The 57,671-nt window shown below is 68.0% G+C and carries 45 protein-coding genes and 10 pseudogenes (2 of these 55 running past the window's edge); 38 read left to right on the top strand and 17 right to left on the bottom strand.

All coding sequences use genetic code 11. The features are described from left to right. From CEB94_RS00530 to CEB94_RS00510, 5 genes are all read left to right on the top strand, one after another. Positions 1-214 carry the final stretch of a helix-turn-helix transcriptional regulator gene (locus CEB94_RS00530; protein WP_175430271.1) on the top strand. Its footprint begins 626 nt before the window's first position, so 214 of the gene's 840 nt are visible here — the last part of the coding sequence; the start codon falls outside the window, past its left edge; its stop codon occupies positions 212-214. A 419-nt stretch (positions 215-633) separates the two neighbouring features. Then, positions 634-1,227, top strand: coding sequence for a TetR/AcrR family transcriptional regulator (locus CEB94_RS00525; protein WP_175430270.1), 594 nt, complete (start codon positions 634-636; stop codon positions 1,225-1,227). A 102-nt stretch (positions 1,228-1,329) separates the two neighbouring features. Further along, entirely contained in the window at positions 1,330-2,064 is a 735-nt protein-coding gene (locus tag CEB94_RS00520; RefSeq protein ID WP_175430269.1) for an NADPH-dependent F420 reductase, read from the top strand. A gap of 110 nt (positions 2,065-2,174) precedes the next feature. Continuing rightward, positions 2,175-2,870, top strand: coding sequence for a nitroreductase (locus CEB94_RS00515; RefSeq protein WP_175436826.1), 696 nt, complete (start codon positions 2,175-2,177; stop codon positions 2,868-2,870). Positions 2,871-2,915: 45 nt separating this feature from the next. After that, positions 2,916-4,061, top strand: coding sequence for a Gfo/Idh/MocA family oxidoreductase (locus CEB94_RS00510; protein WP_175430268.1), 1,146 nt, complete (start codon positions 2,916-2,918; stop codon positions 4,059-4,061). A 62-nt stretch (positions 4,062-4,123) separates the two neighbouring features. Here CEB94_RS00510 and CEB94_RS42070 read toward each other — a convergent pair. Then, positions 4,124-4,248, bottom strand: a pseudogene (locus tag CEB94_RS42070) (IS5/IS1182 family transposase); the annotation flags it as partial. 1,027 nt (positions 4,249-5,275) lie between these two features. On the opposite strand from CEB94_RS42070, the gene CEB94_RS00505 reads away from it, so the two are divergent. Further along, entirely contained in the window at positions 5,276-5,608 is a 333-nt protein-coding gene (locus CEB94_RS00505) for a helix-turn-helix domain-containing protein (protein WP_175430267.1), read from the top strand. 155 nt (positions 5,609-5,763) lie between these two features. On the opposite strand, the gene CEB94_RS00500 is transcribed toward CEB94_RS00505, so the two are convergent. Next, positions 5,764-6,822, bottom strand: coding sequence for a hypothetical protein (locus tag CEB94_RS00500; protein WP_175430266.1), 1,059 nt, complete (start codon positions 6,820-6,822; stop codon positions 5,764-5,766). Between the two features lie 534 nt (positions 6,823-7,356). Here CEB94_RS00500 and CEB94_RS00495 point away from each other — a divergent pair. From CEB94_RS00495 to CEB94_RS00465, 7 genes and pseudogenes are all read left to right on the top strand, one after another. Further along, the gene (locus tag CEB94_RS00495; RefSeq protein WP_175430265.1) at positions 7,357-8,733 is read left to right on the top strand and encodes a cytochrome P450; all 1,377 of its coding nucleotides are present in this window, start codon (positions 7,357-7,359) and stop codon (positions 8,731-8,733) included. A 50-nt stretch (positions 8,734-8,783) separates the two neighbouring features. Beyond that, on the top strand, positions 8,784-9,857 hold the full coding sequence (locus CEB94_RS00490; RefSeq protein WP_175430264.1) for a terpene synthase family protein: 1,074 nt from the start codon (positions 8,784-8,786) through the stop codon (positions 9,855-9,857). 551 nt (positions 9,858-10,408) lie between these two features. After that, a complete protein-coding gene (locus CEB94_RS00485) occupies positions 10,409-10,642 on the top strand; it encodes a hypothetical protein (protein WP_175430263.1) in 234 nt (77 codons plus the stop codon). Between the two features lie 453 nt (positions 10,643-11,095). Further along, on the top strand, positions 11,096-11,422 hold the full coding sequence (locus CEB94_RS00480; RefSeq protein ID WP_175430262.1) for a PadR family transcriptional regulator: 327 nt from the start codon (positions 11,096-11,098) through the stop codon (positions 11,420-11,422). Beyond that, positions 11,419-11,775 (top strand): DUF1048 domain-containing protein, encoded by a 357-nt coding sequence (locus CEB94_RS00475; RefSeq protein WP_175430261.1) that lies wholly within the window; start codon positions 11,419-11,421, stop codon positions 11,773-11,775. Before CEB94_RS00480 ends, CEB94_RS00475 begins: the two co-directional genes overlap by 4 nt. Position 11,776: 1 nt before the next feature. After that, the gene (locus CEB94_RS00470) at positions 11,777-12,103 is read left to right on the top strand and encodes a DUF1048 domain-containing protein (protein WP_175430260.1); all 327 of its coding nucleotides are present in this window, start codon (positions 11,777-11,779) and stop codon (positions 12,101-12,103) included. A 115-nt stretch (positions 12,104-12,218) separates the two neighbouring features. Further along, a pseudogene (locus CEB94_RS00465) lies at positions 12,219-12,701 on the top strand (Type 1 glutamine amidotransferase-like domain-containing protein); the annotation flags it as partial. 8 nt (positions 12,702-12,709) lie between these two features. On the opposite strand, the gene CEB94_RS00460 reads toward CEB94_RS00465, so the two are convergent. After that, on the bottom strand, positions 12,710-12,901 hold the full coding sequence (locus tag CEB94_RS00460) for a hypothetical protein (protein WP_175430259.1): 192 nt from the start codon (positions 12,899-12,901) through the stop codon (positions 12,710-12,712). Between the two features lie 591 nt (positions 12,902-13,492). On the opposite strand from CEB94_RS00460, the gene CEB94_RS00455 reads away from it, so the two are divergent. Beyond that, positions 13,493-13,858, top strand: a complete 366-nt coding sequence (locus tag CEB94_RS00455) for a hypothetical protein (protein ID WP_175430258.1) — start codon at positions 13,493-13,495, stop codon at positions 13,856-13,858. On the opposite strand, the pseudogene CEB94_RS00450 reads toward CEB94_RS00455, so the two are convergent. The 3 genes and pseudogenes from CEB94_RS00450 to CEB94_RS00440 form a co-directional block, all read right to left on the bottom strand. Then, positions 13,794-14,687: pseudogene (locus CEB94_RS00450) on the bottom strand (IS3 family transposase); the annotation flags it as partial. The gene CEB94_RS00455 and the pseudogene CEB94_RS00450 sit on opposite strands and share 65 nt — an antisense overlap. A gap of 50 nt (positions 14,688-14,737) precedes the next feature. Beyond that, entirely contained in the window at positions 14,738-14,968 is a 231-nt protein-coding gene (locus tag CEB94_RS00445) for a transposase (RefSeq protein WP_175436825.1), read from the bottom strand. Between the two features lie 232 nt (positions 14,969-15,200). Continuing rightward, entirely contained in the window at positions 15,201-15,566 is a 366-nt protein-coding gene (locus CEB94_RS00440; RefSeq protein WP_175430256.1) for a VOC family protein, read from the bottom strand. A gap of 91 nt (positions 15,567-15,657) precedes the next feature. Between CEB94_RS00440 and CEB94_RS00435 the strand changes: the two genes are divergently transcribed. The 8 genes and pseudogenes from CEB94_RS00435 to CEB94_RS00405 all read left to right on the top strand — a co-directional run bounded on the left by CEB94_RS00435 (position 15,658) and on the right by CEB94_RS00405 (position 21,171). Further along, the gene (locus CEB94_RS00435) at positions 15,658-16,623 is read left to right on the top strand and encodes a helix-turn-helix transcriptional regulator (RefSeq protein WP_175430255.1); all 966 of its coding nucleotides are present in this window, start codon (positions 15,658-15,660) and stop codon (positions 16,621-16,623) included. A gap of 8 nt (positions 16,624-16,631) precedes the next feature. Then, positions 16,632-17,355 (top strand): annotated as a pseudogene (locus CEB94_RS00430) (transposase); the annotation flags it as partial. 69 nt (positions 17,356-17,424) lie between these two features. Then, positions 17,425-18,162, top strand: a complete 738-nt coding sequence (locus CEB94_RS00425; protein WP_175430254.1) for a hypothetical protein — start codon at positions 17,425-17,427, stop codon at positions 18,160-18,162. 20 nt (positions 18,163-18,182) lie between these two features. Then, positions 18,183-18,266, top strand: a pseudogene (locus CEB94_RS00420) (IS5/IS1182 family transposase); the annotation flags it as partial. A gap of 377 nt (positions 18,267-18,643) precedes the next feature. Continuing rightward, positions 18,644-19,092: pseudogene (locus CEB94_RS00415) on the top strand (isochorismatase family protein); the annotation flags it as partial. 346 nt (positions 19,093-19,438) lie between these two features. Further along, entirely contained in the window at positions 19,439-19,843 is a 405-nt protein-coding gene (locus CEB94_RS40485; protein ID WP_246111648.1) for an amidohydrolase family protein, read from the top strand. Further along, positions 19,824-20,321, top strand: a complete 498-nt coding sequence (locus CEB94_RS40480) for an amidohydrolase family protein (RefSeq protein WP_246111647.1) — start codon at positions 19,824-19,826, stop codon at positions 20,319-20,321. The genes CEB94_RS40485 and CEB94_RS40480 overlap by 20 nt, the downstream gene beginning before the upstream one ends. A 220-nt stretch (positions 20,322-20,541) precedes the next feature. Then, a complete protein-coding gene (locus tag CEB94_RS00405; RefSeq protein ID WP_055607563.1) occupies positions 20,542-21,171 on the top strand; it encodes a class I SAM-dependent methyltransferase in 630 nt (209 codons plus the stop codon). 116 nt (positions 21,172-21,287) lie between these two features. Here the strand turns inward: CEB94_RS00405 and CEB94_RS00400 are convergent, their stop codons facing one another. The 6 genes and pseudogenes from CEB94_RS00400 to CEB94_RS00375 all read right to left on the bottom strand — a co-directional run bounded on the left by CEB94_RS00400 (position 21,288) and on the right by CEB94_RS00375 (position 36,780). After that, positions 21,288-23,765, bottom strand: coding sequence for a site-specific integrase (locus tag CEB94_RS00400; RefSeq protein WP_246111646.1), 2,478 nt, complete (start codon positions 23,763-23,765; stop codon positions 21,288-21,290). Further along, positions 23,762-24,112, bottom strand: a complete 351-nt coding sequence (locus tag CEB94_RS00395) for a tyrosine-type recombinase/integrase (protein WP_175430253.1) — start codon at positions 24,110-24,112, stop codon at positions 23,762-23,764. The genes CEB94_RS00400 and CEB94_RS00395 overlap by 4 nt, the downstream gene beginning before the upstream one ends. After that, positions 24,109-25,769, bottom strand: a pseudogene (istA, locus tag CEB94_RS00390) (IS21 family transposase). Before istA ends, CEB94_RS00395 begins: the two are co-directional and overlap by 4 nt. A 934-nt stretch (positions 25,770-26,703) precedes the next feature. Further along, positions 26,704-27,216 carry a hypothetical protein gene (locus CEB94_RS00385; protein ID WP_175430252.1) on the bottom strand — a complete coding sequence of 171 codons (513 nt, stop codon included), beginning with the start codon at positions 27,214-27,216 and terminating at the stop codon, positions 26,704-26,706. A 73-nt stretch (positions 27,217-27,289) separates the two neighbouring features. Further along, positions 27,290-33,793, bottom strand: coding sequence for an RHS repeat-associated core domain-containing protein (locus CEB94_RS00380; protein ID WP_246111645.1), 6,504 nt, complete (start codon positions 33,791-33,793; stop codon positions 27,290-27,292). Positions 33,794-34,005: 212 nt separating this feature from the next. After that, positions 34,006-36,780 (bottom strand): LamG domain-containing protein, encoded by a 2,775-nt coding sequence (locus CEB94_RS00375; protein WP_246111644.1) that lies wholly within the window; start codon positions 36,778-36,780, stop codon positions 34,006-34,008. 352 nt (positions 36,781-37,132) lie between these two features. Between CEB94_RS00375 and mobF the strand changes: the two genes are divergently transcribed. From mobF to CEB94_RS00360, 3 genes are all read left to right on the top strand, one after another. Beyond that, positions 37,133-38,839 (top strand): MobF family relaxase, encoded by a 1,707-nt coding sequence (gene mobF, locus CEB94_RS00370; protein ID WP_175430250.1) that lies wholly within the window; start codon positions 37,133-37,135, stop codon positions 38,837-38,839. After that, a complete protein-coding gene (locus tag CEB94_RS00365) occupies positions 38,782-39,078 on the top strand; it encodes a hypothetical protein (RefSeq protein WP_246111643.1) in 297 nt (98 codons plus the stop codon). The genes mobF and CEB94_RS00365 overlap by 58 nt, the downstream gene beginning before the upstream one ends. 763 nt (positions 39,079-39,841) lie before the next feature. Then, on the top strand, positions 39,842-41,059 hold the full coding sequence (locus CEB94_RS00360; RefSeq protein WP_455568370.1) for an RICIN domain-containing protein: 1,218 nt from the start codon (positions 39,842-39,844) through the stop codon (positions 41,057-41,059). A gap of 51 nt (positions 41,060-41,110) precedes the next feature. Here CEB94_RS00360 and CEB94_RS00355 read toward each other — a convergent pair whose 3' ends face one another. Both CEB94_RS00355 and CEB94_RS00350 read right to left on the bottom strand, forming a co-directional pair. Beyond that, entirely contained in the window at positions 41,111-41,662 is a 552-nt protein-coding gene (locus tag CEB94_RS00355) for a hypothetical protein (protein ID WP_175436822.1), read from the bottom strand. 40 nt (positions 41,663-41,702) lie between these two features. Continuing rightward, positions 41,703-42,794 carry a hypothetical protein gene (locus tag CEB94_RS00350; RefSeq protein ID WP_175436821.1) on the bottom strand — a complete coding sequence of 364 codons (1,092 nt, stop codon included), beginning with the start codon at positions 42,792-42,794 and terminating at the stop codon, positions 41,703-41,705. A gap of 403 nt (positions 42,795-43,197) precedes the next feature. Between CEB94_RS00350 and CEB94_RS00345 the strand changes: the two are divergent. The 3 genes and pseudogenes from CEB94_RS00345 to CEB94_RS00335 all read left to right on the top strand — a co-directional run bounded on the left by CEB94_RS00345 (position 43,198) and on the right by CEB94_RS00335 (position 47,355). Continuing rightward, positions 43,198-43,916, top strand: a pseudogene (locus CEB94_RS00345) (hypothetical protein). 67 nt (positions 43,917-43,983) lie between these two features. After that, positions 43,984-45,831, top strand: a complete 1,848-nt coding sequence (locus CEB94_RS00340; protein WP_175430248.1) for an FG-GAP-like repeat-containing protein — start codon at positions 43,984-43,986, stop codon at positions 45,829-45,831. A gap of 471 nt (positions 45,832-46,302) precedes the next feature. Further along, positions 46,303-47,355: a PLL family lectin gene (locus CEB94_RS00335; RefSeq protein WP_175430247.1), complete on the top strand. Its 1,053-nt coding sequence runs from the start codon at positions 46,303-46,305 to the stop codon at positions 47,353-47,355. An 80-nt stretch (positions 47,356-47,435) separates the two neighbouring features. Here the strand turns inward: CEB94_RS00335 and CEB94_RS41620 are convergent, their stop codons facing one another. Next, complete coding sequence (locus CEB94_RS41620) at positions 47,436-47,567, bottom strand: hypothetical protein (protein WP_281292480.1); 132 nt, start codon at positions 47,565-47,567, stop codon at positions 47,436-47,438. Positions 47,568-47,824: 257 nt separating this feature from the next. Here CEB94_RS41620 and CEB94_RS40475 point away from each other — a divergent pair. Then, positions 47,825-48,088: pseudogene (locus CEB94_RS40475) on the top strand (DUF6233 domain-containing protein); the annotation flags it as partial. Positions 48,089-48,099: 11 nt separating this feature from the next. Here the strand turns inward: CEB94_RS40475 and ku are convergent. Beyond that, complete coding sequence (gene ku / locus CEB94_RS00330) at positions 48,100-49,077, bottom strand: non-homologous end joining protein Ku (RefSeq protein ID WP_175430246.1); 978 nt, start codon at positions 49,075-49,077, stop codon at positions 48,100-48,102. A 210-nt stretch (positions 49,078-49,287) separates the two neighbouring features. Between ku and CEB94_RS00325 the strand changes: the two genes are divergently transcribed. Further along, positions 49,288-49,623 (top strand): ankyrin repeat domain-containing protein, encoded by a 336-nt coding sequence (locus tag CEB94_RS00325; protein ID WP_054214933.1) that lies wholly within the window; start codon positions 49,288-49,290, stop codon positions 49,621-49,623. Here the strand turns inward: CEB94_RS00325 and CEB94_RS00320 are convergent. Next, positions 49,595-50,394, bottom strand: a protein-coding gene (locus CEB94_RS00320; protein ID WP_425472531.1) for an IS5 family transposase whose coding sequence is annotated in 2 segments (ribosomal slippage) — positions 49,595-50,046 and positions 50,046-50,394 — 801 coding nt in all. Because the reading frame shifts where the segments join, the coding sequence is not laid out codon by codon here. The genes CEB94_RS00325 and CEB94_RS00320 overlap by 29 nt on opposite strands. Positions 50,395-50,527: 133 nt before the next feature. Here CEB94_RS00320 and CEB94_RS00315 point away from each other — a divergent pair. The 8 genes and pseudogenes from CEB94_RS00315 to CEB94_RS00285 all read left to right on the top strand — a co-directional run. Continuing rightward, positions 50,528-51,175 (top strand): TnsA-like heteromeric transposase endonuclease subunit, encoded by a 648-nt coding sequence (locus tag CEB94_RS00315; RefSeq protein WP_246111642.1) that lies wholly within the window; start codon positions 50,528-50,530, stop codon positions 51,173-51,175. Positions 51,176-51,210: 35 nt separating this feature from the next. Beyond that, the gene (locus CEB94_RS40470; RefSeq protein ID WP_246111641.1) at positions 51,211-51,600 is read left to right on the top strand and encodes a hypothetical protein; all 390 of its coding nucleotides are present in this window, start codon (positions 51,211-51,213) and stop codon (positions 51,598-51,600) included. After that, positions 51,501-52,329 (top strand): annotated as a pseudogene (locus CEB94_RS42065) (Mu transposase C-terminal domain-containing protein); the annotation flags it as partial. The gene CEB94_RS40470 and the pseudogene CEB94_RS42065, both read left to right, overlap by 100 nt. Beyond that, positions 52,326-53,495, top strand: a complete 1,170-nt coding sequence (locus CEB94_RS00305) for an AAA family ATPase (RefSeq protein WP_246111639.1) — start codon at positions 52,326-52,328, stop codon at positions 53,493-53,495. The pseudogene CEB94_RS42065 and the gene CEB94_RS00305, both read left to right, overlap by 4 nt. Beyond that, complete coding sequence (locus tag CEB94_RS00300; RefSeq protein WP_246111638.1) at positions 53,464-53,847, top strand: TniQ family protein; 384 nt, start codon at positions 53,464-53,466, stop codon at positions 53,845-53,847. The genes CEB94_RS00305 and CEB94_RS00300 overlap by 32 nt, the downstream gene beginning before the upstream one ends. Further along, on the top strand, positions 53,763-55,619 hold the full coding sequence (locus tag CEB94_RS00295; RefSeq protein ID WP_175430244.1) for a TniQ family protein: 1,857 nt from the start codon (positions 53,763-53,765) through the stop codon (positions 55,617-55,619). Before CEB94_RS00300 ends, CEB94_RS00295 begins: the two co-directional genes overlap by 85 nt. A gap of 209 nt (positions 55,620-55,828) precedes the next feature. Further along, positions 55,829-57,265 (top strand): carboxylesterase family protein, encoded by a 1,437-nt coding sequence (locus tag CEB94_RS00290; RefSeq protein ID WP_175430243.1) that lies wholly within the window; start codon positions 55,829-55,831, stop codon positions 57,263-57,265. 127 nt (positions 57,266-57,392) lie between these two features. Beyond that, positions 57,393-57,671 carry the start of an alcohol dehydrogenase catalytic domain-containing protein gene (locus CEB94_RS00285; RefSeq protein WP_175430242.1) on the top strand. The gene runs 744 nt beyond the window's last position, so only the first 279 of its 1,023 coding nucleotides appear in the window; it begins with the start codon at positions 57,393-57,395; the stop codon falls past the right edge of the window.

The raw sequence follows: 57,671 nt of genomic DNA, 5'->3' as shown, positions 1-57,671 counted from the left end.
CCGCATGTGGGAACTTCAGGAGGTCGCCCAACGCTACGACGACTGCAAGACCGTCCTCCATCCCGAACTCGGCCGCATCGACGTCGACGCCCAGGTCCTGTTCACCGAGAACCGCGCCCAGACCCTGGTGGTGCTGACCACTCGCCCCGGCACGGAGAGCCACAGCAAACTCGGACTGCTCTCCGTCATAGGGCACCAGCAGCTCACCCCCTGACATCCAGGGCTAGGAGACGGGTCAGGGCTCGGCACGCCGATGGGGCCGGACAAGGGCACCTTGGAGTGGTGCATGCTGAACCGGATGACCACCCTGCTGCACAATCCTGCCTATCCCGGCATCTATGCCCTACGGGCGTCCCCGGGGCGACCCTGTCAGGGGCACCGGTGATGCATGCGGGCCACGGTCCAGGACGCCGGAAGTTGTGGGGGGCCGGCAGCGCGGCACCGCGTCCACCCACCTCCGTACCGCTTTTGACCTGCTCTCTGAGGCCAGACATGTCGGCCCCCTGCTCTGTCCGGACTCCGCGGTTCGGGCCGCCGATTTGACCGGACGCCGCCTCCGTTTTACTCTCGGATGCATACGGAGGCAGCATCCGTTTTGATGCGGCCAAAGGATCACGGCAGGCAGGAGGGCGCATGAGCGCCGGTGAATCGCGGGGACGCAAGCCCCGCGCGGACGTTCAGCGCAATCGTGCGGCCCTCCTGGAGACCGCGCAGCGTCACTTCCTGCGGCACGGGGTCGGCACCTCGCTTGAGGCGGTGGCCAAGGAGGCGGGCGTCGGGCCCGGCACTCTGTACCGGCACTTTCCCACGCGGGAGGCGCTGCTGGCGGCTGTGCTGCAGACGCGCTCCGAGGAGCTGGTGGCCCGTCAGGCGGACATCGAGCAACTCGGCGACGCCGCCGAGGCGTTGGAGCAGTGGCTGCGGGCGATGGAGGACTACTTCAGCGCCTTCAGCGGGCTGCCGGACCCGCTCATGGCCGCGGCCAGAGCGCAGGAGCCGGACAACCCGCTCACGATTCCCTGCGACATCCTCATCTCCGCCACCGATCAGTACGTGCGAGCCGCGCAGCTCGCGGGGCGCGTGCGCGCGTCGGTGCGGGGGCACGACCTGTTCCTCGCGGCCTGTTCCGTTGCCTGGATCAAGGGCACCGGCACCGAGGGGGAGTCGCTCGACCGGCTCCGCATGCTCATCGCGAGCGGCTACCGCGAGCGGGACACCCAGGCGTAGACGCCAGCCCCCGACCCGGCCCCCACAACACCAGGTGGCACCACCACCCAGCCATCACATCGCGCTGCCCTCAGGAGCAGCACAACCTCCCAAGGACAAATCATGAAAATTACTGTCATAGGCGCTGGCGCCATTGGCGGGAACCTCGCTGCCAAGCTCAGCACGGCCGGTCACGACGTCCAGGTGGCCGACGCCCGCGGCCCCGAGGCCGTCCGGGCCGAGGTGCTGGAGTCCGGGGCCCGCGCGGCGGAGCTCGCCGACGCCGTCCAGGGCCGGCAGGTCATCGTCCTGGCCACCCCCTTCGGGGTGGCGGGCAAGCTGGCCGGCCTGTTCGCTTCGGTCCCCGCCGAGACGGTGGTCATCGACACCTCGAACTACTATCCGCACCTCAGCGGGCAGATCGAGGCCGTGGACGACGGCGAGGTCGAGAGCGTGTGGAACGCCGAGCAGCTGGGGCGCCCCGTGGTCAAGGCGTGGAACGCCGCTCTGGCCGAGACCCAGCGGACCCGGGGCGTTCCGGCCGGGACCCCGGGCCGTATCGCCATCCCCGTTGCCGGCGACTCCGAGGAGGCGCGGCGGGTGGCCATGCAGCTAGTGGACGACACCGGCTTCGACCCCTACGACGCCGGCACGCTGGCCGACTCCTGGCGTCAGCAGCCGAACAGTCCCGCCTACTGCACCGAGTTGACCCTCGATGAGCTGCCGACGGCCCTGGCCGCGGCAGACCGCGTCAAGGACGCCCGCATCCGCGACAGCGTGCCGGAACGCTTCGCCGCCCTCCCGGCCACGGCCACCCTGGAGGACGTCGTCGAGATGAACCGCGCCGCCCACCGCTGACGCATGCGGAGCCGTCCGGCCGTGCCAGGCCGGCAGGAACACCCGTGAAGCGCATCTGAATTCGCGGGAATCAACCACGCCAGAATGGAATCGCCTTGTCTACCACAGTCATGCCCACTCCGGCTTCGGCCTTCACCGACATCGTGCAGGCCCGGCACTCTGTGCGGAGTTTCCTCCCCGATCCGTTGTCCGCCTCGGACATTCGCGGCGTGCTGGCAGACGCACAGACGGCCCCCTCGAACAGCAACACCCAGCCGTGGACGGTGCACGTCGTCTCGGGTGCGGCGCGGGACGCCCTGGCCAAAGAGCTGCTCCGGGCAGAGGAGGAGGGACGGACCTCCCCGGATTTCACCGACGGCTACGGCGAGGGCATCTACCTGGAGCGGTCGAAGGCCCTGGGCGCGAGTGTCTACCGGTCCCGGGGCGTCGAGCGTTCGGACCGGCACGGCAGGAGGGCGGCGGTCCGCGAGAACCTGGAGTTCTACGGCGCTCCCCATGCCGCCTTCCTGTTCATGCCGGCGCTCGGCGACGGGGTGCGGACGGCCGGCGACATCGGCATGTACGCGCAGAACTTCCTGCTCTCACTGTCGGCCCGGGGGCTGGCCGGCATCCCGCAGACCGTGCTCGGCGTCTACGCCGACACCGTCCGCGAGTTCCTGGGTGTCCCCGCGGAGCTCAAGTTGCTGTTCGGCATCTCCTTCGGCATGGCTGACCCGGCGGCACCGGTGAACACGCTCCGCACGGAGCGGGTTCCGCTGCAGCAGAGCGTGGTCCTGCACGACACCCCCGGCATCCTCGACGCATAAGAGCCCGCTGCGCTCGTCACCGGCAGGAAGAGAAGACCCACCACCATGTCATTCACCGTCTCAGCCGCCGAACCACTCCAATCTCCTGTGGGCGTCGGCATCATCGGGCTGAGCGCGCGCGGCGGCTGGGCCGCCCGCGCCCATGTGCCGGCCCTGGAAGCGCTGAAGGGAAAGTTCGAACTGCGCGCGCTGAGCGCCAGCAGCGCCGAGTCCGCCAGGGCCGCCGGGCAGAAGTACGGCATCCCACTGGCCTTCGGCAGCGCCGAGGAACTGGTGCGTCGCGACGAAGTGGACTTGGTGGTGGTGACCGTGAAGGTCCCCCACCACCGGAGGCTCGTCGAGGCGGCACTGCACGCGGGCAAGAACGTCCTGTGCGAGTGGCCCCTGGCCAACGGCCTTGCAGAAGCGGAACAGTTGGCGGGGCTCGCCGCCCGAGCGGGCGTCCGCGGCTTCGTGGGCCTCCAGGCCCGTGCCAGCCCTGCCCTGCGGTATACGCGCGACTTGGTCGCCGAGGGCTACGTCGGCGAGGTGCTGTCCACCAGCATGATCGCCTCCGGCGGTGCCTGGGGACCCACGTTCTCCTCCGGCAGCGAGTACCTGCTCGACCGGGACAACGGGGCCACCATGCTCACCATCCCCTTCGGACACACCATCGACGCGCTGTCGACGGTCCTTGGCGAGTTCACCGAGACCACCGCCACCACGGCGGTCCGCCGCCCCCGCGTCACCAACGCCGAGACCGGCGAGAGCACGACCATGACGACGGCCGACCAGGTCGCGGTCACGGGAGTCCTGGAGACCGGGGCCGTCGCCTCCGTCCACTACCGCGGAGGCTCCTCCCGCGGGACGAACTTCCACTGGGAGATCAACGGAACCGACGGCGATCTCATCGTCACCGCGCCCAGCGGGCACCTGCAGCTGGTACCCGTCACCCTGCACGGCGCCCGCGGCAACGACGCCCGACTCACCGCACTCGCCGTCCCTGACACCTACGAGTGGGTCCCCTCCACTGCAGGCCGCTCCGACGAACCCGGCTACGCCCTGGCCCACGCGTACGCCGACCTCCACGACGACCTGACCGAGGGGACCCGCACCGCACCCGACTTCGGGCACGCCGTACGCCGCCACCGCCTCCTCGACAGCATCGACCGCGCCGCAACCACCGGCGAACGCTTCCGACTCGACCCCTGACGCGGGCCGTTCAGAAGGAGGCGGAAGGGATCTGCCGACGTGACCGGATGATGTCAGGGCTGGATCCGGAAGCTGCGGTGGGCCGCCACTTCGATATCCCGGAACAGGGCGGCAGGGCCTGCCAGGCACATACGCGGACCAGGACGTAGATGATCGTCCCGGCATGACTGAGCGGTTCAGTTGGTGTGGGTCAGCAGGCGGCGACGACCGCGTCCTGGAACTCCTCGCCCTCAAGATCCTCGCGGGTCATGAGCAGCCCGAGGCGCTCGCGGCCGGACCAGGCGTACTTCGCGACGGCCACCTCAACCCAGTTTCGTCACCGGCGTCCACCTCCCGGCCGGCGGGCGCCGACACGTCCACGCCCTTTCCGCCGCGCAGCTTGAAGCGGGACATGCTGGCCCATGCCGCGCTCGTCCGCGCCCCCGGCAACGGCGTTCGCGCCCGAGACGGAGTTGATGCTGCGCTCACCCGGCCCCTCCATCGCCGCTCGCCATACCTCACCACCCACACGCGAAAATCTATCTTGGCCGGAGTAGACATTGGTCAGTGGTGTGGTTATGGTTTCTCTCGTAACCCAGAGAGACCGCAGGGCCCGGCAGACACGAACTGCCGGGGAGAGGTACCGCAGTTGCAGTGCGCAGGACGGTGCGGTGGTGGAGTTCCGAAGCCAGGGTTGTTGCAGGACGGCGACGGGACTGACGACCGGACCGGGTGGCCCGCAGTGATCAGGGGCCGCCGTGAGCAGTACCGCAGTGGCAGTACCCAGCAGTGAAGTCAGTGAGCGGTACCTCGGTGAAGGCGTCGGCTGCGGGCGCGCGCACTGGGAGGTTCGGCAGTGGGGTTCCAAGCCAGAGCAGACGCAGGATGGGTGACGGGGCTGGCTGCCGAAGAGTGGCGCTGTAACAGGCCGCCAGTAGTTCGCATGACCAGCAGTACGCAGTAGAGCAGTACCAGCAATGAGGGAATGAACGGAGGAAGTGGACGCCATCAGGATCGCCCGGGCGGCTTGTCGAGTCCGGGTACCGCAGGACATCGATAGTGAGGTGGTCTCCGGTCAAGCAACCGCGATCCCAGCATCCCCGGCAGCATTCCGGTCGGGTGTGCGGTGTCAGAAGGCCGGCGCAGTAGTAGGGCCGGCAGATGGTGTAGCAGTTCCTTCGGGCCCTGGCGCCGTACGGCGCCAGGGCCCTCAACGCGTTCCACAGAGAGGTCAGATGACAGCAGACGATCCCTTCGGGCGTCTCGACGACGACGACTACCCCGCCTACACCATGGGCCGGGCCGCCGAGCTGCTCGGCACCACCCAGGGCTTCCTCCGTGCCATCGGCGAAGCCCGCCTCATCACGCCGCTGCGCTCCGCGGGCGGACACCGCCGATACTCCCGCTACCAGTTGCGGATCGCCGCCCGCGCCCGCGAACTCGTCGACCAGGGCACCCCCATTGAGGCCGCCTGCCGCATCATCATCCTCGAAGACCAGCTCGAGGAAGCCCGGCGCCTTAACGCCGAATACCGCCGCGCCGCAGCCCAACCCACGGGCGGTGTCTGACCCGCACTCCACGGCGACGCGCCGGACCGCAGGCCGCATCAGCCTCGACGGCAATCGTTCTCGATTGGGCCACGCCACCTTGCGACTCATCGCCCGCTACTGGAGACGTTGCCAGGGCGTCGTCGTGTCGCTGACAAGCGGCGGGTCCGCGGTCCTCAGTCCGCAACAGGGCGGCAACTGGTGCTGCTGATGCCCAGTCGAAGTCCCTGCGTTCCCAGGCCGGTCGGCCCGTAGGAGAAGCGGTGAGTCGCCGGCTGACTGCTTCCCGGCCCTTCGGTATCCGTGCCGCTGTGGGCTGTGTGGTACCTGGGAGAGAACTCCTCCCAGGTTTTCGTGGCATCCGCGCAGATCTTGAAGTCTTCATAGGCAGCTACGCATGTCCTGTCTTCCTCGGTCACCAGCAGTTCCCCCAGGGCTGCGACCAGGTGGGCGTAGTTGTCGTCGATCATGGCGGTCAGCTCTTCGTGGCTGAGGCTGTGTGCCGCGATGGCGTTCCACTCGCTTGAGTCTGATTCCTTGCCGAGTGAATACCGGTCGTTGACCAGCACCGTGTCGAGTTCCAGCCAGTGCATGTAATTGTGGAGTTTCAAGGTGCCGAATTTATGGGCCGGAAGCCCGTACAGGCTCCATCGGACGTAGTGCACAGGCAGGATGCCCATGGTAACGCTTTTCACCCTGCTGTAGAGGATTTCACTCCGTTTGACCTTGCCTTGCAGCAGGCTTCCGGCAAGGAACTCCCGGAATGCGTCTGTGTATCCTTCATAGGCGTTGGGGATTTCGCTCTTGATGTATTTCATGAACGCGTGCACCACTGGGTCTGCCCTGCTGTCGTCCAGGAGTCTCACCAGATCCAGCCGGTGACGATGGTCATCGACGTAGAAAGTCACCAGCATGGCATGGTTCAACGTGGCGAGGGTGCTGAAATCTCGCACCTTGGGGAAGGACATGACGGTCAGGTGTGTCTGGTCCTTCACGTGCTTAGGGTTGAGGTGCCGCGTGACAGGGAATTCTCGGCAGTATCTGCCGAAAAAAGCTTCCAAGAATTCATGGTCCTTCGGCGCGATGTAGCGCAGTGAGTCAGTGCTGGCCGTCGGCAGCACTTTCCCGACCATCCTGCTGGCATGCCAGAACGCCGTCATCCATTGCCTGTGGGACTGCAGGTCATGGCCCGGTGCCGCGTCGGCATCTTTCATGCCCGGTACCGCCTCTGCCATATCTGTGCTCCCTTCGGTCCGGACACGGCCCTTGGATGCGCCGCCCTCGGTTGAGCCTAGGGATCTTCCCGGCCGGAAGCCCGGACTGCCACTCCTTCGAGTGCTGAAGCAGATTCACGCGAAAAGGCCGTGCCATCTGGTGTAGCTCACCAAGATCGACAGACAGCCGAGGTGGGTTGTCCCGCAGGCCGATGAGCAGATGATGGTTCAGACGCGCAGGGAGCTGGTTTTTCAGCAATCTGCCGTTTGGCGAGCCTCGAGCCTGCACAGCGCAGGGGCAACGGCCAGTAGCCGACCCTGTCCCTCACTCCGGCTGGCCAGCCCATCCCGGCAGCAGCACCGGTTCCGGGCACAGGGGCGGCGAGAGCATTCCGGCAGCGTCCGCCTGCTCGCGCGCCCCATTGCACGCTGGAGCAGCTTCTGTGCGCCCGTGGGTGAGGAGCATCGCCGGGGAGCGCGGGGGGCAGGGAAATCCATTACGTGGTGCGTACGTGTCCTGTGAGCACATGCTGGTCGGGTGATGGAGGGGCGTGGGTGAGGGTCGCGGAGAAGATCCGGCCGGTGGCTGGTGGTGTGCCGGTCGTGGGGCACGTCCATCGGCTGGCGCGGGATCCGCTGAAGTTTTTGCTGCGGGCACGGGGCGGGGACGCGGTGGCGGCCGTCAGGATCGGGAGCCGACCGGTGCTGCTGGTCAACGACGCGCAGGCTGCTCGTCAGGTGCTGGTGTCCGCCGTGTTCGACAAGGGCGGCCCGTTCATGGACACTGCCCGGCTCCTCGTCGGCAATGGGGTCATCACGTGCTCCAACGCGGAGCACCGGCGTCAGCAGGCGGTGATGCGGCCGGCGTTCCACCGGGATCAGGTCGCCCGTTTCGCGCCGGTCATGTCCGCGTGCGCGCTGGAGGAGCTGGCGCACTGGCGTCCGGGCGGGCAGATCGATGTCGAATCCCGCATGTACGCGCTGGCGGCCCAGGTGGTCGCGCGCACGCTCATCGCCGCTCCGGCCGGACGCCGGGCAGCGGATGTCATGGCCGCGGCCCTGCCGGTGCTGCTGGAGGGCATGTTCCGCCGGATGCTGGTGCCGGTGCCGCTGGTTCACCGTCTCCCGCTGCCGGCCAACCGGCGCTTCGAGCGTGCGCGGGCCCGGCTGGAGGAGACCATCCCACAAATCATCGCCCAGTACCGCGCGGGACAGGCACCGGGGGACGATCTTCTGTCCCTCGTGATGGCCGCCATGGACGACGACGGCCGGCCGCTGAGTGAGCGTGAGGTACGCGACCAGATCATGTCGGTGCTCGCCGCCGGCGTGGAGACGACGGCCTCGCTGCTCGCCTGGACCCTGCACGCGCTGGCCGACCACCCGGAGGTGGAGCAGACGCTGGGGTCCGAACTCGACCGGGAACTCGGTGGACGCACACCGGTCTACGCCGATGTTCAGCGTCTGTCGTACACCCGCCGTGTCCTCACCGAGGTGCTGCGCCTGTGGCCGCCTACCTGGATGCTCAGCCGTATCGCTCTGGAGCCGACCACGGTGGCGGGATTCGCCGTTCCAGCGGGCGCGGACGTGATCGTCTCCCCCTACGCCCTGCACCGCGACCCGGCCGTCTTCCCCGAGCCCGAGCGCCTGGACCCCGACCGGTGGCTGCCCGAGCGCACCACCGCCGCCCAGCGCCAGGCGTTCACGGCCTTCGGCGGCGGGCGCCGCAAATGCCTGGGCGAGCACTACGGCATGACCGAAGCCGTCCTCGCCCTGGCCATGATCAGCAGCCGGTGGCAACTGCGCAAAACCCCTGGCGCACGCCTGCGGCCCCACCCCCGATTCCTGCTCACCCCGCAGGCCGGCCCCCTGACCACGGTGCCCCGGAGCAGGGCGGGCCACATGCACCAAGACCGCTTTGGACACAGCCGATGACGGCCGCGCGGCCTCCCGACCCTCACCTCACCGCGCTTCCGGTCGCCAAGGTGCCTGCCCCCACGGCCCGCAGCATCTCCGCCAGCGTCCCGGAAGCCTGGCGCAACTATCCCTCGTTCCGCATGCCGGTCTTCCCCAGGTTCATGCCCGCCCGCCACCGGCCCGGCCTCCCGGCACTGGAGGAACGCTGCTCGGCGCGGCTCGCCGACCTCGTCGGCGACGCCTATGACAGTCGGGAGGCTTTGGACGCCTTCCTGGAATACCGCACCAGCCTGTGGAGCCTGCTCACCTACGCCAGCGCCCGCGAGGACCGCGTCGAGCTGATCTGCGCCTGGATCGACTTCCTTTTCAGCATCGACGACGTCTTCGCCGGCGCGTCCGAGGCGCGCATCCGGGAACTGGGCCTCCAGGACCTCTGCGCCGTGATCGATGGGAGACCAGCGGCGACGGACACCGCCTACACCCGCGCCTTCTGCCTCCTACGGCAACGAAGCCTGACGCTCATGCCCGACGGGATCTGGGCGCGCTATGCGCACACCCTGCACGGCTTCCTCCACACCTGTCGCCTCGAACGCGAAATCGTCCAGGACATCGGCGCACTTGACCTGCCGACCTACGAGACGCACCGCAACAGCTCGATCGGCGAGTGCTGCTTCCCTCTCCTCGAATTCGCTCTGGGCATCGACCTCGGCCAGGCACTGCGCCGCCTGCCGGAACTGCGCCGCCTCAACGTGCTCGTGGCCCGCCACTGGATCGGCGTCAACGATCTCTTCTCCTACCGCAAGGAGCTCTATAGCGGCGACGCCATGAACGAGATGCAGATCGCCCTCGCCGACAACGGCGGCGACCTCCAGGGCGCCGTCGACCGTGTCGCCGCCACCGTCCGCCGCACCGAGGCCGAGTTCGACCGTCTCGCCGCACACCTTCGGGCCGGCACCGCCGGAGGGAGCAGTCCCCTTCCCGCCTACCTGCGGGCGTTGGAAGAGCTGATTGCCGGGAACCTGGAATGGTCCTACCTGACCCCCCGGTACAACGGACGCGGTCACGTCTGGAACGGCCTGACGGATGCCCATGTCGTCCTCACCCCACACCGCACCCTCTACCTTCCGCACCCGCCGGCGTGACTCACCACCGCCCCGGCCGCCGGTCTTCACCGCCCTCACCCATCGGCGGCCTGGAACACCCGCGGCCACTGGCCTGGTGCCCCAGGTCCCGCGGTGCGGACGCAGCCACACGTGCAAGCCCCGCCGCGCTGCTCATGAGCTCTCCGAGAGGGGTGACGAGCATGGACGGGTTGCGGCTGACCGGGCCCCGGTCCATCTCCTGGACGGCACGGCAGCCCTCCAGGGGCAGACAGAGCCGGTCGAGCACCGCCCGCATCAAGCCGGGTCGTCCGCAGGGCGCACGCTGCAGTTGATAGACGGCATACGGTGGCGGACCCGGACCGGTGCTTCCTGGCGGGACGTGCCGGGACGCAATGGGCTGTGAAACCGGGTCTATGGCCTGTTCCGTCGCTGGCCGCGGGATGGAACCCGACGTGAACGTCGACTTCACCGTCTGCCGGGCCCACCACGGCCGGGCAGCGAGGTGAGGCCAGCCACCCGCCAGCCGCGCCCACAACCTCACGGGTCAATACACCTGGTGACCTTCGGCTGTGGCAGCCGTTGATCAGATCATGAAGAAGCGAAGCATCCTCGCCACTGGCGTTCTCACCGTCGGCACCGCCATCCTCGCCGCAGTACCCGCGCACGCCGGAATCGGGGACGGCACTCTCAACGACGCTCATATCCTCAGCGACGTTGCGGCTCTGAACACGGCCATCAACAGCGACCTGCAGAGCATCGAGAACAACAACGCCAACACCCGCAGCGATGGGAACCAGAACAACGCCTTCTTCCAACACTCGTAGGCCTCGCTGGTTCACGGAGGCTATCGTCCGGCGCCAGGGTGCCTCCAGTGGCGCGGACAGACGCGAAGTCAGTGCGGGGGTGACATCAGGCGGGGGACGTCGGCGGGGGAGAGGTCGGGGCGGGCGCGCAGGATGATGCCACCGGCCGGAGGCGTCGCGGGCGACGTCAACGCCGACTTCGACCACCAGCTCGGGCTCCACCAGCGTGACGTTCAGCCTTTCCTGGCTGCTCCACCCGGCGGATTCTCTGTCAAGTTCAGCATGTTGACGCGCAACGGTCCACCCATCAGCTCAACCGATGGCCGGTCTGCAGCGTTCGATGGAACCCGGTCTCTCGCCGAACGAGTCGCCCGGGATTGCGTCCACCGGAGATGCTGCCGTTCCACTACTCGGTGATACCGTATAGCGGTACTCGGTACCACGCAGTACCGGCAGGGTTGAGGAGCACCCGCGATGGACGACCTGACGGAGATGTTGAAGGGCACGCTCGAAGGGTGCGTGCTCGAAATCATCGGCAGCGAGGAGACCTACGGGTACGCCATCACTCGCCAGCTGAACGAGCTCGGCTTCGCCGACGTCATCGAGGGGACGGTGTACACCATCTTGCTGCGGCTGGAGAGGAACGGGCTCGTCCAAGTGACGAAACGTCCATCCGGGGTCGGTCCGCCACGCAAGTTCTACGCGCTCAACGACGCCGGGCGCGAGGAACTCGCGAAGTTCTGGGCGAAATGGCGGTACCTCTCATCGCGCATCAACAGGCTCAAGGAGGGCGGGAGATGAACTTCTGGGAGAAGGTCACAGGCAGCGATCTCACCAGGGACTGGAAGGCGTTCGGAGCCCGGGTTGAGGCTCTGCCGGACGACTACCGGGAGGCGTGGGACCAGATCGTCGCTCACCTCTTCCCTTATGGGGACTTCACCGGCCGCAACCTGACACCGATCCTCGACTCCGCCCTTGGGCTGCTCGAAGTGTCGGTAGCGGACGGGCAGAGCGTCCACGAGGTGCTCGGCGACGACATCCAGGGCTTCTGTACGGCGCTGGCCGGCGGAGCCGGGGCCCGGACTCATCGCGACCGGTGGCGCGAGCAGTTGAACAGGAACGTCGCAAGGAAATTGAGCCGGCTGGGAGGCTGACGTGAGCATCCAGGACATCATCGAAGGCAAGAAACAGTGGCGGGCGCACGTTGCCCGGGTCAAGGCACTCCCGCCCGACTACCAGATCGTCTACAAGGAGATGCAGAAGTACCTGTTCAAGGTCGGACCGGTCAGCCTGTCCGACGGACCCCTCCTCCCTGGAATCCTCGACTTCTTCGAGGAGGGCGTCGCCGAGGGCAAGGGAGTCTTGGAACTCATCGGCACCGACGTCGCCGCGTTCTGCGACGACCTGATCAAGGACTCTCCCACCTACGCGGATGCCTACCAGGAAGCCATTAGCGGGGAACCCGGCGCGGCCAGGAAGTGACAGCCGCCGGACCGGTTCGCGGCGGTTCCGCCACGGTGGGGGTCATGGCGTCCTCTGCGTCGGCAGCACGTGCACAGGTGTCTCGACATCAGGTTTGAGCTGCGGGCTCTCCTTCGCTCTGCGGACGTTCCTGCTCAGCCAGGATGCCGTGTACGTCGGCGGCGGCAATACTGCGAACCTGCTGGCGGTCTGGCGTGCACATGGAGTCGACCGGCTACTGCTCGAGGCTTGCAGCCGCGGGACGCTGCTGTGCGGAATCAGTGCTGGCGCCAACTGCTGGGCGGAGGGCTCGCATACGGACTCTTTCGGTCCGCTGACGTTTCTGCAGGACGGACTGGGCCTCCTGCCGGGTTCGGTGTGTCCGCACTACGACAGTGAACCAGGGCGTCGCACCTCCTTCCGTCAGACTGTAGCCAACGGCATGCTGTCCGCTGGCTGGGCGCTTGAGGACGGAGTGGGGGCCCTCTTCACGGACGGACGTCTTGAGGAAGCCGTCACCCGGACTCCGGAGGCCCGCCTGTACTGGGTGCAGGCAGATGAAGATCACGAGGTGACCGAGCAAGCGCTGCCATGCCGGTTGCTTCACGGAGCGACGTGATGCGCAGTTCACCTTCTTTGGGCTGGCTGTCGGGTGGCGAGGTAGTCGGACCAGTTGTCGCCCGCGAGCCTGGCCCAGCGGGCGGCAGTGACGGGGCTGACGCCGACGAGATCTGAGATAACGATGGGTGGAAGGTCGGTGAGCGCTTCCACCATGGCGGTGTTGTGCGCTGCCCGGGCCGGCAGGCTGTGGCGCTTCATCGTGTCTCCGAGGCCCACAGGATTGCGGGGCCGACCAGGGATCTGCCCGGGGAGGAGGAACCTCTCCGTGTCCTGTGGTTGTCGATGCAGTGTGGTGGTTTCACGGAGGTGGTCTTCGATGAGGCGGGCCAGTTTCGGTGGGAGTACCACCGGGTGCCGGTTGATCGTCAGGTAAGCGTTCTCGTCTTCAGCGCGGGCGCAGCGGGGAGGTGATCGCCACCTTCGGCCGCCACCGGGCCACCTTCCTAGGCCCGGTCAAGCAGGCATTCCTCGAACGCCACCAGCTCACCGCGCTGTTCGAGGCATCCAACGAAGACGCGGCGCTGAACCTGCGGCGGCTGCGCAAGACTTACAAGTCGCGCCGCTACCAGCAGACCGGAGATTGCTGGAGGACTTCGCCGAGGGCCACAGCCCCCGGGTCGCGGCCAAGCACTACGCCAACATCGAAGCGCACCGTCCGCTGCATGAGGAAGCCGTCGAGAAAGGGCTGCGCGAGGCGTTGGACGCCGTCATGGAAGCGCCCGTCGTCCTCGACGACCAGGGCCGCCGACTGGACAGGTCGGCGGCCGAACTGCCTCCCGATGAGTGGCGGTGGCCCTGTCCGGGGACAGCGACGTATGGCTGGCGTCCTGCCGTGACTTCCATGCCTCGCCGTTCGCCCGCCGCCCGGGCTCCGGCTGCCCGGTGGCGGTGTGGGGTTGCCTCGAGTGCCCGAACGCGGTGTTCACCACCCGGCACCTGCCCGCGATTCTCAGCTTCGCCGGATTCCTGACTGCCCAGCGCGAGGCGATGACGGTGCTGGAGTGGAACGCCCGCTATGCACTGGCCTGGGATCGGATCACCACCGGCATTCTGCCGCAGTTCACCGGCGAGCAGCAGGCCACCGCCCGGCTCATCGCCGAAAGCCCAGATGCGGCCCTCCACCTGCCCGGCCAGATCCTCCAGGAACTGACATGACTTCCACGGCCACCTCTTCCGTCTCCACCGAGCCGCCCGGTCCGGATCGGTCAGCAGGGCCGGGGGCGGTAATCCGGTCGGGCCAGCGGCGGGTGCCGATCTCCGCTTTCAGCAGCGCGAAGAAGCTCTCGGCGGCGGCATTGTCGTAGCACGAGCCGGTTCGCCCCATGCTCTGCCGCAGCCCCAACCGGCCTACTTCCCGGCGGAGTTCGTCAGCGGTGCACTCCGCTCCGCGGTCCGAGTGCACGACGCAGCCGGGCTGGAGGTCGCTGAGGCCGGCGGCCATCGTCAATGCGTCGACCACCAGAGATGCGCGGTGGTGGTCGGCCATCGAGTAGCCGACGATCTCGCGGGTCGCCAGATACAGCCAGCCCTCGTCGGTGGGGATGTAGGTGATGTCACCGACCAGTTTCTGCCCCGGGGCGGCGGCCGTGAAGTCGCGGCCCATCAGGTCGTGAGCAGGCATCACCTTATTTGCCGGACGGGTCAGCGATCGGCGCTTGCGCCGGTTGACCCCGGTGATGTCGCGCTCACGCATGATCCGCTCCACTCGCTTGCGGTTGACCCGCCGGTCCAGCCTGCGCAGTTCGGCATGGATGCGCGGCACTCCGTAGGTGCACCGGGAGGCGATGTGCAAGGCGGTGATCTCGTGGGCCAGGGCGTCGTCGGCGGCCCGGCGGGCGGCGCGGGCCTGCTCGCCGGCCATCCAGGCGTAGAAGGAGGAGCGGGCCGCCTTCAGCAGCCGGCACAACAGAGCGACTGAGTGGGCGGTCTTCTCCGCCTCGATGAACGCATACACGTCGTTCATCGATCGCTCTCCTTCGCGAAGAAGACCGCCGCTTTTCGCAGCACCTCGATCGTCTCGGCCTGCTCACGGTTCTACCGCCGCAGCCGACGCAGTTCCTCCCGCTCCGCGCTCGTGAGCTCGCCCGGCACCCCCTGCCCGCGGTCGATCGTGTCCTGCTTGACCCAGTTCCGCAGGCCCTCGGCGCTGACCCCGATCTCCCGGACCACCTCGGTGACGGTCTTGCCGGAGGAGCGGACCAGCGCGACCGCGTCGCGCTTGAACTCCTCCGAGTACCGCCTGCTGCGGTTGCTCTTGCTTCCCAGCTGGCACTACTTCCTCTGGAACCTCACGTCCCAGTCTCCAGGTGTCCAACATCAAGGGGAAGCTTCATCTCAGCGGCGACGTGGGCGATGTGACGTGTCTGGCACCGCTTCACGAGCCGCCTACGGCCCTCGACACTCAGGGGCGCATTCGCGTGGGGCACTCGTCGTCCTCTCAAAGTCAGACGACGGCAGGCGCGACACCTGCGGTGCGCGCCTGCCGCATTGTGGCCTTTCAGTCCCGCGGTGCCACGCGGATACGGTTCCCGTCAGGATCGGCTGCGAGGAAGGTCAGCCCGAACCCCGCATCATGAGGCTCGCGCAGAATCGTGACCCCCTTGGAATTCCACTGCTTGAAGGTCGCGTTGAGCTCGTCGGGTCCACCATCGATGGCCAGGCAAACCTCACTGGTACGCGGGACGTCCGGTGACAGATCCTCGAACTGGCCAGACCACAGAGCGAGGTCAGCGCCTGGCCCGAGGCCGAAGGTGATGTATCCCGGAGTCTCGAACGAGGGGCTCATGCCGAGGAGGTCGCCGTAGAAACGAGCTGCGGCGGGAGCGTCGTTCACATACACGATGGACACGACGGATGTGGTCATGGTTGTCCTTCTCACAGGTTGTAGGTACGCATCCACCAGCCTGACCGGGATATGCGCCGCATCGTGTCGCAATTCCTGAAAAACTTGGTGCGTGACCCCAGATCGCTTCTTCTCCTTGATGCTGCTCCTCGAATCGAGGGATGCCGTGACCACACAGGAACTTGCCTCGGCGCTCGGGGTGTCCCTTCGAACCATCACCCGAGACCTGAACTGGCTCCGCGACGCCGGTCTGCCGGTGACCGCACAACGGGGCCGCCTCGGAGGCGTGACCATGCCACCCGGGTCCGGGCTCGACCTCACGCGACTCACACCGGGCGAGCGTGATCATCTGTCGCTCACTGGGCTGGATGAGAAGCAACGTGCGGAGCTCAACGCATCGACCGAAGGCCGGCGCGCGCTCTCCAAGATCGTCGCTACACAGCCACGTCGAGGTCATGAACTCTTGCCGCTCACCGACGTAGTGCACGTGGACAGCCGTCCCTGGCGTCAGGCACGAGCTTCCGGCACGACTCCGGCTTCACTGATCGGCGCAGTGCGGCGAGGTCGCCGGCTACGGATCGAGTACGACAGCCCACGCGAGTCATGCCCACGCGACCTGGTCGTGGATCCCTACGGGCTGTTCGCCAAGGCCGGCATCTGGTACCTCGTCGCCGACTGTGCCCGAGTGCCACGGATGTACCGACTCGAACGGATCACGACGTGGAAAGAAGTCGACCAGCCACGACGGATCCGCGAGAGCCAGACCCTGGCCACCGTCGCTGCAGCGCTCATTGATCAGTGGGAGCACAACCACGCGATAGAGGTCAGCGCCACCATCGACCAGAACCAGATCGAGCGAGCGCAACGGATCTTTGGTCTACGACTCGTCGCGGACGACCATGAAGCATCCGCCACTGGCCGCAAGGTAACGATCCGCTTCCTGCATCTGGAGGACGTGCGAGCACTACTGCCGTTCGGGAGCGCCATCACTGTGCACGGCCCCACCGAAGCCAGGGCTCACCTCCGCGACCTCGCCACCCATCTTGCCCACCACTATGCGCCGTCACCGACGTCCTGACCCGCAACATCGGCCGCGAGGCGTTAGGTTGTCTGCTCGCCCGCCGCGGTGTCACCTTCCAGCGCACCAAGACCTGGAAGGAGTCCCCGGACCCGAATGCGACGCCAAGCTCGACCGGATCGAGGCGGTGTTGGACCGCTTGCCGGACCGGGTGTTCGCTCCGACGAGTTCGGCCCGCTCGGAGTCCGGCCCACCGCAGGCTCCGGCTGGGCCCAACGCAAACGTCCCGACCGATTACCGGCCACCTACCACCGCACCCACGGGGTGCGCTACTTCCACGGCTGCTATTCGGTCGGCGACGACCGCCTGTGGGGCGTCAACCGCCGCAGGAAGGGCGCCGCGAACACGCTGGCCGCGTTGAAATCGATCCGCGCCGCCCGGCCCGACGGCGCACCGATTTACGTGATCCTGGACAACCTCTCCGCCCCCAAGGGCGCCGACATCCGCCGCTGGGCCAAGAGGAACAAGGTCGAGTTGTGCTTCACCCCGACCTACGCCTCCTGGGCCAACCCGATCGAAGCCCACGTCGGACCGTTGCGGCAGTTCACCATCGCCAACTCCCACCACCCCAACCACACCGTGCAGACCCGGGCCTTGCACGCCTAGCTGGGCTACCGCAACGCCAACACCCGCCACCGCGACGTCCTGGCCGCCGAACGCAAAGAACGCGCCAGCGTCCGCAGCGAAAAAGGGACCCGCAGGGGCGGACGCCCCCTCGAAATCTCAGCCTGACAGCCCGGCGAGCCACGCAGTCAGAGCCCTAGCATGAGCGCAAGGCCGACGGAGGGAGTGACAGACCTGATGGAACCCTTGGAGCCGAACATCTCTCCCCTGCCTGCGTCGTTTCCCATCGTGCCTGCGACAAATCCCGACGGCGGCTGGGGTGCGCAGCGGGCTCCGCTGCCCGCGCCACCGCTCGGTCTCGACCCCGCGCAGTGCGGCGGAAGGCTCGACCCTCTCGCACTGCGCACGTTCGTGGTGTCGACGCTGTCGCCGGAAGACCGTCGAGCCCTGCGCGAAAGGCTCGCCCCCGAGGAACGAGCCCGCCTTGCAGCGGAGATGGCGGGCCCTGAAGGAGAGCGCCTCCTCATGGTCCGCGCGGGGCTGCGGCTCCTCCTCGGGCAGATGTTGGACGCCGACCCAGGGGCCGTCGTCCTCGATGACGGCCCCTGTCCGCACTGCGGTCGGCCCCATGACCTCACCGCGAGCTCCCCGGCCGGCCGCCGACTGCACTTCGCCGCTGTCGGGCGAGGCGATCTCATCGTGTTGGCAATCTGTCGCTTCCCCGTCGGGCTCGGGCTCGGCGTGCCCGACGGACCTGGCCGCGAAGCATGGCTGCGGGCCCGCAGTCCGGCCCGGCTCGCCGCGCAACGGCAGGCCGTGGCCCGGGGACGGTGTTCCCCTCCGCGGGACAGTTCGGTGGAGTACGTCGTGCGCTTCGTCGCTACGGCGCCCGAATACGACTGTGTCGTATCGGTGGCGCTGGAGGTGCCTTTCCGCCCGGACAACCCCGTTTTCCGGGACCCGTCGACCGATTGACAGGCCGGAGATGGTTATCTAGCCGAGGCATCCGGCACCGCATCGCCCGCAAGGGCGTCGAGACCTCGCAACGACTTGGCCGCCACCGCTGGACCATCGAACGACCTCGACCGGGTACCGGTGACTTGTACAACAGCGACGCACTCCCCCCGGACGCCCCCTCCCAGCCTGATCGACCCGAAGATCATCCCACCGGTCAGCCAACGTGACAGTGCCCGCCCAACACATCCGTGCCCCGAAGGGCCCTGGACGTGCAGACCGAGCCGGGAGGGGAGTTCTGGGGCTGGGCCGGGGGTGCCTCGGCCCGCACCCCCTGCGGCCAACCTGCGTGGCTGCGGCTGGTGTCCGCGCCGCAGGACAAGGCCGCGGGGAAGCTGTGGGACGGCGCCCTCGATGCCCAGCACACTCCTCGGCGACCTCGACGGGCACCCGGCGTGTGGCGATGCCGCGCCAGTCCTTCAGTCGGTTGATCAGTCGCTTCGCCACCCGCGACCACCACATCGACCCGGGAGATCACTTCTCTCAGACCCCGAACTTCAAGGACAGCTTCCCCGTCCACTGCGTGGCCGGAGGCGAGGGCAGCGAATTCCACCCCCACTGCGCGCCCGCCGTCACCGGCGGAAAGGTCGACGCCGTCTTCTCCAAGGGCGCCCACAGCGCCTCCAAGAGCGGCTTCGAAGGAGCCGACGAAGAAGGAACCCCCCTCGCGGACTGGCTGCGCACCCGCGGGGTCGAGGATGTCGACGTGGTGGGCATCGCTACGGACCACTGTGTGCGTCCCACCGCGCTGACGCTGTGAAGGCCGGCTTCCGCGCCCGGGTACGCCTGGACTACTCCGTCGGAGTCGCCCCGGACACGACAGCCGCGGTCGTCGACGACTTTCACCAGGCAGGCATCGCCGTATCCGGTGAGGCACCCCTACCGCAGTAGACCCGCACCAGGCCCGGCGCGGTAGGGGCAGGCTGGCAGTCCGCAGGCCAGTAGTCAGCGGGCTTCGTCCCGGTCGATAGCGAGGCGGTCGCCTGCGCTGAGCGGCCGCCGTCGTGGCTCTGAACGGGGGACGTCTGGAGCCGATGCCAGCCGGCCGATTCACTCCGGCCTGACCGGGCGGCTGCGTCGGCCGCGTTCCTGCTCGGCCAGCGGATGCACCAAGCTGCGGCTCGCGCACCGAGCCTGCCGATGTCGGGTGCGGGATAGGGCCTGCAAGACACGCCTGCCACCCCCGCCCCTCCACGCCCGGGCCTCCGTATCGACTGCCCCCGAACCCACCGGGCTGTTGCAGCGCAACCTGCGCATGCTGAGCGGCAAGGTCCTTATGGACCGGGTCGCCCAGAATCCGCACTACCTGCGCGACCCGGATGTGCAGACGGCGGAGGACCAGACGACGGAACTGATGGACCGATGGCACGGCAGAGGCCGTCTGGGCTACAGCATCTCCCCCCGCCTGGCTCTGACCTGTACCGAGGACATGCTGACCATGGTCGCCAGGCTGCACCGCCAGCAGCCCGACCTGTGGATCCAGACCCACGGCGCGGAAAACCCCGAGGAGATCAAGCGGGTACTCGACATCTACCGCGCCCAGGACCCGTCCTACCGTTCCTACATCGACATCTACGACCGCTTCGGTCTGCTGACCGACAAAATCGCTGTTCGCGCACTGCGTGCACATCGACGACACTGACCGCGTCCGCCTGGCCGCAGCCGGCTCGGCGGTGGCGTTCTGCCCTGACTCCAACATGTTCCTGGGCAGCGGCCTGTTCGACCTCGACGCCGCCTGGCGATACGGCGTCAGCGTCGGTCTGGGAAGCGACATCGCCGGCGGCACCAGCTACTCCCCGTTGTACGTCCTCAACCAGGCCTACAAGGTGGTGGCGGTACGCGGCGGGCGCCTGCCGGCCCTGCGCGGCTTCTACCTGGCCACCCTGGGCGGCGCACGAGCCCTGTCTTTGGACCACCACATCGGAAACTTCACCGTCGGTAAGGAAGCCGACTTCACAGTCTTCGACTTCGCGGCCACTCCCACCCTTGCCCGCCGCACCGAGATCGCCGAGAGCTTCACCGAGCGCCTGTCCGCACTCATGATGCCGGGGGACGAGCAGGCGGTGGCCGCCACCTACATCCTGGGCCGGCGCGTACACGAGCGCCGGCCATCCGCATAGCCCCCTCACACCTGGGCAGAGCCATGGCCGCGCGAACCACCTGCCCGCTCTGCCGACGGCGCTACCACCACTGCCTGCCGCTGCGCATCCTCGGCTCCTGCTTTCTCCGAACTACCGGGGCGTCCCGTGGTCAGGTGACAGGACGATCAGTCCTGCGGGGAAGGAGCCGGTATGGGGCCGGAGAACTGCTGTGAACGACGCGGGTGTTAGCTTCACTGCCGTGTTAAAACACCAGGACGAGACCAGGGCGGCCTACGACGGGGTCGTCGAACTGTATGCGTCGATGTTCGCTAATCGGTTGGAGACGCAGCCGTTCGCGCGGAACATGATCGGCACCTTCGCCGAGCTCGTGCGTGGCACGGGGAACCTGCGGGCAGCCGACGTCGGGTGCGGGCCCGGCCATTTGACCGCCATGCTGCACGACTTGGGGTTGGACGCCTTCGGGCTCGACCTCTCGCCGGCTATGGTCGCCCACGCCCGGCGGGCCCATCCGGCGCTGCGGTTCGACGAAGCACGAATGGAGGCCCTGCCGGTCGAGGACGGCGCGCTTGGCGGAGTGCTGGCCCACTACTCGATGATCCATACCCCACCTGAAGAATTGCCTGCGCTTCTCGCTGAGCAGGTGCGTGTCTTGGCACCAGGGGGCCTGCTCCTGGCGTCCTTCTTCGGAACCGAAGGGCCGGAGCCTGTCCGCTTCGACCACAAGGTGGCGCCTGCCTATAGCTGGCCGGCGGAGCAGTTTGCCGAGTTGCTGGCCGGGGCCGGACTCGTCACGGTGGCTCGGTTGCTCCACGACCCAGCGTCCGAGCGGGGCTTCCTCGACACCCACCTGCTGGCCCGCCGCCCGTAGAACGTGGCCCGTGGCCGGGGTCGGGGTGGTGTAGATCATCCGCGTGGACGAAGCTCGTCCAAGAGCCGCGTTCTGTGGCGGTGTCCGCTGAGCACGCCGGATTGACAGCCGTTCAGTCACGCAGGCCCCGGCGGGGTGGCCGCCGCAGTGCTGCGAGCAACGATCTCCCGAAAGGTAGGGATTCCCAGGTCGACAGACTCCTGCTTCCGGGAGATCTGGGCGTCGAGTTGGGCTAGCTTCTCCTCGGCGTGGGTCAGGCTGCTCTGCAGCCCTTCGATCTCGCCGAGCCAGCCTTCCCTTTCGGCTTCCAAGATGCGCGTGAGGAGGTTGTCGCGGATTTCGACAAGCCGGGGACGTTCTGTCGCGTGGACGATCAGGGCGGGGCATCGGACGCAAGCGTGTTCGTGAGCGCAGTCAGTTCCGTATGCGCGGCCGCAGTCGCCCAAGGCGAGCTTGCGGCGCTCAAAGTGTCCGAGGAACTCTCCCCATTCCTCAGGGGTGACGGTGCGGTATTCGTCGGCAGGCCGCAGAGCCCGGCGCCGGGCGATGAACGCTCGGTGTGCCTCGATGGCATCAGTGGGGTAGATCGCGGCGTATCCCATCGTCGTTCCGATGTGGTCGTGACCAGCGATGACCTGGGCGATGTGAGGGGGCAGGCCCTTGAGGATGGAGTCCGTGATGAAGATCCGGCGGAAGTCGTGGGGCTGGAAGATGAGGGGGTCACCCGCGCTGTCCGTCAGACCTGAGGCCAACAAGGTGACGTCGAGTCCCCGACGGATCGTCGCTCGTGACAGCGGACGCAGGTAGCCGCCAGAGCGATCCTGGAACAGGAGAGGCATCGGCGGGTTCCAGACCCGTTCGTAGTGGTCGTAGCTACGGAGAACGGGGACTCTCCCATCCGAGCCTCGGACTCGAGAGACGACCGTGCTCAACACGTCCGCCAGCTCCGGCGTGACCAGGACAAGTCGCTCTTGGTCGGTCTTCGACGGGGCGATCTGCAAGAGCGGAACCGTCTGTCCGGTGGTGGGGAGCTTGTAGCTGACGATGCTGTGGTGCCCCAGCTCGAGGAGTTCCTCGATGCGGATGCCGGTGTGCCGCAAGATCTCGATGGCAGACCACCCCCAGAATGCGCTGCGTTCCTCACCCGCGAATGAGCGCCGGGTGCCCTTCGCATCCCAGGCATGGATCGGGCGCCCGTCAGCGCATTTGCTGAAGCGCGGGACTCTGAAGGTCTCACCAAGCACGCTGAAATCCGAACCGAGCGGGGCAGCGTTGAGTGCATCGAGGCGCATGGTGGCCTCTTTCAGCAGGCGGTGAGCCGTCTTCACCAGCGTGGGCAGGGCCGGCAGGCGCTCGCGAGTACGTTGGTCCATGCGGGCCTTGAGCTGCTTCTCAGCCTTTCTTCCCGAGCACTCGGCTTCGCTGATCGGGCAGGGCGCCACCCAGGCGGCCCACTGGCCGGGGTCCTCCACTGCCCACTCCGCCAGGTCCAGGTAGAAGGCTCTGACCTGGGTTTTGATCCCGATCGCACCTCGGCGTGGCTCTGTGAACTCCCGAAATGATCCATCGGGTAGACGCTTGCGGACGGTCTTCGTAGCCAGGCGGACCTTCCAGGCAGTGATCACCTCGGCAGGCAGCCGAAGAGAGTCGATGCCCGGATCATGCCGCTCCAGGTCGCCCCAGAACCGAAGCGCCAGCGAGATCGTGAGCGCCTGCAGCGTCGTGAAGTCGAGCCCTACGGACCGATGGGAGAGGTAGGCGACCAAGAGATCGCGGATCGGACGGCACTGCAGTTCGTAGCGGTCGACAAGGTCCGCCGGGGTGAGTTGCCCCGTACGGTTCGAGATCCGGAACAGCGTGTGCGGTGCGTCTGCTGGAAAGAGACCCAAGTCGCGTAGCCAGGTGTAGGCAAGCTGGATCCGTCCATTGCTGTTCCTTGGATTCTTGCTTTGCCAGAGCAGCAGGTCGCCGACGACGATGTCCTCGATGGCGCCGCCTCGGCAGGCCATGATCTCCGCAATGGTCTTCAGCCCGGACGAGATATTCGCAGCCGAGATGTTGGTCGGCAGTGAAGCCCTCAAGCGGGCGAACCCCTCGGGGTCGCGTGTGGTCTCCAGAGCCGGCCGAAGATGCCGCGATCTTGACCCGATGAGGAACTCCGGGTCGGGTCTGACGGCATCCGCGCAGAGCAGCGCCAGCACCCCGACGAGAAGCGTTTCACGGCGCGACACCCGCCCTTCCGGGCGGGCCCAGGCTGCGAAGGCATCCCTCCACCCCTGCGACGCAATGTGCTGGCCGTGGACAGGGCTCCTCTGCCAGCGCTGTTGCCAGGTTTCTCCCGGAAAAGTCATCAGCCAGTCGAGGAGGAGCCGTGCCCCGAACATTCGATTCGCCTGGGCACTGGGTTCCACAGCTCGTAGCGGTGGGCGAGCCAGCCGCTCAAGGACCTCTTCACGCGTGACCGCGGTCGCTTCCCACGTGCTTGGTCTTTCCCGATGCGGGAATCGGTTCATCAGCTTGAGCTCTTCGGCGCCCACCATGCTGGTGACCCGCGGAACGAAGCTCGAGCCGACGTGCGTCGCAGTGCTCGTCATGAGGCATCCCGGCCGAAGAGGATGGACAAGGAGTCGGGGTTGTAGGACGGCTCGTCAACAGGCACAGGATTCTCCTCGCGTCGCTTCTCCTGACGGGCGTGATGGGCGAGGCCGGCTCTGATGACGTCGTCCCTGGTCGGACGGTTGTAGATGTCCAGGGTCGACAGATACTTGTGGCCGAGGATCTTTTGCACGTAAACCGGCGGCATGTTCGGGTCATCGAGCATCATGAACGTCGCCGTGTGCCGCAGATCGTGAAGGGTCCGCAGCCGCAGCATCCGGCATGCCTGATCGATGGCGGTCTCGGCAGCTTGTTCACTCAGACCCCGATGGCGTTGGGCACTCACGGGGCTTCTCCCTGGCTGGCGGTGTCACCGCCGTGGCGGCGGTGTCGTAACAGCTGGTCGTAAGGGGCCACCGAGGGCAGCGGCCGGGTGTCGGGCGGCAGATGGGACATCCGCCAGTCGGCGAGAAAGGTGACATTCGCCCGCAGCGGCCGGGACCGCTCGGGCGAATGTCCGCGGACAGGAGGGGAGGACGGGAGGTCGTCGGCTTCCGCCGCTTTGCGGGCCTCCAGAGCGACCGCATCCGCGGTGAAGGCGCCGGCCCGCAGAGCCGTGGCCAGTCCGGCGACGATGTGCTCGTGGCTCATGTGACGGCCCAACAGCAGGACTTCGATCAACGCCTTGGTGTCGTCCTTGTCGCCGTGCAATGCCCGGGCCGCGTCCCACCAGTCGTCATGCACCGGCGTGAACTTCCCGGCGGAACGGGCCTGTTCGAGGGCAGTGGCCCCGGGGAAGGCGCCGGGCTTGCGGATCAATGCCTCCAGATAGTGGTCCAGCTCCAGGCGCGAGCCGGCCTTCGCGCTCAGCCGTTCATGGCGGGCGACCTCCTGGCCCTGGTCGTAGACGATGAGGTGATTGGCGTGCAGCATCACCCTCACCGTCCGGCCGATCAGCCGGACCGGAACCGAGTAGCGGTTGGTCTGGACAGCGATCTGGCTGTAGCGGTCCACTCTCGGTGTGAAGAGCCGGCCGGTCTCGAACAGCTCGGTCGGCAACGGCTTGAGCAATGGCCTCCCGACGGCAAAGTACTCTGCCACCGTCCTCGCCCGCGAACGGATCCTGCGGCCTTCGTCCTCAAGGTCCCACCGGTCGACCATTTCGTTGAGCTCGGCCAGCGAGGCGACCTCGGGAACGGGGACGAAGTGGTTGCGCCTGAAGTACCCGATCTGTCCTTCGACGCCGCCCTTCTCGTGGGCGCCTTCGAGTCCTGGCCTGCAGTAGAAGCTCTCGATGCCCCAGTGGGTGCGAAACGCGGTCCACCGTTCGCTCTCCTGGCGGTGCCGGGCGAATCCGAGCACCTGGGCGACGGCGGCCTTCAGGTTGTCGTAGCGGACCTTGCCGCGAGGGGCACCGCCCAGCACGGTCAGCGCGTGCACGTGGCCCTCGAAGAACGCCTCCTGACCGCAGGACGCGAACACACGATGGACCGCCTTGCCCGAATACGACAGCCGGAAGGAGAACAGATAAACACCGGGTCACCACCCCGCCGAGCACGATGTGCACGTCCCCGAAGTCCACCTCCGCCTCGGTGCCCGGCAGGTGGGTCTGCGGCACGAACACTTCCGACGGCCCCCGACCCGCCTCCTGGCGGATCTCCCCACGACGCGTGGCGATGTAGCCGCGGACCATCTGATACGAGATCCCCATCGCCGTACTCGTCCAGCAGCCGGTCGAAGACCCGCTTGGCGGTGTGCCGCTGCTTCGGAGGCGCGTCCAGATCCCTGCGCAGCATCTCGTCGATCAGCGGCTTGTAGGGATCCAGCCTGGTCGGACGCGGAGGCAGCTTCTTGCGGGGCTCGGGCCAGACCAGATCCAGTGCCTTGCGGACCGTCTGCCAGGTCACCCCGTACTTGCGCTGCAGACCACGCATCGACATCCCGGCGCGGTGGTCCCGGCGGATCGCCGCGTACAGATCGGCCTTGGATTTCGATAGGCGCATCGGTGCCCCCAACGGGAGAAGCACAGCCATCGTCCCACCACAAGGCCCCAACCGCTCCTAAAACGCAGCGACATCGCTTTCGCCGGAACAACGGTGCCCTTCGCGCTCAACGACAAACGACATCACGACTCACCGACAGAGCCAGTTGGTAGCGGCCGGTGTGGGGCGCACGTACCGGCGACGGCGGTTGCGCCCCTCGTGTGAGTGCAATGGTCGTACCGGAGACACGACACAGCTCGGTCGGCAACCGCTCACGAGGCAAGGACGAGCCGCAGCTCCCGCGCGGCTCGTTCGCGGTGGTGCTGGGTGGGGATCGTTTCGTAGAGGTCCTGGGCTCGGTCTTGGGCTCGGCGGTGGACCAGCCTGGTGCGGTAGCCGTCCGGCAGTCCTGTCTGGGCGGCGACTGTACGGCGGGGCGGCACGCTTGTTCGCTGTCGCCGTCGTGATGAGAGCACGCTGCGGTGTCGATGAGCAGGGTGCGGGTTCAGGGTGCTGGTCGGCGCGGCCAGCTCCAGGGCGCGCTGCTTGCCGCGCTGGAGGGGCGGGGTCGGCGGGGCCTGCGTACTGAAGTCGGCATCGGGGCGTACTTGGTGCTGACCCGTGAGCGCCGGGAGCTGTTGCGCGAGCGGCGGTGGTCGACGGGCGCGGTGCCCACGGCGCCGACAGCTGTAGGGCGGCGAATTCAGACTCGAGCGCGGCCGGGCGGCGCCGGTAGGGAAGGCGGTCGTGTCGCATTTCGCAGGTGGGCCCCTGCCGATGACTCGTCGTGTCATCGGCAGGGGCCCACCTGCTCGGAGTGCCCTAGCTAGTTGTCATAGCCCCCGGCAGGCGTCGAGAAAGGCCCGTGCTCCGGCCAGGAGTTCGACCCTTGTCACGTCTCCGGGGTCTCGCGCGGCGGAGAGGGTCGCGTTTTCTCTCGCGGTGCACGCGGTCGTCATTCCTGGTTGCCGGTGACACCACCCGCCGGACCCGACACAAGCGCCCGGAGTTCGTCAAGGACCGGGTTCTCCGCAAGAGCCGGACGGCTCTCCACTAGGTAGGCGACGCCGGAGGCGACGAAGGCGCGCACCGCGGCGGTGTAATCCTCGACCGGGCATTCCGGGGGCACGGCGGGTGTTCGGTGCGACGAGGTGAACCTGACCCGATCGCCCACGAGTTTGAGGTGAATCACGTAGGAGTTCTCGGTGAAATTGATCTCCGCCGAGCCGCCCGCGCGCAGCTCCTGCAGGGTGTACGCCAGGGTGAACATGATGTCGACCAGCGGTTCCCGCGTCGCGGACAGAAACGCGTGCCCGCCCACCTTGAAGTCGATCTGGTACGCGAACCATCCGTAGCGCAGATCCGTCGCGCTGAGGGTGGCGAGCCCGATCAGCCCTTCCCGCCAGGCACGCGCGGCGCCAGCAGGAATGTCCATGTCGCTGTCGGGTGTGAAGTCGATGTACAGCAAGTCCTGTCCTGATTGTCGTGCGTGGCCGGACGCGCGGAGGCTCCGCACGTCCGGCCACGGATCCGCCATCGGCCTAGATGGGGTGGGCGGTGCGCAGGGACCCGTCATGATTGAGAATGACTTTGATTCCCGTCGAGATTCCCCCGCCCTGGTTCTTGGAAAGGCGACCGACTGCATTACCGGGACCGAAGTTGTACTCATACACGACTCCGTCACGCCCCTTATCGTTCGGCATTGCCTTGCCGTTTCCTACGGCTTCCTGAATTCGCTTCTTGAGCTTGTCTCCCTTGACAAACTTACCCTCGAACACTCCCTTTCCGTCGGGATCGCTCGAGTAGCCCGGGCCGCTCGTCCTGTGGTTGTCCAGGACATGCTGCCATCCGTCGTACTCCGGCGTGGACCACTTCACGATGGGACGGGCCTTCGCGGCCTTCGCTACGTCCGCGACGCGCTCGAGGTCTTTCAGCTGGTCGGGCAGCTTGATGAAGTCGCCGATGATCGGGATGAAGCCCATGATGCCGAGGCCCGCGCCGAGCTTGTCGCCTTCGTCGGCTGAGCGCTTGACGTCGTAGCCGTCGCAACCGGCTCCAAGGATGGGGATCCAGCCGCAGCCGATGAGCAGCAGTTCCTTGACCTGCTCGGGGTCGCCCTGTTCACCGATCAGGCCCGGGCAGGCCGGGTAGCCGGAGCTCGTTCCGCCGCAGCTGTTGCCGGTGTTGAGGTTGTTGTCGGTCATGGGCGGCGCGCCACCGGTCGTGGTGCACTGGTTCATGCCCATCGCGTAGTAGCAGGTCGTCGTGCCGGTGCTGGCGTAGGTGGCCGTGCCGGTCCCGCCGCCACCGCCGCCACCGCCGCCGCCACCGCCGCCGCCACCGCCGCCGATACTGGAGATAGCGTCGCCCACGACGCCGAGCACGGCTCCGACCGTGCCGCCGATCACGGCGCCGATGATGCCGAGCAGATCGCCCAGGCCACCGCCGCCCTTCTTGAGCCCCGTCGGGTCGCTGAAGGTTATGGGGCTGTTGTCCGCGTAGGCGTAGCCGTTCATGGACTGGTGCTGGTCGAGTGAGAGCACCGGGTCGACGCTGGTGAACTGGCCGATTCCGGGGTCGTACTCACGTGCTCCGACGTGGGTGAGGCCTGTGGCGGCGTCGGTCGGCTTGCCCAGGAAGCCCTTGTCGTCCGGCCAGGTGGTCGCCTTCGGGCCGCGCGAGGCACCGAACGGCGACGTGTAGCGCTTGACGACGGTGAACGTTGTGGCGTCCATGGCTATTGAGGACGTGCCGTGGTGGTCGGCGGCCAGGAAGCTCAGTTTGCTTCCCGATGTGCCGCTGACAGCGGTCCGGCATGCGATGTTCTGGCCGTTGGCAGTGTAGTAGCGCGTGCCGGAGAGGGTCTTGGCCGTCCCCTTGACCGTCAGGCGGACCTCGGTGGCACCGAGGTAGAGGACGGTGTCGCCGTCTCCCTTCGCACGCCGGATGAGGAGCTCACCGTCGGCGTCGTAGAGGTAGCTGGTCTCGGCCGGTCCCTCGGTCGTCCTGGCCAGCTTGCCCTCGGCATTCCAGTCGAGGGACTGCTGGGCGGCCGGTCCGGGCCGCTTGGTGGTGTTTCCGGTCTTGTCGTACTCGTAGTTCTGAGTGGTGCTCCCGGTCGTCGTCTTGGTGAGGGGGTGCGGCTGGTTGGTGGGCGTGTTGCCGTAGGAGTAGTCGGTCGTGGTGGTTGCCGAGGCCGTGTGCTTGGTCTCGGTCTTGCGCTGACCGGCTTCGTTGTAGGTGTACGACGTCCAGTACGGCGCCGCACCGTCGATGTTCGCCTGGGTGCGCCCGGCAGCCGCGCAGTCGGGGGTCTTGGGCGTCCAGGCCTCGGTCAGACGGCTGTGGCCGTCGTAGGCGAAGCACTGGTAGTCGGGCTTGGTGGTGCCGCCCTGTGTGGTGCCGTCGAAGATCGACGTGACGTTGCCCGCGGCGTCCTGCTTGAACTTCAGCTCCTGTGGCATGTAGCCGTGCACGTCGTCGGTGACGTAGGAGCGCACGAGGCGCCGGGTTCCGGCCTCGTAGTCGTAGTTGAGGTACGCCTTCTTCGCGGTGTCTGTGCCGTCCGTGCCGAGAGCGAGCTGACGCAGGTCGCCCTGCGGCGAGAACGTGGCGCCCTGGAGATATCCGCTCGTACCCTGGGACGTGATCTGCTGGCCGGTCGCGTTGTATTTGTAGGAGACCGTCTCGGCGGGCAGTCCGCCGACCGCGGGCTGCGCTGCCTGAGAGACCGTGCCGTCGAGCCGGTAGCCGGTGGAGAATGACAGCGTCTTCGGGACGCCCGCCTTCACCAACTCATCGTCGTCCGGCAGCGAGAACTGGGTGCTCTCGACCTGGTACTGGGCCGAGTACTTGGTGACCGTCGCGGTGTACGCCTTGCCGGTGGCGCCCCCGTCATAACGGGTTGCTGTGTCCTGGTGCCCCTTGGCCAGGGTGTCGAAGGTCCACGCAGCGAGCTTGTTGGCGTCGGTCTTGCTGGTCTTCCACAGGCCGGTCCTGCGGCCCAGGTCGTCGTACTCGGTGAGAAGGCTGCGCCCCTCCGAGTCCGTCGACTTGATCTGCCGGTCCAGTACGTCGAACTCCGGCTGTGTGGTGCCGGTGTCCGGATCCGTCGACTTGCGGACACGGCCGAACAGGTCGTACTCGTACGACCACGTGGCCTTGTCCGGCCCGGTGATGGTCTTCTGCAGACCGCCCGGAGCGTAGGTGTAGCCCGTGGTGGTGTAGGCACCTTCAGGCTTGGGGCCGCCGTACTCGCGACGCTCCGTGGTCTGCCCGAGCGCGTTGGTCACCACCGCCGTGGCCTGGCCACCGGCCGGCGCGGTGCTGGTCACCGTGTCCCCGGTGTAGGTGTTCTCGACCGACCAACGGGTGACGTTGGAGGTCTTCATCACCTCCTTGACGACCCGGCCGGCACCGTCGTACGTGGTGTCGGTCTGCCGGGGTGCCTGTCCGCCGTCGATCTGCACCGCCGTGCCCGACGGTGCGGACTGCTCGTCCCAGATGTCGGACTGCCGGGAGACGGCCAGACCCCGCGAGTCGTACAGCGTCTGGCTGATCAGCCGACCGCCGACCGGCGTGGGCGACTGCACCTGACGTGAACGCAGCAGCGAGTCGAAGATCTCGTAGGTGGTGTTGTAGCCAGACCCGTCGCCCTTGAGCGTGCTAATCGCCACCCACGGCATCGCCGAGTTCGTGACCTTGTACGCATAGGTGTGGTTCGGCGTCTTGTTCAGGGCCTTGGAGCGGTTGGGCAGCCAGAGCTTGGTGAGTCGGCCCAGGCTGTCGAACTCGGACTCGGTGATCTTGCCGTTGGGGTCGGTGACCTTCATGGCCGAGCCGGTTCCGATGTCCACCTTGGTGGTGGTCTTGAACTTCTTGGCGTCCTCGGTCGAGGTCGCGGTGAGCGGCCCGCTCCCGGCGGGTGTGTAGGTCGCGCTGGTGGTCGGCAGGTTGTTGGTGTCCTTCACGACCAGAGCGCGGCCGAGCGCGTCGAAGGTCGTGCTGGTGACCTTCTGCCAGGCCGGGGTGGCCGCGGAGTACGACTTCGCGCGGCCGGTCCAGGATGCGTCGCCCCGGACCGGCTTCTGCGAGGCGCTCCAGCCGGTCGCGGCGGGGTCGTCGTAGACGATCGCGGTGTCCTCGATGACGTCACCGGGACGGGTGTTGTCCGCGGGCAGGTCGAGGGACGTATCCGTCACCGAGCAGAGCTTCGCGACCTTGCGAGTGCGCGAGACGAGGGAGTTGATGCCCTGGTCGGCGTTGCGCGCGTACCAGGTGCGCGTGCGCGTCTCGTCGCCGCTGATCGCGTCGTCGCCCTTGTCCTCGATCGTCTCAGGCATGCCGTGGTCGTCGTACGAGGTGACGGTGGTGCGGACGCGGTCCCTCGCGGTGCCGCCAAACGTCACCCGGGTGCGCTCGTGCGTGGCGGCCGTGCGCACGTAGTACGCCTCGGTGTCGGCGTACGACTTGTGCTGCGTCGCGGTGCGCTCGGACCACGGGTCGGCGACCGAGCCGGACACCTCCGCAGTGCCGTCATAGGTGACGGTCTCGCGTACGAATCCCGCGTACTGGTCCGAGTCGGTGATCTCGCCGGCCTTGATGCCGGTCACCTTGGCGGTTCTGCGCTTGTCCGGGTCGGGCGTCTTGCCGTCCGGGCCGAGGACGCGGTCGCCGTGCATACCGCGCAGGTACACCGTGACCGTCTTGGACTGGGTGCCCTCGCTGACGCCGGTGAGGTGCGTGACCTTCTCGAAGCCGCGCCACATCGACCAGGTGCGCTTTTTGGCCGGAGTCATCGGGTCGTCGTCGTAGTGCCAGGCGCCGCCTCCGGAGTACTGGTAGCTGTGGTGGACAGCCTCGGAGCCGCCGAACGGGTCTGTTGTCTTGACCGCGCTGACCGGGTACTTCTGGAACCAGTCGAGGATCAGCTCCTGCTCGCCGTTGGGCGACCACTTGACCGGGTAGCAGCGCTTGGTGTTCTCGTCGACCTTGGGCATGGTCTGGCCGTAGACGCAGTCGGCCTCCATGTAGGACACGATCGTCTGGGCGCCGGCCTCGGAGACGATGGTCTTCAGTCGGGGCTTTTCGAACGACAGGATGTCGTCGGAGGGGCCGTCGACCCGGTTCGGCTTGAACTCGTGGGTGAACTTCACCGGGTCCATGGCGAGATCAGTGCCTCGCTTGCCGGTGTGCGTGATGGAGTCGAGCCACAGCGACTGGTCGGTGGAGTCACCGGTGTCGCCCGGGTCCAGGTACAGCTGCTTGAACGACCAGCCATCGATCGCCGCGTACGCGGGCGTCGCGGCAGCGGCGTCCCACGCATAGGTGGTGACACCGGTCATCCGCTTGCGGGTGAAGAACGAGGGGCCCACGTTCCCGGTGCACTTGTCGCCTTCCTTGCAGATGGCGTCGTAGGGCACGTCGGGCCAGTTGTCCCGCTTGTCCTCGGTCAGCGCGTCACAGCCGGTGCCGCTGGCGACGCAGCGCTCAGCGTAGGAGAAGACCACCTTGTTCGAGGCCGCCGGAGTGGTGGAGAACAGGGCACCCTTGCGCTGGCCGTAGCGGATCTCCTTCAGATAGCCGCCGCGGGTGTACGCGGTGCCGGTGTTGTCGTCACCGAGCTTGTCGTAGTGGTTGTTCTCGTCCTCGTACCAGTACGTGGAGGAGTTGCCGTGGGTGTCCTCGACCAGGTCGAGGTTCCAGCGCCAGGCCTGCTTCTTGTCCCGGCCCGAGAAGCTCGAACCGTCGGAGTAGCCCGGCTCGCCCTCGTCGTCGCCGAACACCGGCACGGTCCACACCGACTTGGTGCGGTCGTCCGTACCCGCGCCCGGCAGCTTGTTCAGGCCGAAGGTGTAGACGGTGCCCTCACCGGTGGTGACGGTCCAGAACTCGCCGTTGTCGTCACCGTTGTCGGCGCCGGTGCGCCGCTCGACGGTGGAGGCGTCGTCGCTCTTCAGCCGCCACTTACCGCTGGTGTCGTCCTTGACCAGCTCCGTGGCCTTGCCGTTCAGCACGATCGAGGCGTTGTCGTACTTCCAGCACAGATCGTACTTGTCGTCCTGGCCGTCGTCGTCGCACGAGCCGTACTGCCGCTCGATGTACGACGAGGTGATGTCGAAGCCCTCGCCGAGCGCCGTGCCCTGGTTGTTCGTCGAGGCCGTGCGGCCGTCCACGCTGCCCGAGTCGTAGGAGATCTGCAGCTCCGGCTGCGGACCGGCCGCGGCCGGCGGGGTGCGCAGCGGGTACGACCAGGTGAACGTGCCGGACGAACCGCCCGCCTCCCAGGTCGAGGACGCCGCGAGCGGAGTCGCCCCCAGATCACCGGCGCCGGACTGTGATCCTGCCGCGAGCGCGAGGACCATCGTCGAGCCGGTGCTCGCTGAGCGGGCCGCGGGTGCGAAAGCCAGCGGTGCGCTCAGCTCGTCGGCGCCCCGTTTGTTCGTAGTTTCGAGCGGAAGCCGGGTACGGCATTTGGCCTTGGCGGGGTCGCTCAACGCACAATCGGGCAGCTGCTGCATTTGCAGCCGGCCGGCCCAGTCGGCTCCGTAGGCCGAGGCGAACGCGGAGTAGTCGACGCCGAGTTCGGCCCGCCCGCCGGTCTTCGGGCCGGTGACGGCCAGGACCACGCCCTTGACGCCCAGTGCCCTGGCCGCCTTCTGGTCCAGGACGTTCACCCGGACCGAGCCGGCCGCGCGCTTCTTGCCGGAGACCGGCTCCAGCGTCAGAGGCAGCGAGCCCGGCTTCGCCTCTGCCGCCCCCTTGTCAGGCAGGGTCAGCTGTGCGGTGCCCTTGCCGGGCCAGGTCACCGACCGGTTCTGGTCGGTGCGGGCCCGCCGGGCGGCGGCCGCGTCGGCGGCCTCGCCCTCAGCCACCGCACGAGCGGCCTTGCGGTTTGCCTTCGCCGTCAGCGGCGACACGTCGACTGAGCGCGCGTCCTTCAGCGTCGGACGACCCAGCGGGTCGTCCCGATCCGCCGCGAACGCGACGGGTGACAGCAGGCCCGGCAACATGGCCAGGCCCATGCCCAGCGCGAGGCCGGGCATCCAGCGGACGGTTCCGTCCGCTGCCGACCGGCTGCTTCTCGGCAGCCGGTATTTCCCCAAGGGGTTCATGTGGGTGTTCTTTCTGCGTCCGGCCGGAAGCCGGGCGCGCTGCGCCCCCGCGCGGCGGGGGACGGGGCGGTGTGAGGGAGGGTGACCCGCGACGGCCCCGCCGGGCCCGGGCAGTACCTGCCGGGCCCGGTGGGGCGGAAGCGTCAGAGCATGTTCGTTCCGAGGACCTGTGAGCTGATCTGGTCGGCGCTCATCGCACCTGTCCAGACGCGCACTTCCTCCAGGGAGCCGGGCAGGTAGTGCCCGGTGCTGCCGCGGCCCGCAGTGATCGCGCCGACGCCCTGCTGCGGTGCGGTGAACCCGGAGTCACCCTCTGCGGGCTGGTCGAACTCGCCCACGTACAGGTGGAGCCTGCCGTACTTGGTCTCGCTCGATCCGTCGTCCGGGTCGGTCCACTCCCAGGCCTCCTGTGCGTCGAAGACGCCGGTGACCTGCACCCAGGTGTCGACCTCGGCGATGTCACCGCCGGGCACCTCAGCGCTCTGGGTGACCTTGCCGTCCGTGCCGAGCGCTGTGCGGGTGAACTTCCACTGGTAGAGGTCGTCGGCGGGCTTGACGACCCACAGCGCCCACGAGGACTCTCCGCCGCTTGCCTGCTGCCCGGCCACTTGAGCCTGGTAGCCGACGGGCTTGGCCGCGAGCTTCACGGAGTCGAGCCGCACCCGCGCAGTGGCGGTGAAGGAGCCGGACTCGTCGGTGACCGGTCCGGTCGCCGAGGCATAGCCGGCCGTGCCATTCAGGACCAGGGCGTCGTTGTCCGCGTCGAGAACCGCGCCCGAGGCCGACAGCTTCATCGGACCGGCAGGGTACGAGGTCAGCTCCTTGAGCTCGGTGCCCGTGGAGGCCGCGGCGTCCCAGTGAGCCACCAGCTCGTGCAGGGGGACGCCGTTCTCCGACAGCTGTGCCTGCTCGGTGACCTCGTCCGCGGTCAGCGCCCGCTGCCACACGGACACCTCGTCGAGGCGGCCGCGGAAGTTCTCCCCGTAGCTGCCGCCCACCAGCGAGCGGCCGAACTGCATGCCGCCGGAGGAAACCCACGGCGTGTACGCGGTCGAAAGCGAGGTGAGCACCACCGGTTTGCCCTGCGGCCGGCCGTTGACGAACAACTGGATGGTGTCGTTGGTCTTGTCCGTGTCGCCCTGGGTATCGAAGACACCCGCCAAGTGCGTCCACACCTTCACTGGCGGCGCACCGGTGTCGGAGAGCGACCGCAGATAGGTCTGGCCTTCCGTGACGTCAGCGGCGGTTCGGTTGAACACCCACTTCTTGTACGCGGCGGAGTAATACAGGGTGAACGCCGAGGCGTCAGTCCCCGGGGCCGCGAGCACCACACGGTTCTGCGAGGCGTCCGTCAGATAGGCCCACGCCGAGACGGTGAAAGAGTCCTTCGTGTTCACGGCCGGGGTGGCTGTTGCCGCGTACGCCTTCTGGTTCTCGGGAACGGTGCTGTCCATCCACAGCGAGTAGTCCGCGTCACCGCGCCGGGCCAGCGTCGACCATCCCGCACCGGCAGTGTGGAGCGTGGCATCGTGCCGTGTGCCCTCGGCGGCGGTGTCCTTGGCGACCGTCACACCGGAGTCCGGGGCGCCGTCGTCGAAGTGCCAGGTGCCGGAGGGGCCGGAGGCGGGGGCGACCTTGAAGGTGAACTCGGCGGGGGTACCCCACCGGCTGCGTACGTCTTTGGCCTCCACCGACAGCACCTGAGTGCCGGACAGTGACGGCGTCACGTTCGGCACGGTAACCGAGGAGCCGCTGACCGTCTTGGTCTCCTTGGCGGAGGTGGTCAGCAGCCGCCAGCGGTAGCCGGCGATGTCTTTGTCCGCCGCGTTGGGCTTGAAGGTGAAGCTGCCGGGGACGCCCGGGCCACCCTTGCCCTCGCACAGGTTCGTAGTGCACGCGGTGTACGGGCTGCCCGTGGTGATCACCGGAGCCTTGGGCGCCGTCGAGTCGATCTTGAAGTAGCACCACTTGGAGTACGACGAGAACAGGTCACCCGACTTGCCGCCGTACGACCAGTGCGACTGCGTGCGCGCCTTGAGCCGGTACAGGCCGCCGTCCGCACGGTTGGTCGTGCGCATCCTCTCCAGGGTGCCGTCCGGGTCCCAGCCGGAGTTCGGCCGGTAGTCCGACCACACCTGGTGCCAGGCGGCGTCGTCACCGCGCTCCACGATGTACTCGGCCTGCAGAGAGCCCTCTTCGTCACCCGCGCTGTGCTCGACCTGGGTCTGCACCCGGGCCTGCACCATCGGGTCGATCCGAGTGACGATCAGCGGATCGGAGGAGGACGTCTTGCAGTAGGCGGTGGAGCCGTCGCCCGGGATGACACCGACGTCGGTAGGCACGCCCGGCTTATAGGCGTAGTTGACCTTGAGCTCGGCGTTGTCGTCGAACCGCTTCCACGCCGAGGGGTCGCCCTCATCCTTGGCCCGCAGCATGAAGGTGAGCCGGTGGATCTTGCCGTCGGCGAACTTGCGCACCGTCGACGCCAGGTTCTCGTCCGACTCCTCCGGGTTGTCGTTGAACTCGACCCAGGCATCAGGCTGGTCGGGAGTGCAGTTGCCGCCACGCCCGGCCGACACATGCCGGTCGCCCATCTGGTCGAGCTGAGCCGGGCCCGGCCAGCGGGTCCCCTCGGAGATGTTGTCGGTGCGCTCCAGGTCCACCCACTTGGGCTCACAGGAGAACGACCAGGTCTCGTACGCGCGGAACGTGGCGTCGAGGATGTACTTGCCCGCCAGTTTCGACGGCGAGAACTCGAAGAGCATGCGGTTCGTGTAGTTGTTGCCGCAGTAGTACGGCCCCGCCACGCTGCACCGGCCGACGCCGTAGTCGCCGTTGAACTGCCAGAACTTGTCGCCGTCGGAGGACAGCACGGTCCGCTCCGACCTCCCGAGTCCGACCGAGGGGTCGATGTACACGGGGTGGGCGGGAGTGAGGTGCTGGGAGGTCGGCGGTGAAGCGGGGGAGTGTCTCGAAGGTGGGCACAGTGGCCTCCTCCGGGCAGCACGACGCAGCCCCCGGCGGGTGCCGGGGGTTGATGTAGGCGGTACTCGTTGGTGGTGCGCGTTCCCTGGTGCTCGGTAGTGCTTGTTGGTGTCGTCCGGGTCGTGATGTGAGGGCTGCCGGAGAGCGATGACATTCGCATCCGGCCCGAGGCCGCTTCCCGCCCGGCGGCCACCTGAGAAGAAAGTTCGGCCACTGCTCCCGCCTGGCGGGACGTACCGCTGATCGGCCTCTTCTCGCAGGTCAGAGCCGTGTGGCGTGGTCTCCATGACAGTGGATATCAGGGTCGTCCGGGCCGGTCAGATGTACCGCTACTACCTGCGCGAGACCGTTGTCGGCGACGGCCGTCGCCCGGCCCGCACGCCGCTGCGCGAGGCCCAGGAGCAAGCTGGTGTCCCGGCCGGGCGATGGATGGGCCGGGGACTTGCCGTGCTCGGGCTGACGCCGGGGCAGGAGGTCACCGAGCAGCAGCTGCGGAACCTCTTCGGCGAGCGGGGCCGCCACCCGTACGCGGACCGGATCGAGGCCGACCGGCTCGCCAAGGGCGACTCCCCGAAGAAGGCGTTCAAGGCCGGCGCCCTCGGACGCCAGGTGATGGTCACCGGCGTCGACTTCGTCTTTAGGCCGCAGCCGACGATCTACCTGTTGTGGGCGCTGGGGGATGAGGAGACCCGGCGGGTGATCGAGGCCGCGCACGAGCGCGCGATCGAGCGGGTGCTGGAGTGGATCGAGGACGAGGTGGCGGTGATCCGGTACGGCAAGGACGGCATCTACCGGGTGCGGCCGCCCGGCGGTCTGGTCGCCGCGCGCTTCCGCCACTACGAGGCACGGTCGGGGATGCCCTTGCTCCATGACCATCTGCTGCTGTCCGTGAAGGGGCAGCGGCTGGACGGGAAGTGGGGGTCGATCCACATCCTGGCCCTGCATGAGAACACCGTGGCCGCCTCTGCGCTCTACAACGAGCTCGTGGCCGCGGAGGTTTGCGAGGCGCTGGGGCTGGCGACCGAGCCGCGCATCGTCACCCCGGGGCGCCGGCCGGTGATGGAGATTGCCGGGGTGCCGCACGAGCTGATCCGCTTCACCTCCCGGCGCAGCGACCAGATCGCCGCCTGCCTGGCAGAGCTGGAGCACGAGTACGTCACCGCCGTCGACGACGACGGTGAGCTGAAGTTCCTGCCCGTGGTCTCCGAGCGGGCCCGCGCCAAGCTGAACGGGATGGCCGCCCGCAAGACTCGCCCGCCCAAGCAGAAGACCCGGCCGCTCGCGCAGCTGCGCGCGTGGTGGAAGGCGAGCGCACTCCTCACCTCCGGGGTGGCCGTCGACGTCATCAACTCCCTCCTCGAGTACGCCCGCGCTGCGGCTGCGGCTGCGGCGATCCGGGCCCGGGTCGCCGCCGTGGTCGATGTGGCCCTGGCGGCCGTCGACGTCACCGCGACCGTGTTCGTGATGAACGACGGCGGCCGCTTCCACCGCCGACACCTGCTCGCCGAAGCCCGCCGCCACTCGCCCTCGTCCTGCGCGGCCGCCGCCGCGACCCCGGCCTGGACGACAGAATCGTGGCCGCCGCCATCTCCACGCACTGCCTGGACATCAGCGAGCCGAAGACCACACTCGGTCTGCTGTCGGACTACCGTCTCTACACCGCACGGTGGGCCCTGGCCGACCTCCCCGCCCGGCCCCGCCCACCAACTCCCGCGCCCGACCCGGACCGGCAACCCCCGGCCGATCCCGGCGAGCCGGCTGCGCCCCGGGCCCCGGGCCAGGATGCGGGGGAGTGGGAGATACCCCGACTCCCGCTGCAGTACGAGCGGGCCGTCCTCGCGGGCGCGGTGGTGCGGGAGAAGCTGCGCACCACCGCCACCGCTACCGCTGTGCGGGGCCGGGCGTACGACGTCGTCGCCCACCAGCAGGCGGCGATGCCCGAGCAGCTGCTCCCGCCCCCGGAGCCCAGCCGACAGGAAGCGGTCGACCTGACGGCACTGCGGGCCCTGCGGAAGTCCCGCACCGACGTGGAAGCCCTCGATCTCACCGCCGAGCGGCTGCGCCACCTCGGGGACGCCTTCACCGCCGCGGCCGACCGGGCCCGCGCCACGATGGACCGCTACGCGCACCGCGACGATGCCGACGACGCGCATCCGGTGCGCGAGGACGACCAGCGGGCGCACCGCCCGCAGAAGCCTGGACCGCACCGCGGCCGGGAGGCCGGCCACTGAGTGCACCCGATGCCGCCCACCCGCTGCCACTCGCCGCGTTTCTCCTTGACCTCGGCTCAGGTCAAGGAGAAATGCGCCGCCCTCAACCGGTCCGTTCCACCGCATCGACCCCACCCGATGCGCACCACTCCTTCCGTCACGCTTTGTGCAGGGTGATCGCCTCTTGACGATGTGGGGCGGTTGTCACCGCTGCATCCGGCGACGCGACAGCGACGACGTCGTCTGCTTCGTCAACGCCACGCCTGTTGTTCCCTCGTGAGGGTGGCTGACCTTTCGGTCGTATGTCGACGAGTGGTTCGCATTGTGCAGGAGGCGCTCCAAAGCTGCGGGTGGGCAAACGCTCCGTTTCTAGACAATGGTGTGATCTGGCGTCCCGCTTTTCGTTCTGTTTGTCCGCTGTCGACGTCATCATCAGGTCGGCGGTCGGGTGAACGGTGAAGGGATGCAGATGAGCACTGGTAGCACGGGAGCTGTAGACGGCGAGGAGTTCACTGCCCTGATCAGCACGGTCGCGGGAACCGGTACTGCGGGGGCGCCCAAAGGGGACAAGGAGCTTGCCGTTTCGGCTCTGTTGAACGGTCCGTACGGGATGACGGTGGATCGCGACGGGGCCCTCTACATCGCCGAATTCGGCGGCCACCGGATCAGGAAGGTCACGACTGACGGGAGGATCAGCACGATCGCGGGGACGGGGAGCGCAGGGCGCGGGGCAGAGGGTGTCTCTGCCGTCTCAGCCCCGCTGAGTCACCCGCGCGGGATTGCCGTGGACAGCGCGGGCGATCTCTATATCGCCGATTCCGGCAACCACCGGGTCCGGAAGATCACGATGGCCGATGGGAAGATCCATACGTTCGCCGGCACCGGCACTGCGACCTACGGCGGTGAGGGCGTCTCCGCCACCACCGCCCATCTGAACACGCCGTTCGATGTGGCGGTGGATGGCGCGGGCGACGTCTACATCGCCGACTACGGCAACCACCGGGTCAGGAAGGTCACGGCTGACGGGAAGATCACCACGGTCGCCGGGACGGTCGCGGGCCTGTCCCCTGACGGCACCCTCGCCACCGCCGCCCAACTGAGGAACCCCACCGCGGTGGCGGTGGACAGTGCAGGCAACCTCTACATCGCCGACTGCGGCAACCAGCGGGTCCGGAAGGTCCCGAAGGCCGACAGGAAGATCAGAACGGTCGCCGGCACAGGCGCCGCGACCTTCGGCGGTGACGGCGTCCAGGCCGCCTTGGCACCGCTGTACTCGCCCATGGCAGTGGCGGTGGACAGCACCGACACCCTCTACATCGCCGACACCAACAACCACCGGGTTCGGAAAGTCGTGGCCGACGGAACGATCAGCACGTTCGCCGGCACGGGCGCCGCGACCTTCGGTGGTGACGGCGAGTCGGCCGCTTCGGCCAAGCTGAGCGGCCCGCACGGGCTCGCCGTGGACTGCGTCGACACCCTCTACATCGCCGACTACTCCAACAACCGGGTCCGAAAGGTCACGTCGGCGAAGCTGGCCGGGCTGCCCGATTCGGGCACGGTGGTCTCCTGGGCCAACGTCCGCAGCAGGTTGCGGATGGGGGTGGTGCGTGAGTCCACCAACGACGGGGCCGAGGTCCACCAGATCCTCACCGCTCCGAGGGATCACCAGCGGTGGCGGCTCATCGCGGCGGGCCAGGACGACGGCGAGGTCCTGTACCGGATCGAGAACGTGCGCAGCGGCAAGGTCCTGGAGGTCGTGGGAGCGCAGGAGACCAAGGGGGCGGTGGTGGCGCAGCGTGCCTACGAGGGTGCTGACGCGCACCACCAGCAGTGGCGGCTGATCCCGGTGGGCCCGGTGACCGGCACTCCGCGGGTGTATGAGATCGCGAACCGCAACAGTGGTCTGCTCCTGGGAGTCGACACCAACGCCCGCTCGGTGATCAGGCAGTACGAGGCTGTGGGCGAACGCCGGGACCGTCAGTGGCAGTTGGTCCCGGTGTGACGCACGAGGGGGCAGGGGCGGTCATGCCCCTGCCCCCTCGTGACGTGCGTGCTACTGGGAACCGGACGGTTCCTCGGTGGTCGTCTCGGTCGTCTTGGTCTTTCCCAGCTTCTGCGGAGTCTCGGCGGCCGCCTGGGGAGCCTTGGGGGGCTCTGCGGCCCTGGGTGCCTCCGGAGCCTTGGGGGCCTTGGCGTATGCCTCCTTGTCCGGCTTGTCCTGGAGGTCCTCGTTCTTTTGCAGGCCGTCTTCCCTCTTCACCGTCTCACTCGCCTTTGACATGCCGGCGGACGCTGTGCCGGAGACCGAATCGGCGTGGGCGTGCTGGGCTTGCGTACGGGCCGAGTCCCGGGTGGTCTGGATGAAGGAGCCGAGGATGCCCAGGATGACCCGCGCTTCGGGTGACTGCTCCTGTACGACTTTCGCCCGGGAGGATGCCCCGTGGATCGAATGGACGAACAGGCTCGTGCTCTTGTCGTCGTATGTGTCCTCCTGGGCGTCTTCGAAGTCGACGTCCGTATCCGGCTGCGATTCGGCTGCGCCGGCCTTCACTGAGAAGAGCCCCGCGCTGTTCTCCGCGAAACCGAAAATATTGCCGAACACCATGGTCATCACCCCTGGTCGTCGTGGTGGTAGTGCTGCCCGGTCAAGGTCCCTTGTACAGGGCGCGTGGGCTGAAGGTCAGGCTCTCGGCTTCGAACATCGTGTGGTGGACGTCCAGGGAGGACACGACCTCCATCTGTCCCTTCATGCGGTATCCGCCGCCGGCCAGGTTGATGTCGGCGATGTCGCGGGCGACTACCTGGGCGAGGCCGGGGAAGGCCCCGGGCTGCGGGGGAGAAAGGACCGGAACCGGCACGGCGTATCTCACCGCGAGGAACCCAGCGAAGGTCACCGGGATCTCGTAGTCGTAGTGCTTGTGGGCGCGCCGCTGCGTGGCGATGGTTTCCACCCGGGAGTCCTTCGGGACCTTGCCGGAGATCTGGGATTTCGAGGTCCAGCTCGTTGTCAGGGAGCCGCCGACGGTGGCCGCGAGGCCCAGTGCCAGTTGCGCGTTGAGCGAAGCGCTGCCGGTGGCGCTGCCCTGGGCCGTGAACGCCACTGAGTTCGTCACGGAGTTGGACGCGGAGTTGCCCGTCGAGTTCGTTGTGGCCGTTTCGGTGGCGTTGGCGTTGTCTACCCCGACGCTGTCCTTGCTGTTCTTGTTGGTCACCGTGTTGGCGTTCTTGTTCGCCATGTCGTTCCGCAGCTGCGTCCCGAGCTGAGCCTGGAGGTCCATCTTGAGCTGGTTCTGCAACTGCAATTGCAGCTGCGCGCCGATGCTGCCGCCGAAGGTGAGCTTGGCATCCCCGTGGAGCGACCAGGTCACCCCGTTCGACACGGTGAATTCGACCGAGTCGGTGAAGGTCATCTCGTGCGTGTCGCTGCGGTTGACGTAGGCGCGTGAGGAGAACGTGTCCGGCGGGGGCGGAGTGATGTCGCCCCGCTCCTCGATCAGCGGTTCCCCGAGATTCATGTAGGCGAGCCAGCCCAGATCGAACGCGGAGCCGGCGAAAGTGCCTGAGCTCGACTTGTTGATGGAGATGCCGACGGGCTTGTGCTGCACGCCGTTGTTGTCGGTGTAGACCAGGTTGGGGTGGTTCAGGAGGGACGGCAGGTCGATGCTGAGTTCCCGCAGGTTCTTTTTCGTCAGCGGATGGCGCTTGGACCGTTCCAGGTTGTAAGCAGTGGAAGGCATTCCCCGTCCTCGACTGATTCTCTCTGAAACGCGCTCGATGGAACCGAACAGGCATCTGCGCGCTTTCCGAAATTCGAAGCTATCAGCGGCCTCATTTTCTGGGAAGAAGCCTTCACGCATCACGCTCAATCGAGTGAAAGGCATTCACCAACCACTCCCAACTCGCCGAGAAGCGCGGTAAGTTGAAGCGCTGACGGTCACTCGATCGGTGCCTTCAAAAAGTCTTGCACACGATTGTTGCAGCCGTGATTTATGTGGCGGTGGGGGTGTTTGATTCGGCCGTCCATAAATGCCAGGTTATTTCGATCCAGGGCGGCTAAAGCCGTCGCTAACGCGGCGCGGCAAAGCGCTGCACTGTGGCTGGCTTATTGTTCTCCACTTCAAGAACAGGTGAGGTCCCGCGATGTACACCCAAGAACGCACGGCGATGTCGAATCTGGTGGTCGGCGGCCCGGTGGCGGTGAACAGCTACGACAACGCGATCGTGGCCGCGCTGGTCGAGAACCGGCCGGTCATGCTCGTCCACGCCTTCAACGGCGGCTTCCTGCGGCCCGCCGACCTGAAGGACAGCGTCCACGACAAGGGAGTCAAGCTGTCCACCGCGCTCGACTCGGCCACCAAGGAGGCGCAGGGCCACCTGTGGTACATCACCCCGGCCGGCTTCTTCGGGCAGCGGCCGCTGTACTTCGTCGAGAGCGCCGCAGGTCAGGTGCCGCCCAAGCCCACCGGCGCCGGCCAAGCCGACGCCGGGCGCGGCGACGACGGCGCGCCCAAGCCGCTGCGCCGGCGTATCACCGTTCATCAGAAAGCCCCGAGGGCACAGCCGACACCGTCCAGGTGGGCCTGCCCGACAAGGTCGGTGACCTGTGGCGCGGGAAGAACGGCGCGCCGGAGGACACCCAGCTGTGGATCGTCACGGTGACGCCATGGGGCGGGATCACCTTCGTGCCGATCACCCACCCCGACGCCATCCTCGGGTTCAAGGACCACGCGGTGGCGGCCGACAGCGAGGTGCGTGTGACCTACAACTGGGGCGGGGACTTCACCGGGACGGTCATCAACACGTTCTACCCGCGGCTGCCCAACGAGTGGAACGTCCCCTACCACCACGTCTTCACGTGACCCGCGGCCGCCGCCCCACCACACCTGTCCCGAGCCCACGCCCCTACCGCCCGGAAGAGGCACCACAATGCCCGTGCCCACGCAAGAACTGAAACTTCAGATCGTCAACGCGGCCACGGGGAAGATCCTCGGCGCCAGGTCCACGCCGGGAACGGACGGGGCACTGGTCGTGCGTGACTTCCCTGACGGTGGCCCAAGCCTGGAGCAGTGGCAGCTCACCCCCGTACAGGCCACGCAAGGCGGGCCGGCACAGGGCGAGCAGGCATATGTGATCCGCAACGCGGTCAGCGGCAAGGTCCTCGACAATCCCGCCGCCGCGGACCGCGGCGTCCGCCAGTGGGACGCCACCGCCGGCAAGAAGGACCAGCAGTGGCGCGTCGTCCCCGTCGAGGGCGAAGCCGACCTCTACTTCATCGAGGGCGCCACCGATGGTGTCGTTCTCGACCTCGCCGACCCCGCAGCGGACGACATCCGGGTGGTCCTGCGCGAGTACGACGAAAGTGCGGCAAGCCAGCGCTGGCGGTTCGTCACAGCCGACCCTGAGCGCACCAGCGACTCCGTGCTGCGCTGGGCACCACTGAGCCACTGGAACAGCCGCCAGTCCTGGCGACTGGCCCGCTCGGCCGCGCTGCGGCCGGCACCCGGTGCGAGACCCTCCTTCAGCGACATGCTGCTGGTCCTCAAGCGGTTCGGGAGTGACCAGGACGCCGGCGGGTGGAAGAGCGACGTCGCCAACCGGTCTCACAGCGCGCAGCCGGGCTGGTGGGCCGGGCTCGGTGAACGGTTCCTCGCCGACACCACCGGAGCAGGCAGAGCGGACATCGTCGGGCTCAAACCCGCGAAGGGGGCTGTGACGGCCTCCAGTCAACGCGACGGCACCTTCAAGGACGAGGAACGCGTCCTGCACTCACCCGTACCCTCCCCGAGTCCCAAGGACTTGTGGACTCTCGCGGACACGACGGGCGACGGCAGGCCCGATGTCGTCGTACTCGCCGCCGACGGTGTCCGAGTGTCCCCGCAGGACGAAAACGGAAGGTTCGCACCCGCAAGTGGCGAGCCGGTCATCAAAGCGTTCGGCCACGGACAGCAGGCCGGCGGGTGGGTTGCCGACAAGCATCCCTGCTTCCTCACCGACACCACCGGCGACGGTCGCGCCGACATCGTCGGCTTCCACGACGACGGCGTCTGGATCTCACTCCAGGACGAGGAAGGAAAGTTCGCACCCCTCGCCGACGAACCGGGTCTCCGGGCGTTCGGCCACGACGAGAAGGCGGGCGGGTGGGTTGCCGGCAAGCATCCCCGCTTCGTCGCCGACACCACCGGTGACGGTCGCGCCGACATCGTCGGCTTCCACGACGACGGCGTCTGGATCTCACTCCAGGACGAGGACGGGACGTTCGCCGACGCCCTGTGGGTCCTCGACGACTTCGGAGGCGACCAGGGCTGGAGCTCGGTCGAGGAGCACCCTCGGTTCCTGGTCAGGACCATCGATGCAGGAGCAGTGGACATCGTCGGGTTCGGCCCGCAGGGCGTCGTCGTCGCGCTTGGGCGCGGCGACGGCACGTTCGAACCCTCCAAGGTCGTCCTGAACGACTTCGGGCTCGCCCAGGGGTGGACGAGCAGGAAGCACCTCCGGTTCCTCGCCGACGTCACCGGCGACGGCAACCCCGACATCGTCGGTTTCGGCGACGAAGGGGTCTGGGTGTCGCACAACCGCGGCGACGGCCGGTTCGAGCAGGCGCAGTTGGTGTGCTGCGGGTTTGGGTACAACGACGACGCGGGCGCCTGGCGGGTCGACCACCACCCCCGCTTCCTCGCCGACATCACCGGTGACGGACGCGTCGACATCGTTGGCTTCGGCGGGCCGGGCGTGTACGTGGCCCGCAACCTCTTCCGCCGCTTCAGAACCCGATAACCCCAGAAGGGCCTCCACAGCCGCATCACGGCCCGGCTGCCCCGGCGCTGAACGACCAGCCTGTCCAGGGGTGACCGCGCGGCCAGGCGGCGAGCAGTGCGGCGACCGCAGCGTCTGCCGCTCGGGAGAGGGGCGTGGTGCGGCTGATGTGAAGGCGGCCTTGGGTGTCGTACCTGCCGAGCAGCAGCGTGCCGGGGAGCGGCCGGGGAGCCGGTGACTGCGGCGACGATCGCCTTGCTCGTCTCGCGGACCTTGTAATTCTGCGGCGGCTCGCTGGCTTCACATGGGGTGGTGAGGGGGTGCTGTACAGAGGGGCGTTGGTGGATACGCCGGCTCCCGGCGACTGATGACGCTCCGTCATGAGAGCGCAGGCCGGTCCGCCCGCGGCCGCTCTGAGTAGTTGATCAGGTGCAAGAAGTGATTCCCCCTGGTTGGAGTTCTGGGGGGAGAAAGCAGCAGGAGGGGAAGAACATGACGGTTCCTTCGACGCCGGGTATGTCCTGGGGCCCGGTGGCCTCGCTCGGCGGGCAGCTGACGGGTAATCCGGCGGTGGCGCCCTCTTCGGACGGTCGGCTGGAGGTGTTCGCCCGCGGCCGCGCGGACAACGCGCTGGCGACCTGCCACCAGCAGACCTGGGGCGGCTGGTCCCAGTGGGAGAACCTGGGCGCCGCCACCCTGTCCGGCGATCCCTCCGCCCTGCGGACGGCCGCACGGCGCATCGGGGTGTTCTTCCGCAACGGGCAGGGCAACCTCGAACATCCCTGGCAGACGGTCATCAACGGTGGCTACGGCCCAGGGAAGACGCTGGCCAACAACATCGGAGGCGACCCGGTCCCCGGGCTGAATGCCGACGGCCGCCCGGAAGCGTTCTTCCGGGGCACCGACAACGCCCTGTGGCACGTGTGGGAGACCACCAAGTCCGGCTACGGAAACTGGACCGGCCCCGTCAGTCTGGGCGGTACTCTGTCCGGTGACCCAGCAGTGGCGACAGACGCCCGCGGCCGTCTTCAGGTGTTCTTCCGCGGCACCGACGGCCACCTGTGGGTCGTCCGCCAGCGGGACGCCAACACCAACGCCTGGGAAAGCCCCCGGAGCATCGTGCACAACATCGGCGGCGACCCTGTCATCGCCACCAACGCCGACGGGCGCCTGGAAGTGTTCTTCCGGGGCACCGACAACGCCCTGTGGCACCTCCCGCAAACCGACGACTACAACGCCTGGGCCACGCCGACCAGCCTCGGCGGCACCCTGACCGGAAACCCGGCCATCGCCCGGGCCGCCGACGCCCGGCTGGCCGTCTTCCACTGGGGCAGCGGACACCTGTGGGTCAACGAACAGAGCGTCGTCAACGGCACTGACTGGAGCTCCTACGAGCAGATCGCGCAGAACATCGGCGGCGAGCCCGTCGTCGAAGCCGACGGCCATGGACGTCTGAACGTGTTCTTCCACGGCACCGATCACGCCGTCTGGCACATTGCCCAGATGTTCGGCCAGCCGGCCGCGGGATACGCGATCTCCCCCTGACGCTCGCCCGCCTCAAGCCGAAGGATCAGCGGGTCAATGGGCCCGAACTCAGGGTGAGGTGGAACTGATCGTCGTCCACGTCACTCACCTTCCCATCCGCTCTCGTCGGTGTAGGTGCGCAGCGACAGCCGCGCGTCGGCCGCTGCGTGGCGCAGCTCCTCGAGGAACTGCGCCGGCGGCACACGCAGCGTCGGAGGAGTCGCGAGGAACACTCCCGGCAGCGATCGAACCAGCGAGGCCCGTGCGCTGGGTCGTGGATCACGCCGCTCGTGCGAGCTGGCCGGCCGCAGGCGGAGCAGGGCGGCTCTTGCTGCATCCGTTCCCAGGTCGTGGCGAAGCGGGGCGCGGGCGGGGCAGGGACGAGGGAGGCCGGGTCGACGCCCAGTTTGCGGGCGGCCTTCTCGTGATTCATACCTGCTCCAGGAGGTGGGGGAGGGCTGCGGGGCGCCTCGATCACAGAATCGAACGCATGAACGATACGGAGTCGTCGCGACTCGCGCTGCTCCGCTTCCTGGAGCGCGTGCAGGAGCGCGACCTGGCCCGCACCCGCAGGTGGATTGCCGACGAGGAACGCCGCGAGGCTGAGCGGCGCGTCGGCCAAGCACGGCGCCCGCCGGCGCCCGAGTGGCTGATCGAGCGCGGTCTGGACCGCGAGAACATCGTTGCCGTGCACACTGGTGAGTGCTGGGACCCGGGCAAGCGGGCGAAACCAGCGACCAGGGCGCAGGCCATCGAGGCACTACGTCAGCAGGTACCGGCGTGTACGAAGTGCAGGCCGGACACGGCGCTCGGCTTCGACGTCTGGGCGCTGCGCGGCCGGCGTCCGGACGTCTTCTTGGCCGCGGCCTTCTTGGTGGTCTTCTTCGCGGCGGTCTTCTTGGCCGGTTGCTTCTTCGTGGTCTTCTTCTTCGGCAGCTCGTGCACGTCGGCGTCTTCGCCGCGGGCGGTCCTGGCTTTCTGCACGGATTCGGTCAGGGCGGCCATCAGGTCCACCAGCTGGCCCGTCTTCTCCTCGGGCTCCTCCAGCTTCGGTGGCTCGCGATGCTCGCGCTTGGCCTCGATGATCTGCTCGACGGCCTCGGTGTAGGCGTCGCGGAACTCCTCACCCTCCAGATCGTCGCGGGTCATGCTGTCCATGAGCGCCAGGGCGCCCTCGATCTCCTCGTCGGTCAGCTCGACAAGCGGGGGCAGCAGTTCCTCTGGGGATCTGATCTCGTCGGGCCAGCGCATGGCGTGCAGCACGATCACGTCGTCCCGCACCCGCAGCAGGCCCAGGCGCTCTCTCCCGCTCCAGGCGTACTTCGCGACGGCCACCTTCGATGACCGGGCCAGGGCCATACGCAGGAGCTTGTATGGCTTGGCCGCGACCTGTCCTGAGGACTGGAGGTAGTAGCCCTCGCCGATGCGGATCGGATCCACGGACTCCAGCGGGACGAACGCTTCAATCTCGATCGCCTTGGCGGTCGGCAGGGGCAGGTCGCGCAGTTCGTCGTCGCTGATCGGGATGACTTGCTCTTTGGTGAGCTGGTAGCCCTTGCCGATCTCGTCGGTGCGGACCTCGCGGTCCTCGATCTCGCAGTACTTCCTGACCCGCACCCGGCCCATGTCCTCCAGGTGGTACTGGTGGAAGCGGATCGAGTGGTCCTCGGTAGCGCTCTGGACGTTGATCGGAACGGTCACGAGACCAAAGCTGATGGCACCTGACCACACGGTTCGGGGCATGACGGACCTCCGCGGCTACCCCGAGCGACACCAGGTGTGGGATGAAATGCCGTGGCCAAATCTCACGACCGATGGCCAATCGATGGCCGATCGGCCACGAATCTGAGATCGCCCGGTCAAGGCATTCACTCTTTAGACGTCATCTCAATTGGTGGATAATTGTGTAGATAGTCGCTGGCAGACGTGCTGTGGTGGCGGTTGAATGCCTTGGTGAGCGACTACTGGACACCCGCGCATCACGCGGTCGAGCACGAGGATGCGGAGACCCTGGCCCGGTTGCTGGCCGACGGTACCGATCCTGATGAGGTCTTCAGCAACATGACGCTGCTGACGCACGCAATCGACGCCGAGGGCGATGGCTCCCTGCAGAGTGGTCAACCGTTGACCGTGCACACCACTGCTGTGCTGCTGGCCTTCGGGGCTGACCCGGAGCTCGCCGATCCAGACGGTCGCACCCCCATGGACATGGCCAAGCACTACGGCCACGACTTGGCGGTGAAGCTGCTGCGGGCCCACATCAGCGGCCGAGCCGCCGGTAACAGATGAGGGTGCAGGCGATACTCGTGAAGGCGAGGAAATGCTCGGCCTTGCGCTCATAACGACGGTGGAGACGGCGGCAGCCGGCGAGCCAGGACATGGTGCGTTCGATCGTCCAACGATGACGTCCCAGCCGCTGGGAGGTCTCAACTCCCTTGCGGGCGATGCGGTGCCGGATGCCTCGGCAGCTTAACCATCGCCGCAGGTGGGCATAGTCGTAGCCCTTGTCGGCATGGAGCTTGCCGGGCTTGCGACGCCGGGGGCCCCGGCGGGACCGGACCGGCGGTATGCCCTTCACAAGCGGGATCAGGGCCTGGCTGTCATGGACGTTGGCACCCGAGGTCCCCACGGACAGGGGCAGACCGGTCCGCTCGGTGATCAAGTGGATCTTTGAGCCGTACTTGCCCCGGTCTACAGGATTCGGACCTGTCAGGTCCCCCTTTTCAGGGCGCGCATGTTCACCGAGTCGATCGCGCACCGCGACCAGTCCAGTTCGCCACGGGACCCGAGCTCGTCAAGCACCAGGCGGTGGAGCTTGGCCCACACCCTGGCCTTCGTCCACTCGGTGAAGCGTCGGTGAGCCGTCGCGCCGGACGGCCCGAACGACGCGGTCGGCAACTGCTGCCACGTGCAGCCCGAGGTCGCCACGAAGACGATCGCGGCCAGCACTTCGCGGTCGCCATGCCTCCGCCGGCCCCCACCCTGGGGCCGCGACGGCGCTTCCGGAACCACTCGCTGGAACAGCTCCCACAACTCATCCGGCACCAGCCGCTCGACGATCCTCACCACGACCGCCAGCTTACCCAGCCAAATGAGATGACTTCTTAGTGTGACCTGCTCGTGAGCTGAACCGCCAATGGGCAGGCTCTCCGCAGCGCGGTTCTCGTACGAGGGGCCGGGCTGGGGGTACGCCATGGACGGTGACACGGTCACGGTCAGTGTTCGCCACCGCGACGGTGAAGTCGCCGGAGACCAGGCATGGTTGGGTACATCGGCCGGTCTCCTGGCGTCGGCCGCGCCGTGGCGGACCTTGCGCTGGTACAGAGGGCAGAAGCACTATGCTGGCACGTACTGGGCGGCGACGACACAGGATTACCTCGTCTACGAGTCGCGGCTGGAGCTGGCCCGGTTGCTGTTCGCCGACTTCGATCCTTCGGTACACGGCATCGTGGCCCAGCCCTTCCTTCTGAAGGCCGTGGTGGATGGGCAGGTCCGCAAGCACGTCCCGGACTACTTCCTGATCACCGACAGTGGACCGGTGGTCGTGGACGTCAAGCCGCGCCAGCGGCTGCCGAGGCCGGTGGTGTCCTTCACGTTCGCATGGACCCGGCGGGCGGTGGAGTTGCGGGGGTGGCGCTATCAGGTGTGGAGCGAGCCGCCGGAGACGGTGCTGGAAAACATCCGCTTCCTTGCCGCGTATCGGCGTGGGTGGTTGTTCTCACCGGAGGTCCTGGAGGAGTTGCGTCGCGCCGACCTGGACGGTGTCCCGCTCAGGTCGGCGGCTGAGTTTCTTCCCGGCCGGCCCGAGCCGTGTGTCCGTGCCGCGGTCCATTACCTCTAACCTCTGCGTCCTTCCTGCGTGTTGAGGAGGACGGCGTGAGTGGTGCCGGAGCCCGTGTCGGAGTGGGGACACGTTTCCGCTACGACGGGGAGACCGTCGAGGTGGTCGAGATGGCTGCGACGACTGCGGGCAACGAGGTGGTCCTGAAGGACAGCCGGGGACGGGTTCGTCGGCTGGCGCTGAAGGAGTTGCTGTTCACCGACCGTGCAGTGGTGATCCCGGAGCGGGCTGGGCCTTCGGCCGGGGACGTCGAGGAGATCGCCTCGGTCGTGCTGGGTCAACTGCGCGAAGACGAGCGCCACGTTGTGCTGGAGCGTGCTGAGCAAAGGGCCCCGACATCCACGCCCGCGGCGAGCTTCCCGAGGCCGATGCGTTCTTCTTCCTCGACGAGCTGGAAGAGATCGTCCGGGAGTGGATCGCGGTAGTCTACCACTGCCGTCCCCACGCCGGTCTGGTCGATCCGGGTGTGCCGGGCTTGCGGATGTCGCCTGCACAGATGTTCGAGCACGGGATGGCGCGGGCCGGCTACATCGAGGTGCCCCGGGATCCGGATCTCGCCTTCGAGTTCCTGGCGACGAAGTGGCGCACGGTCCAGCACTACGGTGTGGAGATCGACCGCCGCCGCTACCGCGGCCCGGGCTTGCCCGCCCCCGGGATCCGCAGCCCGTACGACGGGCCGGTCGCGAACGGCTGGCCGTTCCAGGTCGATCCGGACGACATCACCCGGATCTACTTCCGTGATCCGGCAACCCGCATCTGGCATACCCTGGCCTGGGAGTATGCGCCGGTGGCGGGGATGCCGTTGAGTGAGGACGCCCTGGTCTTCGCCCGGAAGCTGGCCGCCGCGAAGTACCGGTATCCCGACGATCGGCTGCGTCGCCGACCTGCTGGAGCGCTGGAACCTGGGGCTGGGTACCACGCTCGCCGAACGGCGCATGGCTCTGCGCCTGTCCCGCGAGCAGGCTGCCCTCGAAATGCCCCGCACCGGCAAGGCCGCCGTCCTGCCGTCTGTGCGCCGGGCGCTGGGCGAGGACCCGCGGCCGGCGGAACTCCCCATTGCTGAGCAGGCCGCCGAAGCGGGTGACGATGACGAAGGCGACCTCGGGCCCGTCGAGGAAGACGACTTCTATGCCGACGCCCTGGAGGACGTGTGACCGCCCCGGCGAGCCGGTCGGATCCGGGGAATCTGGCTCTGTCGCGGAAGGAGGACTTCCAGGCGTTCGCCGACGCACCGCGCCGCATCCAGCCCGGGACGCTGAGCCGCAGCGAGCTTGAGGCCCTGGACGCCGGGGCGCGGAGCGCCTACGACCGTGCCCGCCGGGTGTGGCACGCCAATCTGGGTCCGATCCGCACTCCTCAACTCGCCGCGCTGCACGAGGACTTGTGGGACATCGTGGACAGCAACCTCCAGGATGGCGACAAGGCCAAGGGGGCGGTGGCCGTCGACGCGTTCCCGGGACTGGGCAAGACCACGGCGGTGCTCGCCTTCGCCCGCGCATTCCACCGCCGGGAGATCGCCGAGCACGGCAGCTTCACCGTGCAGGGGCATGAGCGGTGGCCGGTGTGCCGGGTGGGGCTGACCGGCAACACCGGCATGAAGGACCTCAACCGGGCCATGCTGGAGTTCTTCGGCCACCCCGGACGTCAGAACTCCACCGCCGCCCAGCTCGGTCTGCAGGCCCTGGACTGTGTGCTGTCCTGCGAGGTGCGCCTGCTGATCCTGGACGACCTGCACTTCCTGAAGTGGCGCAAGACCAGCGGCATCGAGGTCAGCAACCATCTCAAGTGGATCGCCAACGAGTTCCCCGTCACCCTTCTCAAGGTCGGCGTGGGACTCGCGGACAAGGGCCTGTTCAGCGAGGGCGAGGCGAGCGGCGACACGGCCCTGGCGCAGACCGGCCGGCGCACCACCCGCCTGGACATGCCGCCCTTCACCATCGACACCGACCAGGGCCGCGCTCACTGGCGACGGTTGCTGTTGGCCCTGGAACAGCGCATCGTTCTGACCGACACGTATCCCGGCATGCTCGCCGACGATCTGTCCGACTACCTCTTCGCCCGCAGCACCGGGCACATCGGTTCCTTGATGACGTTGGTCAACCGCGGCTGCCAGCGGGCCCAGCGCACCGGCACCGAACGCCTCACCCGTGATCTCCTCGACCGCGTCAGGAACGACGAGGCCGCCGAACAGGCCCGCCGCGAACTCGAATACGCGCTGGGCGCGGGGGGGGGGCCACCAGCCGTCCACGCCGGGCGCGGGCCGCCGGATGAGCACCGGACGACGGAGCTTGCCGATCCGGTGCGCACCGGATCCCGGTGAGGCCCTGGACTCCTGGCTGGAGTTCACCGCGGCCCGTCTGACCTGCCCGTTCACGGACGTGCTCGGCGCATTCGGTCTCCCCAACCGGGAGACGGCCATGTCTGCGCTGGTGCTGCCGGCCTGGACCATCCGCCTCACGCGGGACGAACTCGCGTCCATCACGGAGGTCACCGGAGTCGCCGCGGGCGTGCTCGCGGCGATGACCTTGCAGCCCTTCGACGGGCACGCGGTGGACATCCTGCCCCGGCACCGGCGGGTGACCGGCGGGTGCTGTGGGGACGGGCGGGATCCCGGTTCTGCCCCTTCTGCCTGGCCGACAGCGGCGGACGCTGGCTGGTGGCCTGGCGTCTGAGCTGGTCCTTCGCCTGCACACGTCACCATGTCCTGCTGGTCGACCGCTGCCCGGCCTGCCACCGCGTCCCGCGCCTGCGCTCCCACCCCCGGCGGGAGACACCCCGTCCGGGACGGTGCTCCAGCGCTGCCCCGGACGGCGGGCCACCTCGCTGCCACCACCCCCTCACCGACACCCCGGCCACCGCGATTCCGGCCGATGGGGACCTGGCCGAGGCCCAACGCCTCATCGACACCGCCCTCACCACCCCCGGCCGCCCGGTGCGCTGGCCGCTGTACGGTCCCGACGGCGCACCGTTGAACGTGGTGCTGCGCGATGCGAAGAGTCTCGGGGTACTGGTCCTCAACCACGCAACACCCGACGCCCTGGGCCCGCTCGCCCCGTCCGATGTCCTGGAGCGGCTGGAGCGCTACCGTGCCGACCCGCTGCCCGCCGGCTCCCAACGCTCACCGGACGCCCTCCACGGTGATCTGCACAGCCATGTCGCTCCCGGCGACGCCGCCGCGACGGCCGTCGCCGTCACCGCGGCGTTCCGTATCCTGCGCGCCGAGAACATCCGCTCCGCGGCCCGGGCCGTGCAGTGGCTCACCGACCGGGTGGCCGCTTCCGGCCGGGCGCTGCACCCCGGCAACGTCGTCGCCCTCGGCGGCGTCATCTCGCCCGCGCTCGAAGCTGCGCTGCGGTGCAGCAGGGAGAGCAAGCTGATGCCGGTGGCGCGCCTGCGTCACCGTACCGGCGTCGGCTCCACCCGGCCCCCAAGCGACCGCGACAACAGGGCCTGTGTACTGCCGACCGCCCTGTGGCCGGAGTGGGCGCTGCGGCTCACTCCACGGCACGCCAGCGGCAGGCCCGCCGCCCAACGCGCCGACGAACTCCTCGCAGTCGCCTGTCTGCTGGCCGGGAACACCACCCCGATCCACGCCGCGGTCCGCCTGACCGGCACCACCGTCAGCAGCCACAACGTGTCCACGTTCCTCGCCACCCTCACCCGCCACCCGAACGGCGCGGACGTCCTGCACACGCTGATCGTGCTCGCCGACCACCTGGACGCGCACGGCGCCCCGATCGACTACATACGCCGACGCGCACTGTTCACCGCCCGCCCCCAATTCATCGACGCGCGGGCATGGTTGGAGATGCAGCGGTGGCTGCGCTCGAACCCCGGTCCCGACGCGGTACACGCGCAACGCTGGCTCTTCCACACCATTACCGGATCACCCGCCCATCTCGCCCACCCCGCCATCGCGCCCGCCACCCCCGCCCAACGGCAGCACTATCAGCGTTTCCGCTGGCGGATCCTGCCCGCCGAGGCCGAACTCCTCCATCACACCGCACGAACGCTCCTCGACGAGCACGGCATCGACGAGCCCGTCCAATGGGCGCCGCAGCTACCCGTCCACGCGCTGCGCGACCTTCAGCTGCCGGGGCCCGACCCGTACAGCATCAGCGCCGATCGGCTCCATCAGGCCGTGCCCGGCAGCGACTTCTCCGTCGCCCAGCTCGCCCGCACCCTGGAGACGACCACCGCGCACGTCGTCCATCTGCTCGCCCAGCACCCCGTCGACTGGAGCCCGCCCCGCTTCCGCCGCACTCAGCGCACCGCCAACCGGTCAGCACAGTGGCGCCTGTGGTACGAACGCGACCATCTCTCCCTCCAGGCCATCGCCGACCGAGAGGACACCAGCCTCGCCGCCATCCGCCTCGCGCTCCTCAAGAACGGCACCCGACTCCGCCCCGCCGGCTCCTATCCAGGCCGGCCGAGGCGGAAGTGAAATGAAGGGCGGTCAGGAAACGCCGGTTGTCTCCTGAAATTCCTGGCCTGCACCAAGATGTTGTTGCCGAAGTGTCACCTGATGACCACCGGGTGACCGCCACCCGCCGGGCTCTTTGTCGGATCCCAGGAAACGATGGGAGACGTCACCGCGAGCAACCAGCCGCCGAGCACCGCGCGAACACCCCAACCGCGCTGGAAGGACGTGCCATGACCGCTACCGCTCCCAAGGCTCCGACTGCACCAGGGGTGCGGTCCTGGTGGGGAATCCCGTACGCCACCGCCGAGCGATACCGCCGGCCCCTGGTCGCGGACTTCGATCCAAACCGCCTTCATGACCGCAAGGGCGTCGTCTCCGTCCAGCCCGACAGCGGCGACTGGCTCGAAGCCGACAGCGGGATGGGCGAGGACTGCCTCAACCTGAACGTGTGGGCCCCCGAGCAGCCTGCCGGCACGGCGCTCCCGGTGGCCGTGTACATCCACGGCGGCGGATTCGAGTACGGCGCGAACACCCAGATCACCTCCAACGCCGCCGGTCTCGCGGCAACGGGGCGCGTGGTGAGCGTGTCGGTCAACTACCGGCTCGGCGCGCTGGGCGCTCTCTCGCTCTCGCAGTACGGCGGCGCTCTTGCCGAGGCAAGCAACCTCTGTTTGCAGGACGTCATCGCCGCGCTGACCTGGATCAAGCGGAACATCGCCCACTTCGGCGGCGACCCCGACAACGTCACCGTCTACGGCCACAGCGGCGGCGCCTATGCCACCTTCGGACTGCTCGGCGCCTCCTCCGCCAACGGCCTGTACCGGCGACTGGCCGGGTTCTCCGCCGGGCCCTCGCGTCTGCAGCCTGCCTGGTGGGCCGAGGAACTCGCCCACCGGTTCGTCACCGAACTCGGCGTCGCGGACAACCCGGAGAAGCTGCTCGACCTTGATGCGGCCTCCCTGGTGGCCGCCCTGCACAAGGTCACCCCGACGGACCTGGGAGTCCGTGGCGGGATGGACAGCAAGAGCCTCGGCATCGTCCTGGACACCCGACAGCCCGGCGCGGTGCTGCACGCCCACCCCATGGACGAACTCGCCTCGGGCGCACACCGTGATGTCGACGTGCTGCTGAGCATGGCCAGTGACGACATGGGCTGGTGGGTGGCGAACGACCTCGACCGGTTCGACCCGGGCACCGTCGACCGCATCGTCGACGAGGTCGCGGGGTGGCGCATTCCCCGCTCCTGCGCCAAGAAGATCGTCGACGCCTACGACCAGGGCGGCCGCACCCCTGCCGAGGTCCGCGCAGCCCTCCTGTCGGACTACATCTTCGGTCTCCCCGCGGCCCGCGGCGCCCTGGCGCACGCCGCGGCGGGCGGCAACACCCATCTCCTGGTGATCGGGCCCGCGGAGGGCGCACCTGCTGTGCACGGCACCGAGATGTACGCCCTGGTCGGCCAGGAACGGCCGGGCCGCAGCCCTGAACAGGCCGAGCGTGACACGCGTATCCGCGACATCGTGCTCGACTTCGTCACCGGCGAGCAGACCCGTCTGTGGCCCGCCCTCACGGACCGGCCCATCTCGGGGAGCGTCGGCAACCCGCCGTTCGAGGCCGGCGCCCACTATCAGGCGGCCCTCGACCTGTGGGAGAGCATCGACCGCCCCTGACGGTTACCGGGCAATACCGAGATGCGCAACGGCGCAGGGCCGCCACGGGCTGATCACCCAGGTACCTGCGCCCGGAGCCCCGGCTCCGCCTTCACATCCTCGGGGCGAACAGAGTAAGGAACTCGACATGAGCCAACCAAGAGCAGCCGGCGGCGCAGCACCGGCGACGATGCGGGCCGTGGTCGTCACCCGGCCCGGCGGCCTGGACGCACTGGAGATCAAGGATGTGCCGGTGCCCGTACGCAAGCCCGGCTGGGTGCGGATCAGGGTGAAGGCGTTCGGCGTCAACGAGTCCGAGGTCACCACCCGCAAGGGGGAGTCGGACGCGGAGGTCACCTACCCGCGGGTGCCCGGCATCGAGGGCGTCGGCGTGGTCGATGAGGCCGACGAGGACAGCGAACTGCGG

Source organism: Streptomyces hawaiiensis, from assembly GCF_004803895.1.
Taxonomy (GTDB): Bacteria; Actinomycetota; Actinomycetes; order Streptomycetales; family Streptomycetaceae; genus Streptomyces; species Streptomyces hawaiiensis.
This window is presented reverse-complemented; position numbering and strand designations above follow the sequence as displayed.

Coding starts and splice junctions, on each gene's coding strand:
- CEB94_RS00525 (WP_175430270.1), top strand. CDS start 634: ATGAGCGCCGGTGAATCGCGGGGACGCAAGCCCCGCGCGGACGTTCAG.
- CEB94_RS00520 (WP_175430269.1), top strand. CDS start 1,330: ATGAAAATTACTGTCATAGGCGCTGGCGCCATTGGCGGGAACCTCGCT.
- CEB94_RS00515 (WP_175436826.1), top strand. CDS start 2,175: ATGCCCACTCCGGCTTCGGCCTTCACCGACATCGTGCAGGCCCGGCAC.
- CEB94_RS00510 (WP_175430268.1), top strand. CDS start 2,916: ATGTCATTCACCGTCTCAGCCGCCGAACCACTCCAATCTCCTGTGGGC.
- CEB94_RS00505 (WP_175430267.1), top strand. CDS start 5,276: ATGACAGCAGACGATCCCTTCGGGCGTCTCGACGACGACGACTACCCC.
- CEB94_RS00500 (WP_175430266.1), bottom strand. CDS start 6,822: ATGGCAGAGGCGGTACCGGGCATGAAAGATGCCGACGCGGCACCGGGC.
- CEB94_RS00485 (WP_175430263.1), top strand. CDS start 10,409: ATGAAGAAGCGAAGCATCCTCGCCACTGGCGTTCTCACCGTCGGCACC.
- CEB94_RS00480 (WP_175430262.1), top strand. CDS start 11,096: ATGGACGACCTGACGGAGATGTTGAAGGGCACGCTCGAAGGGTGCGTG.
- CEB94_RS00475 (WP_175430261.1), top strand. CDS start 11,419: ATGAACTTCTGGGAGAAGGTCACAGGCAGCGATCTCACCAGGGACTGG.
- CEB94_RS00460 (WP_175430259.1), bottom strand. CDS start 12,901: ATGAAGCGCCACAGCCTGCCGGCCCGGGCAGCGCACAACACCGCCATG.
- CEB94_RS00440 (WP_175430256.1), bottom strand. CDS start 15,566: ATGACCACATCCGTCGTGTCCATCGTGTATGTGAACGACGCTCCCGCC.
- CEB94_RS00425 (WP_175430254.1), top strand. CDS start 17,425: ATGGAACCCTTGGAGCCGAACATCTCTCCCCTGCCTGCGTCGTTTCCC.
- CEB94_RS00400 (WP_246111646.1), bottom strand. CDS start 23,765: ATGACGAGCACTGCGACGCACGTCGGCTCGAGCTTCGTTCCGCGGGTC.
- CEB94_RS00380 (WP_246111645.1), bottom strand. CDS start 33,793: ATGCCCGGCCTCGCGCTGGGCATGGGCCTGGCCATGTTGCCGGGCCTG.
- mobF (WP_175430250.1), top strand. CDS start 37,133: ATGACAGTGGATATCAGGGTCGTCCGGGCCGGTCAGATGTACCGCTAC.
- CEB94_RS00365 (WP_246111643.1), top strand. CDS start 38,782: ATGCCCGAGCAGCTGCTCCCGCCCCCGGAGCCCAGCCGACAGGAAGCG.
- CEB94_RS00355 (WP_175436822.1), bottom strand. CDS start 41,662: ATGGTGTTCGGCAATATTTTCGGTTTCGCGGAGAACAGCGCGGGGCTC.
- CEB94_RS00350 (WP_175436821.1), bottom strand. CDS start 42,794: ATGCCTTCCACTGCTTACAACCTGGAACGGTCCAAGCGCCATCCGCTG.
- CEB94_RS00340 (WP_175430248.1), top strand. CDS start 43,984: ATGCCCGTGCCCACGCAAGAACTGAAACTTCAGATCGTCAACGCGGCC.
- CEB94_RS00335 (WP_175430247.1), top strand. CDS start 46,303: ATGACGGTTCCTTCGACGCCGGGTATGTCCTGGGGCCCGGTGGCCTCG.
- ku (WP_175430246.1), bottom strand. CDS start 49,077: ATGCCCCGAACCGTGTGGTCAGGTGCCATCAGCTTTGGTCTCGTGACC.
- CEB94_RS00315 (WP_246111642.1), top strand. CDS start 50,528: ATGGACGGTGACACGGTCACGGTCAGTGTTCGCCACCGCGACGGTGAA.
- CEB94_RS00290 (WP_175430243.1), top strand. CDS start 55,829: ATGACCGCTACCGCTCCCAAGGCTCCGACTGCACCAGGGGTGCGGTCC.